Annotated in this window: 45 protein-coding genes and 3 tRNA genes (1 of these 48 only partly in view); 29 read left to right on the plus strand and 19 right to left on the minus strand. The window is 66.1% G+C overall.

Annotation, left to right across the window (positions count from 1 at the left end; translation table 11 throughout):
• Positions 1-100, plus strand: partial view of a hypothetical protein gene (locus tag H5T74_08820; GenBank protein MBC7230475.1) — the final stretch only. The gene continues 338 nt to the left of window position 1, outside the view; 100 of the gene's 438 nt are visible here — the last part of the coding sequence; its start codon lies beyond the left edge, outside the window; the stop codon is at positions 98-100.
• Here H5T74_08820 and H5T74_08825 read toward each other — a convergent pair.
• A complete protein-coding gene (locus tag H5T74_08825) occupies positions 90-884 on the minus strand; it encodes a hypothetical protein (GenBank protein MBC7230476.1) in 795 nt (264 codons plus the stop codon). The two genes, H5T74_08820 and H5T74_08825, sit on opposite strands and share 11 nt — an antisense overlap.
• 1,188 nt (positions 885-2,072) lie before the next feature.
• Here H5T74_08825 and H5T74_08830 point away from each other — a divergent pair.
• The 12 genes from H5T74_08830 (at position 2,073) to H5T74_08885 (ending at position 18,040) form a co-directional block, all read left to right on the plus strand.
• The gene (locus tag H5T74_08830) at positions 2,073-2,666 is read left to right on the plus strand and encodes a sigma-70 family RNA polymerase sigma factor (protein ID MBC7230477.1); all 594 of its coding nucleotides are present in this window, start codon (positions 2,073-2,075) and stop codon (positions 2,664-2,666) included.
• 6 nt (positions 2,667-2,672) lie between these two features.
• Entirely contained in the window at positions 2,673-4,406 is a 1,734-nt protein-coding gene (locus H5T74_08835) for a hypothetical protein (protein MBC7230478.1), read from the plus strand.
• Positions 4,407-4,700: 294 nt separating this feature from the next.
• Complete coding sequence (tatA, locus tag H5T74_08840) at positions 4,701-4,928, plus strand: twin-arginine translocase TatA/TatE family subunit (protein MBC7230479.1); 228 nt, start codon at positions 4,701-4,703, stop codon at positions 4,926-4,928.
• A 75-nt stretch (positions 4,929-5,003) separates the two neighbouring features.
• Complete coding sequence (tatC, locus tag H5T74_08845) at positions 5,004-5,762, plus strand: twin-arginine translocase subunit TatC (GenBank protein ID MBC7230480.1); 759 nt, start codon at positions 5,004-5,006, stop codon at positions 5,760-5,762.
• Between the two features lie 148 nt (positions 5,763-5,910).
• Positions 5,911-6,759, plus strand: a complete 849-nt coding sequence (locus H5T74_08850; protein MBC7230481.1) for a formate dehydrogenase accessory protein FdhE — start codon at positions 5,911-5,913, stop codon at positions 6,757-6,759.
• 415 nt (positions 6,760-7,174) lie between these two features.
• Entirely contained in the window at positions 7,175-7,747 is a 573-nt protein-coding gene (locus H5T74_08855) for a twin-arginine translocation signal domain-containing protein (GenBank protein ID MBC7230482.1), read from the plus strand.
• A 48-nt stretch (positions 7,748-7,795) separates the two neighbouring features.
• Positions 7,796-10,621, plus strand: a complete 2,826-nt coding sequence (locus tag H5T74_08860) for a molybdopterin-dependent oxidoreductase (GenBank protein MBC7230483.1) — start codon at positions 7,796-7,798, stop codon at positions 10,619-10,621.
• 1 nt (position 10,622) lies between these two features.
• Entirely contained in the window at positions 10,623-11,540 is a 918-nt protein-coding gene (locus tag H5T74_08865) for a 4Fe-4S ferredoxin (GenBank protein MBC7230484.1), read from the plus strand.
• 1 nt (position 11,541) lies between these two features.
• Positions 11,542-12,861 (plus strand): electron transport complex subunit RsxC, encoded by a 1,320-nt coding sequence (gene rsxC, locus H5T74_08870; protein MBC7230485.1) that lies wholly within the window; start codon positions 11,542-11,544, stop codon positions 12,859-12,861.
• Between the two features lie 17 nt (positions 12,862-12,878).
• Entirely contained in the window at positions 12,879-13,826 is a 948-nt protein-coding gene (locus H5T74_08875; GenBank protein ID MBC7230486.1) for an RnfABCDGE type electron transport complex subunit D, read from the plus strand.
• Between the two features lie 370 nt (positions 13,827-14,196).
• On the plus strand, positions 14,197-16,596 hold the full coding sequence (locus H5T74_08880; GenBank protein ID MBC7230487.1) for an HAD-IC family P-type ATPase: 2,400 nt from the start codon (positions 14,197-14,199) through the stop codon (positions 16,594-16,596).
• Between the two features lie 337 nt (positions 16,597-16,933).
• Positions 16,934-18,040: an FAD:protein FMN transferase gene (locus tag H5T74_08885; GenBank protein ID MBC7230488.1), complete on the plus strand. Its 1,107-nt coding sequence runs from the start codon at positions 16,934-16,936 to the stop codon at positions 18,038-18,040.
• Positions 18,041-18,283: 243 nt separating this feature from the next.
• On the opposite strand, the gene H5T74_08890 is transcribed toward H5T74_08885, so the two are convergent.
• The 10 genes from H5T74_08890 to H5T74_08935 all read right to left on the minus strand — a co-directional run bounded on the left by H5T74_08890 (position 18,284) and on the right by H5T74_08935 (position 29,254).
• Positions 18,284-18,379, minus strand: a tRNA-Sec gene (locus H5T74_08890).
• Positions 18,380-18,672: 293 nt separating this feature from the next.
• On the minus strand, positions 18,673-20,580 hold the full coding sequence (gene selB, locus H5T74_08895) for a selenocysteine-specific translation elongation factor (protein MBC7230489.1): 1,908 nt from the start codon (positions 20,578-20,580) through the stop codon (positions 18,673-18,675).
• Between the two features lie 19 nt (positions 20,581-20,599).
• Positions 20,600-22,024 carry an L-seryl-tRNA(Sec) selenium transferase gene (locus tag H5T74_08900; GenBank protein ID MBC7230490.1) on the minus strand — a complete coding sequence of 475 codons (1,425 nt, stop codon included), beginning with the start codon at positions 22,022-22,024 and terminating at the stop codon, positions 20,600-20,602.
• Positions 22,025-22,137: 113 nt separating this feature from the next.
• Positions 22,138-22,722: a sulfurtransferase-like selenium metabolism protein YedF gene (gene yedF, locus H5T74_08905; protein ID MBC7230491.1), complete on the minus strand. Its 585-nt coding sequence runs from the start codon at positions 22,720-22,722 to the stop codon at positions 22,138-22,140.
• 183 nt (positions 22,723-22,905) lie between these two features.
• On the minus strand, positions 22,906-23,949 hold the full coding sequence (selD, locus tag H5T74_08910) for a selenide, water dikinase SelD (protein MBC7230492.1): 1,044 nt from the start codon (positions 23,947-23,949) through the stop codon (positions 22,906-22,908).
• 370 nt (positions 23,950-24,319) lie between these two features.
• Entirely contained in the window at positions 24,320-24,931 is a 612-nt protein-coding gene (locus tag H5T74_08915) for a flavodoxin family protein (GenBank protein ID MBC7230493.1), read from the minus strand.
• Between the two features lie 695 nt (positions 24,932-25,626).
• Complete coding sequence (locus H5T74_08920; protein MBC7230494.1) at positions 25,627-26,778, minus strand: CoA transferase; 1,152 nt, start codon at positions 26,776-26,778, stop codon at positions 25,627-25,629.
• A gap of 371 nt (positions 26,779-27,149) precedes the next feature.
• A tRNA-Pro gene (locus tag H5T74_08925) sits at positions 27,150-27,227 on the minus strand.
• Between the two features lie 358 nt (positions 27,228-27,585).
• Positions 27,586-28,815, minus strand: a complete 1,230-nt coding sequence (locus H5T74_08930; protein ID MBC7230495.1) for an aminopeptidase P family protein — start codon at positions 28,813-28,815, stop codon at positions 27,586-27,588.
• Between the two features lie 40 nt (positions 28,816-28,855).
• Complete coding sequence (locus H5T74_08935) at positions 28,856-29,254, minus strand: SCP2 sterol-binding domain-containing protein (GenBank protein ID MBC7230496.1); 399 nt, start codon at positions 29,252-29,254, stop codon at positions 28,856-28,858.
• A 321-nt stretch (positions 29,255-29,575) separates the two neighbouring features.
• Between H5T74_08935 and H5T74_08940 the strand changes: the two genes are divergently transcribed.
• The 4 genes from H5T74_08940 to H5T74_08955 all read left to right on the plus strand — a co-directional run bounded on the left by H5T74_08940 (position 29,576) and on the right by H5T74_08955 (position 32,299).
• Complete coding sequence (locus H5T74_08940) at positions 29,576-30,394, plus strand: 4Fe-4S binding protein (GenBank protein ID MBC7230497.1); 819 nt, start codon at positions 29,576-29,578, stop codon at positions 30,392-30,394.
• 264 nt (positions 30,395-30,658) lie between these two features.
• Positions 30,659-31,153 carry a hypothetical protein gene (locus H5T74_08945; GenBank protein MBC7230498.1) on the plus strand — a complete coding sequence of 165 codons (495 nt, stop codon included), beginning with the start codon at positions 30,659-30,661 and terminating at the stop codon, positions 31,151-31,153.
• A gap of 24 nt (positions 31,154-31,177) precedes the next feature.
• Positions 31,178-31,852: a DUF2085 domain-containing protein gene (locus H5T74_08950; protein ID MBC7230499.1), complete on the plus strand. Its 675-nt coding sequence runs from the start codon at positions 31,178-31,180 to the stop codon at positions 31,850-31,852.
• A 156-nt stretch (positions 31,853-32,008) separates the two neighbouring features.
• Positions 32,009-32,299: a hypothetical protein gene (locus tag H5T74_08955; GenBank protein MBC7230500.1), complete on the plus strand. Its 291-nt coding sequence runs from the start codon at positions 32,009-32,011 to the stop codon at positions 32,297-32,299.
• A gap of 92 nt (positions 32,300-32,391) precedes the next feature.
• On the opposite strand, the gene H5T74_08960 is transcribed toward H5T74_08955, so the two are convergent.
• The 4 genes from H5T74_08960 to H5T74_08975 all read right to left on the minus strand — a co-directional run bounded on the left by H5T74_08960 (position 32,392) and on the right by H5T74_08975 (position 36,592).
• Positions 32,392-33,267 (minus strand): radical SAM protein, encoded by an 876-nt coding sequence (locus H5T74_08960; GenBank protein MBC7230501.1) that lies wholly within the window; start codon positions 33,265-33,267, stop codon positions 32,392-32,394.
• A 248-nt stretch (positions 33,268-33,515) separates the two neighbouring features.
• A complete protein-coding gene (locus H5T74_08965) occupies positions 33,516-34,232 on the minus strand; it encodes an ABC transporter ATP-binding protein (GenBank protein MBC7230502.1) in 717 nt (238 codons plus the stop codon).
• Positions 34,233-34,236: 4 nt separating this feature from the next.
• Positions 34,237-35,388, minus strand: coding sequence for an ABC transporter permease (locus H5T74_08970; protein MBC7230503.1), 1,152 nt, complete (start codon positions 35,386-35,388; stop codon positions 34,237-34,239).
• A gap of 601 nt (positions 35,389-35,989) precedes the next feature.
• On the minus strand, positions 35,990-36,592 hold the full coding sequence (locus tag H5T74_08975; GenBank protein ID MBC7230504.1) for an NUDIX hydrolase: 603 nt from the start codon (positions 36,590-36,592) through the stop codon (positions 35,990-35,992).
• 61 nt (positions 36,593-36,653) lie between these two features.
• Between H5T74_08975 and nifS the strand changes: the two genes are divergently transcribed.
• On the plus strand, positions 36,654-37,820 hold the full coding sequence (gene nifS, locus H5T74_08980; GenBank protein ID MBC7230505.1) for a cysteine desulfurase NifS: 1,167 nt from the start codon (positions 36,654-36,656) through the stop codon (positions 37,818-37,820).
• 18 nt (positions 37,821-37,838) lie between these two features.
• Here nifS and H5T74_08985 read toward each other — a convergent pair whose 3' ends face one another.
• Positions 37,839-38,273, minus strand: coding sequence for a tetratricopeptide repeat protein (locus H5T74_08985; GenBank protein MBC7230506.1), 435 nt, complete (start codon positions 38,271-38,273; stop codon positions 37,839-37,841).
• A gap of 338 nt (positions 38,274-38,611) precedes the next feature.
• Here H5T74_08985 and H5T74_08990 point away from each other — a divergent pair, with 338 nt between their 5' ends.
• The 6 genes from H5T74_08990 to H5T74_09015 all read left to right on the plus strand — a co-directional run bounded on the left by H5T74_08990 (position 38,612) and on the right by H5T74_09015 (position 44,367).
• A complete protein-coding gene (locus tag H5T74_08990; protein ID MBC7230507.1) occupies positions 38,612-39,010 on the plus strand; it encodes an AMP-binding protein in 399 nt (132 codons plus the stop codon).
• Positions 39,011-39,015: 5 nt separating this feature from the next.
• Positions 39,016-40,197: an AMP-binding protein gene (locus tag H5T74_08995; GenBank protein MBC7230508.1), complete on the plus strand. Its 1,182-nt coding sequence runs from the start codon at positions 39,016-39,018 to the stop codon at positions 40,195-40,197.
• A gap of 31 nt (positions 40,198-40,228) precedes the next feature.
• Positions 40,229-40,304: transfer RNA gene (locus H5T74_09000), tRNA-Gly, on the plus strand.
• 263 nt (positions 40,305-40,567) lie between these two features.
• Positions 40,568-41,914 carry an N-acetylmuramoyl-L-alanine amidase gene (locus H5T74_09005; GenBank protein MBC7230509.1) on the plus strand — a complete coding sequence of 449 codons (1,347 nt, stop codon included), beginning with the start codon at positions 40,568-40,570 and terminating at the stop codon, positions 41,912-41,914.
• Positions 41,915-42,067: 153 nt separating this feature from the next.
• Complete coding sequence (locus H5T74_09010; GenBank protein MBC7230510.1) at positions 42,068-43,441, plus strand: MBL fold metallo-hydrolase; 1,374 nt, start codon at positions 42,068-42,070, stop codon at positions 43,439-43,441.
• 539 nt (positions 43,442-43,980) lie between these two features.
• Positions 43,981-44,367 carry a hypothetical protein gene (locus H5T74_09015; protein MBC7230511.1) on the plus strand — a complete coding sequence of 129 codons (387 nt, stop codon included), beginning with the start codon at positions 43,981-43,983 and terminating at the stop codon, positions 44,365-44,367.
• A 177-nt stretch (positions 44,368-44,544) separates the two neighbouring features.
• Here H5T74_09015 and H5T74_09020 read toward each other — a convergent pair whose 3' ends face one another.
• Positions 44,545-45,396, minus strand: coding sequence for an SDR family NAD(P)-dependent oxidoreductase (locus tag H5T74_09020; GenBank protein ID MBC7230512.1), 852 nt, complete (start codon positions 45,394-45,396; stop codon positions 44,545-44,547).
• A 278-nt stretch (positions 45,397-45,674) separates the two neighbouring features.
• Here H5T74_09020 and H5T74_09025 point away from each other — a divergent pair, with 278 nt between their 5' ends.
• Positions 45,675-46,859 carry a hypothetical protein gene (locus H5T74_09025; protein ID MBC7230513.1) on the plus strand — a complete coding sequence of 395 codons (1,185 nt, stop codon included), beginning with the start codon at positions 45,675-45,677 and terminating at the stop codon, positions 46,857-46,859.
• Between the two features lie 228 nt (positions 46,860-47,087).
• Positions 47,088-48,092 carry a protease inhibitor I42 family protein gene (locus tag H5T74_09030; GenBank protein ID MBC7230514.1) on the plus strand — a complete coding sequence of 335 codons (1,005 nt, stop codon included), beginning with the start codon at positions 47,088-47,090 and terminating at the stop codon, positions 48,090-48,092.
• Between the two features lie 384 nt (positions 48,093-48,476).
• On the opposite strand, the gene uvsE is transcribed toward H5T74_09030, so the two are convergent.
• Positions 48,477-49,364 carry a UV DNA damage repair endonuclease UvsE gene (gene uvsE / locus H5T74_09035; GenBank protein ID MBC7230515.1) on the minus strand — a complete coding sequence of 296 codons (888 nt, stop codon included), beginning with the start codon at positions 49,362-49,364 and terminating at the stop codon, positions 48,477-48,479.
• A gap of 396 nt (positions 49,365-49,760) precedes the next feature.
• On the opposite strand from uvsE, the gene H5T74_09040 reads away from it, so the two are divergent.
• From H5T74_09040 to H5T74_09050, 3 genes are all read left to right on the plus strand, one after another.
• Positions 49,761-50,360, plus strand: a complete 600-nt coding sequence (locus tag H5T74_09040; protein MBC7230516.1) for a DUF308 domain-containing protein — start codon at positions 49,761-49,763, stop codon at positions 50,358-50,360.
• Positions 50,361-50,586: 226 nt separating this feature from the next.
• On the plus strand, positions 50,587-53,706 hold the full coding sequence (locus tag H5T74_09045; GenBank protein MBC7230517.1) for a bifunctional metallophosphatase/5'-nucleotidase: 3,120 nt from the start codon (positions 50,587-50,589) through the stop codon (positions 53,704-53,706).
• A gap of 234 nt (positions 53,707-53,940) precedes the next feature.
• Complete coding sequence (locus H5T74_09050; protein ID MBC7230518.1) at positions 53,941-54,534, plus strand: GIY-YIG nuclease family protein; 594 nt, start codon at positions 53,941-53,943, stop codon at positions 54,532-54,534.
• A gap of 317 nt (positions 54,535-54,851) precedes the next feature.
• Here the strand turns inward: H5T74_09050 and H5T74_09055 are convergent, their stop codons facing one another.
• The gene (locus H5T74_09055; GenBank protein ID MBC7230519.1) at positions 54,852-57,236 is read right to left on the minus strand and encodes a hypothetical protein; all 2,385 of its coding nucleotides are present in this window, start codon (positions 57,234-57,236) and stop codon (positions 54,852-54,854) included.
• Positions 57,237-57,367: the final 131 nt, after the last annotated feature.

A 57,367-nucleotide genomic window follows, 5' to 3' on the forward strand; every position in this document is an offset into this window, starting at 1 on the left:
GAGGGCCAAGGTCAGCGCCACCGCGCGCTGCTATTTCGACCTCGCTGCCCAGGGACGTTCCCTTGGCGCTCGCGGTTCGGCGCCCGCGGTCAGTAGATGAAGAAGGGAAAGGCATCCACCCGCCATTCACTGGCCTCCTTCACCAGGCGCACGCGAGAGGTCTCGGATTCCAGATTGCCCCTGCTCCCGAACTCGATGGTCACATCCACCTCGGCGGACCCGCCATCGAGCTTTATGCCGTCGGGATCGAAGTCGTATGACCGCGCGGTCCCGAATACCCCGGAGAACTCCGCCGCCGTCCAGGCTTTCTCCAGGCGGTGCTTCTCCCGGTAATCGCGGCTCAGGTGTTCGAAGAGGTAATCGGTGCGGCCATCGATGCACGCGACGAGAAAATCCCGCAGGGCCTGTTCCACCTCCGTTTTCTCGTCGCCCTTGTCGCGTGGCTTGTTGGACCAGTCGAGGGCGGTGAAGGAACTCACCTTCCACGCCTCGTTCTCCCTCACCAGCACTAGGGTCTCCTCGCGCGTGCCCCTGCCGGTCACCTCCACCTCCACCCTCACCACGGCCCGGTCGTCTTCCAGCGCCAGGTCATCCCGGGGGGAGAAACGGTAGGAGACGAGGTAGCCGAGGGCGGCGGTCAGCTGGTCCCGGTCGAGGGGGTCGGGCACCTGGTTGGACTCCAGGTAGTCACGGGAGAACATGGAGCGAATGCCCTCGAGGTCCTGGTTCCCCAGGGCGTCCAGGAAGGACATCGCCGTCTGGGACACGGCTTCCGCGCGGTCTTCCGCGGACTCTCCGCCGCCGCACCCCGCCGCGCAGGCCAGCGCTAGGACCGGCAGGAGCACGGCGGCGGACATCACCACGACCCCTCTCCTCATCTTCATCCTCTCCGACCTCCCGGAACTCTTCCGCATCGGTTTCGGAACCGTCATCGCTCCCGAGCATGATCCGACCGCGGCGGAGCCGTTCCACAGCTCCCTTGACATCCAGACTCTGCCTTCCCTGTATGCCACCACCATCGCTCCGGCGCGTGGCTCGACCGCGGCGGTCCTCCCAGTACATCTTCTCCGCCGCCTTCGCCATACCTCCCGCGTTTGGGATCTCTGAAGACCCCCGGTTGTTCCCGGGACGGGAACCGGAAAGGGGACTCCAGCCTGGGCCGTTGCCATGCCCGATCGCCGAGCTCCTCTGCCTATCATGCCGGCTTATACGTCCTCGCTTCGCTCGCGGGTCTTCACCTGCCGGCCTGAACGGGCTTCCCGATAAGGCGCGGCCAGGTAACGAGGGCACATCAAGCACTTGGCCTCGCCGTGCCCCGGGCTCGGGAGACGGGGTCCGCCGGTTCGTTCCGCGGGCGGGAGCGGAAGCGGGAAAGGTGTCCGGAAGAAAGACGCGGGAAGACGGGGCGTAGAGACCCGCACCCTCCAAGCGTTGTGATAAACGAAGGCCGAAGAGGGAAAGGAAACGAGAGGCATGGAAGAACCAGGCAGGGAGAGAGACTGCATCATCAACCAGCGTTACCGACGCACGTCCGTCCTGCGCGCCCTGTACGAGAGCATGGGCGGGGCGGCCAACGGTAATGGACCCCGGCCCGCACCCGGCGCGTCCGGAGGGGTGGCTTCCGGGAGCGAGGGGAGCGTCGGGGCGGCCGGCGGAAACGGCGTGGAGGGGGTGAGACGGCATCCCGGCGCCCCGATGGCGGGAGAACGCGACGAGGAGGAAGAAGATGGAGGCGTCCTCGCTGGCATCGAGGTCCGGAGGGCTCTGCGAGACGGTGCGGACCCCGGAAGCCCGCGGACAAGCACAATCCCCGTCGCGGAGGTGTCGGTACGAGGCTCTGGCGGGTGACCGGCGGCGTATGCGCATGCCGCATGCGCGTTGTCTCACCCCGGACCGCGGTACCGCAGTGCGGGCCTCCGTGATGCGGAGGGGAGCGCGGGGAATATATAATCCGGAATATGGACACGCCTCTTCCATGACCCGCTGGCAAGCAGGGGTCCCGGGAAAATCGGCTGCACGGCGCATGGAACCGTTCCGGGCGCAAGGCAGAGGAAGCGGAAAGAGAGAGGGGTATGCTGGCGCTGCTTGTGTCCCTTGCCCTGGAGCGCATGGAGCCGGAGAGGGAACGGGAGCTGGTGGAAAGGGCACGCTCCTCCCCCGAGGCTTTCTCCGAACTCTACGAACACTACATGCCCCTGATCTACCGCTATCTCATGAGGAGGGCGGGGAACGCGGAGACCGCGGAGGACCTCACCGCCACCACCTTCGAGAAGGCGCTGCGCCACTTGGAGAGATTCCAGTGGAAACAGGTATCTTTTTCGGCCTGGCTGTACCGCATCGCCACCAACTGCCTGGTGGACCACTACCGGCGCGAGGGAAGGCACCGCGAGGCCTCCCTGCAGGACGTGGAGGGGGTGCTCAGGTCTCCCGTGGGGGCGGGCGAGGAGGAAACGGAGAGGGTGGCGTTGCTCATGGAGCTGGTGCGGCGACTCCCCCTCTCCTACCAGCACGTCCTGGCGTTGAAGTTCTACCAGGGTCTGGATCACGACGAGATGTGCGAGGTGCTCGGGGTGAGCAGGAAGACCTTGAGCATGAAGATATACCGCAGCCTGCAGGCGTTGCGTAAGGAGGCCGCGGAGGCGGGGCTGCTCGAGGAAGGGATGTGAGGCGGCTTGAGGGCGAGGATCAAGGCGGAGCTCATCGCCGGCGCTCTGGAACGGGGCGAGCCGAGCGAGGCGGTGTCCCAGGATCCCGAGCTAAGGGAACTGGAGCGGCTGGCCTCTCTGCTCGCGGTGGTCTCCCGGTCCGAGCCGGAGCCGTCGCGGGAGGCGCTTGCGCGAATGCGGGAGAGAGTCGAGGAATGCCAGCGTGGTGTCGCGGAGGAGAGGAGGGCTAGGGAGAGGGACCCCGCCCGTCGCGTGCAGGTCGCGGAGCCCTGGCGCGCGTCCTACGGGATGCTGACGGCGGCGGCGGTCCTGGCGGCGGTCCTGGTGGTGTCCTCGGTGCTGCTGACAGGTCCGGGAATGGTGATAGTCCCGCCCGCCCTGGAGCTTGCCGAGGCCGAGGCGTGGGTTTTCGCCACCGCCGGCGTAGAGATAAGGCCGCCGGGCGGGGAATGGTCCCAGGTATCGCCTCCCTTCGTGATGCAGGCCGGGAGCTCCCTTCGCATTCCCCGGGGCGTAAGGGCGGAGGTGGCCTTCGGGGGACGCGACCTGGCGCGCCTGGAATCCGGCAGCGAGGCCGACGTGGTTGCGGTGGCGGAGACCGGGATCTCGGTGCAGCTTCGCCAGGGCAGGGGCTATTTCCGCGCCGAGGGCACTCCCCTGCGGGTTTTCGGAGGTGGGCTGCAGGCGGAGGCGCGCGGTACCGTATTCGACCTCGACCTGAGGGGTCCCGACCCCGTGCTGCTGGCGCTCGAGGACGAGGTGGCGGTGGAGATCCTGCAGGGAGGGACGGGCAGCCTGGTGGTGGCGGAGGGGGAGGTCTTCGCCCTGCCCGACCTTTTGGGAGAAGGGGATCCCGCGGCGCTGGTCGGGGAGACGGGGCCGGAAAGACTGCTCGACGAGTGGCTGCTCTGGAACCGCCTCATCGACCGGCAAAGGGGTTGGAGCGTGGGCGTGCTCTCGGACGTGGAGGGTTCGGTCGCGGGGTGGCCGGCTATCGCGGAGCTGGGATCGGATGACGGGCGGCAACCGGCTCCCGCTCCCCCGCCGGATGGGGACGGCGGGGAGGACGGTCAGGACGGGGGGCAGGACGGAGAGGAGAGAAAACCCACCCTCTCCCTGCAGGGGACGGTGCAGGGTTCCGGCGTCGCCCTCTCCTGGGAGGTAAGGGACGGCACGGCGCAGGAGTTCATCCTCCTGCGCGCCGAGGGAAGAGAGCCCGCCTATCCCGGGGACGTGCTTGCCCGCCTGGCGGGCGGCGCGAGGAGCTACCTGGACTCGAGGGTGGAGCCCGGGGTCTCCTATATCTACCGGGTCGCAGTGCGATATGGAGGCGGCATCGTCTACAGCAACGGCGTCAGGCTTTCCATCCCCGCGGTCAAGCCGGCGATCGCCCTGAGCGGCAGGGTCATCGACGGAGGAGGGGGGAGGCCGGTGATCGAGCTGACCTGGCACGTGGATGGAGACCCGCGGGCGGAATCCCACGTGTTGGTAAGAGGGCTGGGGGAACAGAACCCGCAATATCCTCCCTTTGGAAACATGCTCTCCTGGAGTTTCCCGGCCGGCAGCAGCGACTATAAATATATAGATGATGACCTGTACATGGGCTACACGTACAACTATCGCATCTACGCCGTCAGGGACGGAAACGTGGTCCTGCAGTCCAACCTCGTTTCCGTTTACGTGGACACCTCGGTGCTCCTCAAGGGAGGTGAGGCCGCCGGCTCGTCCGGTTCCCGGTAAGGGAGGCCATAATACCCGCCGCGATAAAGGGTGTCGGTCGAGGGAAAGGGCTTTGAGGAGGTTGCAGATGATACTCACCTTGCCCCGAACAACCGTTGCCGGCAAAGGATATCGCGCGGGAGGGGCGATCGATCGCGGGGAGTCCCGGCGTTCGTCCGGGGTCCGGTAGCGTTTCGTTGACTATCAACCTGGCGGAGTCTAAACTGTTTTAACGTGCCGTTTAGGCGGTTTGACGGCGCGGCGCCGCAAGGCCCGCGGCCGATCTCCATAAGCGAGGAAAGGAGGGTGAGGTAAATGCTCGCGCTGTTTCAGAGCTTCGGCCTTCCCGAACTGGGCGTCATCCTTCTCATAGCGCTCATCATCTTCGGGCCGGCGCAGCTCCCCAAGATAGGGCGCTCCGTGGGTAAAGCCATCCGGGAGTTCAGGGAATCCAGCTCCGAGGTATCGAAGGCCATACAGGAAGGCATAGAGGGCGGCGACGAGGAGAAGAAGAGCAAGAAGAAGGCGGAAGAGGACGAATAGACGGTCTCGCTCACGCCGGCTCTCAGTCTGCACCTCACGCGGCAACTCCCATCTCCCGTCACACCGGAGGCTGTATTGGCCGACCGCAAGATGACCATCATCGAGCACCTCGAGGAACTGAGGAGGCGCATCATCGTCATGCTTCTGTCCCTCGGGGTGGCGGTATGCGTGGGTTACGTTTTTTCCTGGGACATCCTCGATTTCCTCAAGCGGCCGGCCGCCAGGGCGGACATCCCCCTGAACCTTTACTACCAGACGGTGCTCGAACCCTTCATGGTGCGCTTCAGGATCGCCATGTACGCGGCCATCGTGCTGGCGCTTCCCGTCATCCTCTACGAGGTCATCGCCTACATCGCCCCGGCGCTGCGCAAGCGCGAGAAGCGCTTCATGTACACCGCCCTTTTCTTCATCATCGTCTTCTTCCTGGGCGGAGTGGCCTTCTGTTATGCGTATATCCTTCCCGTGGGCCTGAAGTGGCTGACGGGCCAGGCAGGAGGGAGGATAAGCCCGGTGCTCATGGCGGGCCAGTACATCAGCCTGGTGGCGCTGCTCATGGTGGCGGTGGGCCTATCCTTCGAGACTCCCCTGGTGGTGTGGTTGGTGGTGCGCCTGGGGATCGTCACCCCGCAGAGGTTGCACAAGAACTGGCGTTACGCGGTGGTCATCATCCTCTGCTTCGCCGCCCTCATCACCCCCGACTGGAACCCCATCACCATGATGCTGGTGGCGGTGCCCATGTTCTTCCTCTACGAGGGGAGTATACTCTTCGCCATGCTGGGAAGGAGGGGGGCAGAGAGACGGAAGGAGGCCCTGGAGGAGGAGTCGGAGGAGTAACATGCCCTCGCGACCTCGATGCCGCTGGGCCGTATGGCAGGTGGAAGGTACTGCAGTATTTGAGATAGGCGTGAAAGCCGGCACATAAAGGAGGTAGGTCAACATCGGCGATTTCAACCTGAAGCAGCGCAAGATCAACAAGAGCCTGGTGACCCGCACGGCCAGGTCGTACGTGGCGTCAAATCCCCGGCTCAAGGGAGTGATGGGGCTGTACCGCGAGGTGTTCTCGGTGCAGCGCAGGCTCTCGCAGCGCATACCCGACCGGCTGCCCCACCTCGAGGAACAGCAGGCGCACAAGCTCATCGAGGAAGGCAAGCCGCTCATCGAGACCGGGGAGATGGCCGTGGATGTCGCCCTGGCGGAGGAGCTGATGAGGGAACTGGCGGAGGTGCTGAGGAAAAAGAGCGAGTCCTCCCTCGAGAACCTGGACGCGTTCCTCTCCCGCGAGCTGGACGGCGAGGGGCTTCGCGCTCTCATCGAGGCCTTCCTGGAGCGTGACGACGAGGAGTTCCTGCGTCTGGCGGAGGGCTATTCGCTGGAGCCCGCGGTGCTCTACATGCTGGTGCATATGACCATGGCGCCGTTTTTCTGGAAGGCAGCGGGCGCCATGGCCCGCAAAGCCGACCTCGACCAGGTTCCGAGGGGACGGTGCCCGGTATGCGGCGACCTGCCCATCATGGGTTTCCTGCGCTCGCAGGACGGCCTGCGGGTCCTGGAATGTTCCCTGTGCGGGTCGCGCTGGGGGATCCCGCGCATCATGTGCCCCTTCTGCATGAACATCGACCAGGGAAAGCTGAAGTACATCTTCGTGGAGGGCGACGACAGGAAAAGGGCATACCTTTGCGAGAAGTGCGGCAGGTACCTCAAGGTGTCCACGGCGCCGGGAGAGCGGGACGAGGAGTTCGTCATCCCCCTCGAGGACCTCGCCACCGCTCATCTAGACCTGGCGGCGGAGGAAAAGGGTTACGAGCGCGGCTGCCGCACGGTGTTTTCTTGAGATCCAAAAGAGCAACCGCATCTCGTGCCGCTGCCCGCGGGCCGCGCGCTCCGGTTGCGGAAACAAGTTGCCTTACGGTGAAATTCGATAGTATAATGCTCCCGATTTGATGTCAGTTTGATCGAGGGTCATGCCGAGGGCCCGGAAGGGCCGGGATCGAACGGCAAGGGAGGTCTGAAAAGCCAGGCCAGTGCTGCATGTATGTCCTGGCGGGTGGATCATAGAGGTTAAGCGCCGTTCCAGACGGTGATAAACCGCTTTTATCCGTTCCTTGAAAATCTGGTGGGCTTCCGGCGCGCATGTGGGGAAATCAAATCCCGTGCGGGTTTTATATATATATATGCGTAATGCACAGTATGCAGTATAGTCGCTTTTTTGGAGGTACAGGATTCGACCTAGGAAAGTGGGGGGAAGTATGGAACTTTCGCGAAGAAGTTTCCTCAAGCTGTCGGGCGCCGGCATAGGCGTCACCGCCCTCGCCCAGCTCGGGTTCTCCACCACCGCCCTCGCCGCTGCCGAGGAGCTTCGCATCAGCGAGGCCAGCGAGAGCACCACGGTATGCCCCTACTGCTCCGTGGGCTGCTCCGCCATCGTCAGCGTGAAGGATGGCAAGGTGGTGGGCTTGGAGGGCCTTCCAGACAGCCCCGTGAACCGGGCGAGCCTCTGCTCCAAGGGGCAGTCCATCTACCAGATCGCCAACAACGACCGCCGGCTCACCAAGGTGCGCTACCGCGCCCCCGGGGCCACGGACTGGGAGGAGAAGACCTGGGAGGAGGCCATCCCCAGGATTGCCCGCCTCATCAAGGACACCCGAGACGCCACCTTCGTGGAGACGGAGGAGGTGGACGGGAACAAGGTCACGGTGAACCGCTGCGAGGGCATCGCCCAGCTGGGAGGGGCAGCCCTGGACAACGAGGAATGCTACCTGGCCGTCAAGTTCGCCCGCGGCCTCGGCCTGGTGTACATCGAACACCAGGCCCGTATATGACACTCGGCCACAGTCGCCGGTCTCGGCGGCACGTACGGCCGGGGAGCCATGACCAACCACTACATCGACCTCAAGAACGCCGACGTTTTCATGATCTGCGGCGCTAACCCCAGCGAGAACCATCCCGTCTCTTGGCGGTGGATGGAAAAGGCTAGGGAGGAGCGCGACGCCAAGATCATCGTGGTGGACCCGCGCTTCACCCGCTCCGCGGCGCGCGCGGACCTCTTCTCCTTCATCCGCCCCGGCACCGACATCGCCTTCTTCGGGGCGCTGATCAAGTACGCCATCGACAAGAACTACATCAACTGGGAGTACGTGCAGAACTACACCAACGCCCCCATCCTGGTCAACCCGGACTTCAAGGGGCCCGGTGAGCTGGACGGCTACTTCAGCGGCTACGACAAGGAGAAGAGGAAGTACGACACCAAGACCTGGACCTACCAGGCCGGCCCCGACGGCAACCCCGTCCGGGTACAGCTCATCCCCATCGCCGAGGACCCGACCTTCCCAGGCAGGGGGGTGCCCACCGGCCCCAAGGACTCCAACGGGAACTACATCCCCAACGACGACGCGGCCATCGCGGGCTCCGTTTTCGCCAAGCTCAAGGAGCACTTCTCCCGCTACACCTACGACGGGCCCGACAGCGTGGTGGCCAAGGTCTGCGGCATGGATCCCGCCAAGTTCAAGGAGATCGCCGAGTGCTACTGCGGCATCACCTGCAAACGGGAGAAGAGCGGCAACCTCATGTACGCCATGGGGCTGACGCAGTTCACCTTCGGGACGGAGAAGATACGCACCTTCGCCATCCTGCAGGCGCTGCTCGGCAACACCGGCATGCCCGGCGGGGGCATCAACGCCCTGCGCGGGGAGTCCAACGTCCAGGGCTCCACGGACTTCGCGCTCCTCTCCCACATCCTCTGCGGGTATATGACCGTGCCCAACTCGAGCGACCACCCCGACCGCGGCAAGTACCTGGAGAAGACAACCCCCAAGGTGGGCATCTGGACCTGGCAGCCCCGCTTCTTCAACAGCTACCTCATGGCCTACTACGGCCCCTATGCCAAAAAGGAGGGGCTGGACAAGGCCTACGAACTGCATCCCAAGGTGAAGAAGGGCAAGAACTACACCCATATCGCGCTCTTCGAGGACATGTACGCGGGCATCATCAAGGGCCTCATCGCCTGGGGGCAGAACCCGGGGGTCGGTGGACCCAACTGCAACCTGGAGTACGCCGCCATGGACAAGCTGGACTGGCTGGTGGCCGCGGACCTCTGGGACACCGATAGCATGAACTTCTGGCGCCGCCCCGGGGCCGACCCCAAGGCCATCCAGACCGAGGTGTGGGCGCTTCCCGCCGCCTCCTCGGTGGAGAAGCCGGGGTCGGTCTCCAACTCCGGAAGGATGGCCCAGTACCGTTGGAAGGCGGTGGAGCCCCCCGGGGACGCCATGCCCGACGCCTTCATGATCCACCAGATCATGAAGGCGGTAAAGGAGCTCTACCGCGCCGAGGGAGGCAAGGGCAAGGAGAGCATATCCGAGCTCTTCTGGGCCTACGACGAGGACGAGCACGGCGATCCCGACCTGGACCAGGTGCAGATGGAGATCAGCGGATTCACCTGGCCTGAGGGCGAGTTCAGCTGGGACAAGGCCTTCGAGAAGCCGGTCTTCGGCTTCGGATCCCTAAAAGACGACGGCTCCACCGCCTCCGGCAATTGGATCTACTGCGGGCAGTGGGCGAGCGACGCCGACGTGGAGACCGCGGCCAAGATCCTGGGCATCGACGGCCAGCTCCCCAAAGGGGATGATGGCAAGGTCAAGATACCCCGCTCCAAGCAGGCCAAGGAGTGGAACGGCATTCCCTTCAACAAAGGGCAGTGGCACTTCCAGAAGACCCCCGTCTACTGGCTGGGCAAGGACGGGCAGACCATCTACACCGACAAGGACAGCGCCCCCGCCGACGCCAGGAAGATCAACGTGGGCACCTACCCGGTGTGGGCCTGGGCTTGGCCCCTCAACCGGCGCATCATCTACAACCGCAATTCGGTTGACTGGTCGGGCAAGCCCTTCGCCCCGGACAAGGCCCTCTTCACCTTCAAGGACGACGACAACCTGGGGATGAAGAACGACGTGCCCGACTTCTACACCCAGCCGAGCACCGACCCCGCTTTCCCGCCGGAGCTGGTGGGCAAGGCCACCATGCGCACGCGCTCGGGGGCCAACTCCTTCTTCATGAACCGAGAGCCGGGCGCCCTGGTGGCGCGCCTGTTCTCCAACTCCCTGGCGGAGGGCCCCTTCCCCGAGCACTACGAGCCCCGAGAGAGCCCGGTCAAAAACATGCTCTCCAGCGTGCAGAACAACCCGGCCATCGTGCTGGAATGGCCCTCGGCCAAGGAGGAGCCGGAGAAGTGGGGCTTCGCCGAGGTAGGCGATCCCAGGTACCCCTACGTGTGCACCACCTATCGGGTCACCGAGCACTGGCAGGCGGGCCAGATGACCCGCAACAACTCCTGGCTGTGTGAGGCCATGCCCGAGAACTTCATCGAGATCTCGGTGGAGCTCGCAGATGAGCTGGGGATCAAGAAGGGCGATCTGGTGGAGCTGGAGAGCGTGCGTGGAAAGGTGCAGGGGGTGGCGGTGGTGACCACCCGACTGAAGCCCCTGGAGATCGGGGACAACGGCAGCACCAGGAAGGTGCACGTGGTGGGGATGACCTGGCACTACGGGTTCATCGGCCTGGCCACCGGCGGCCCGGAGAGAAACGGCATCTCCAAGAAGAACTACGCCGCCAACCAGCTAACCCCCCACGTGGGCGATCCCAACACCACCATCCCCGAGTACAAGGCGTTCCTCGTGAACCTGAGGAAGGTGAAGTGATATGGCTAACCCGACGGACAAGGCGATCCTCTTCGACGCCAGCAAGTGCACGGGGTGCCGCGCCTGCCAGGTGGCCTGCAAGAACTGGAACCAGCGCACCTACACCAGGACGGACTGCGACGGCACCTACGAGAACCCCCTGGAGCTCACCGCTCAGTGCTGGATGCGCATCCTCTTCAACGAGCCCGAGAAGCGCCCGGCCTCAGACGACGAGCTCTACTGGTACTTCACCAAGTACCAGTGCATGCACTGCACCGACGCCACCTGCGTGAAGGTGTGCCCCTCCGGGGCTACCAAGAAGCACAAGGTCTCCGACGACGACCCCGAGCCCTGGCTGGTCAAGACCGACCCCAAGCAGTGCATAGGCTGCAACTACTGCGTGGCCACTTGCCCCTTCCAGGCCTGCCGCTACGACCAGGCCGAGAAGGCCATCGACCGCTGCGTGCTCTGCTTCGACCGCATCACCCAGGACCCCGGGGCCTTCCCCACTCCGGAGCAGGCATCCCCGGACCTGGACAAGGCCCCCGACCCGGTGCCCTCGCGCAACCGCCCCGCCTGCGTGCAGACCTGCACCTCCGGGGCCCTGGACTTCGGCACCCGGGAGGAGATGGTTAAGAAGGCCGAGGAGCGCGCCGCCTTCCTCAAGAGCGAGCGCGGGGTCCAGAAAGCCCAGGTCTACGGACTGGACCAGGTGGGCGGCCTGCACTACATCTACGTGCTCGAGGACGACCCCGCCCTCTACCGTCTACCGGCCAAGCCCTCGGTTCCCGCCGGGGTCACGGTGTGGGAGACCCTGGTCAAGCCCGGCGCTCCCTGGGGCGGCCTGGCCTTGGTGGGCTTGGCGGCCGCGGCCGGCGTGGGCTACGTGATCAACAAGCGCAACGAAGGCCTGGAGCGAGAGGCAGGAGGGGGTGAATAGCATGGCTGAACTCAAGACCTTCAAGGGCGGCATCCATCCCCCTTACAACAAGGAGCTGGCCTCGGGCAAGGCCATAAAGCGCGCCCCCGTGCCCTCCCGGGTGGTCATCCCCCTGCAGCAGCACATCGGCGCCCCCAACGAGCCCCTGGTCAAGGAGGGGGACCGCGTGGAGGTGGGCCAGAAGATCGGGGCCTCCGAGGCCTTCGTCTCCGCCCCCGTGCACTCCTCGGTGGCGGGGACGGTCAAGGAAATCGCCGAGGTGCCCAACTTCACCGGCGCCAGGGTGCGCAGCGTGATCATCGAGGCCGACTCCTCCCAGCCGGAGTTCGAGAAGAAGCCCGGCAAGGACCTCGAGTCCCTCACCGCCGAGGAGATCCGGGAGATCGCCCGCGAGGCGGGGCTGGTGGGCATGGGAGGAGCCGCCTTCCCCACCCACGTGAAGCTAACCCCGCCCGCCGACAAGCCGGTGGACACGGTGATCATCAACGCCTGCGAGTGCGAGCCCTTCCTCACCTGCGACCACCGGCTGATGCTCGAGCGCCCCGAGGACCTGGTGGCAGGCGCCCGCCTGCTCAAGACCGCGGTGGGGGCGGGCAAGGTGATCATCGGGGTGGAGGCCAACAAGATGGACGCCGTCGACGCCCTGCGCTCCAAGGCCTCCGGCCTCTCCGACGTGGAGGTGGAGATACTGGAGGTCAAGTACCCGGAGGGAGCGGAGAAAATGCTCATCTTCGCCCTCACCGGCCGCAAGGTGCCTCCGGGCAAGCTGCCCAGCGAGGTTGGCTGCCTGGTGCAGAACGTGGGCACCGCGGTGGCCCTCTTCGAGGCGGCGGCCTGGGGCAAGCCCCTCTATGAGAGGGTACTTACCGTCACCGGGCCCGGAGTGCGGGAGCCCGCCAACCTGCTAGCGGCCATCGGCACCCCCATCTCCGCCCTTCTGGACGCCTGCGGGGGGCTGGTGGGCAACCCCGTCAAGCTGATCATGGGCGGCCCCATGACCGGATGGGCGCAGTCCGACACCTCCGCCTCGGTGGTCAAGGGCACCTCGGGGGTGGTGGTGCTCACCTCCGACGTGGTGGACCTGGGCGAGGAGGGGGAGTGCGTGCGCTGCGGCAAGTGCCTGGAGGCCTGCCCCATGTTCCTCTCCCCCAACTTCATCGTGCAGACGGCCCGCCGGGGGCAGTGGGACAAGGCGGAGATGTGGGGAGCGCTGGACTGCTTCGAGTGCGGCTGCTGCTCCTTCTCCTGCCCCGCCTACATCCCCCACGTGTCCTACGTGCGCAAGGCCAAGGCCGAGATCGCGGCCCTGAAGAAGAAGTGAAGAGGAGGCGATAGATTATGGCTCTTGAGAACCTGGTCGTAACCCCGCCCCCTCACCTGAGGAGCAAGGAGCAGACGGCGGTGGCCATGCGCGACGTGCTTATAGCGCTGGCCCCGGTGACCGTGGCCGCCCTGGTGGCCTTCACCTATAACGCGCTGTTCAACATCGCCCTGGCGGTGGGCTCCTGCATGTTCTTCGAGTGGGCGGTGCGCAAGGCGCGCAAGAAGAAGGTCAACCTGGCCGACGGCAGCGCGGCGGTGACGGGGCTGCTCTTAGCCCTGCTCTTCCCGGCGCGCATCCAGTGGCTCAACCTCATCATCGCCTCCTTCGTGGCCATCGTGGTGGTCAAGGAGCTCATGGGGGGCCTGGGCCGCAACCTCTTCAACCCCGCCCTCTTCGGGTTCGTGTTCGCCCTCACCTGCTCGGGGCTGCTGGCCTCCTGGACCGGGAGCCTGGGCTTCCTCAAGGCGGGCTATGACGGCGTGCAGTCCGCCACCCCCCTGGTCTACATCAAGCAAGGCCTGGAGAGCTCCGGACCCTCCTACCTCGCCCTGCTCTTCGCCAACTTTGGCGGGGCTATCTCCGAGGTGGGGGCCTTCTGGGTGCTGTTGGGCGGCGCCTACCTCCTCTACCGCAAGGTCATCGACTGGGTCATCCCGGTGACCATCCTGGCCACGGTGTTCGTCCTCGCCTACATCGTGGGCTCGGACGGGGTCTACAACATCCTGGCCGGAGGGGTCATGCTGGGGGCCTTCTTCATGGCCACCGACTGGGTCACCAGCCCCATGAACACCTGGGGACAGGTGGTCTACGGCCTGATCATCGGGGTGTGCGTGGTGATCATCCGCGTCTTTTTGGCCCCGGCGGGAGCGGTGGCCTACTCCATCCTCATCGGCAACGCCTTCGTCCCTCTGCTGGACACGGTGTTCAAGCCCAAGAGGTTCGGGGAGGTGGCGGCGGCCTAGCGCTGCGCTGGTTGTAAACCGTGTTCGGCGGGCCGGGGAAACCCGGCCCGCTTTTATTGCGGCCTTTCATGTTATCATTACTCGAGATCATCGCCCGAGGTCCTGAAAGCGGGCTTCGCCGCACAGGGCGGCGGTTTCGCGCGGGAAGGAGTCGGGCCCTTCCTCTCGGGGTGTAGTTGTTGCGGGAAGCGCAGGTGCCGGTCCGAGGACGGCCGATCCTCACCCCGACAGAGGATGGCGCGTGGCGGTAAACGTCGGGAGGACGTCGGCGGGGAAGGGCACGGGAAAAGAGAGAGAAACGGAGGGAGGGCGCTCTTTGGCTTCACGGGAACCTACCCGCCCCGATTCCGGCACCGGGTCTCTGTTCTCTATGCCGACGGAGGTCGTGACCGGCGAGCTGGGACCATCCTATCCAGAGCGCGGGCTCACCTTCGACGAGGTGAGGGAGCGCGTGGAGCGGGGCGAGACCAACGCAGTGAAAGAGAAGAGCAGCCGCTCCCTTGCCTCCATCATCCGTGTGAACGTCTTCAACCGCTTCAATGCCATCCTGGGCATTCTGGCGGTGGTGGTCCTGGTCATCGGGCCTTGGCGCGACGCGCTTTTCGGCATGGTGCTGGTGTTCAACACCCTGATCGGGATAGTGCAGGAGCTGCGCGCCAAGTGGACCCTGGACAGGCTTACCCTGCTCAGCGCGCCCAGGGCCAGGGTGGTGCGCGAGGGTGAACTCCTGGAGGTGCCCCGGGAGGAGGTGGTGCTGGACGACCTCCTGGAGCTACAGGCAGGCGACCAGGTGCTCGTGGACGGCGTGGTCCTGGCCTCCGAGGGCCTGGAGGTCGACGAATCGCTGCTTACGGGGGAGTCGGTGCCCGTGGCCAAGAGGCCCGGGGATACCGTGCTCTCGGGGAGCTTCGTCTCCTCGGGCGCGGGCAGGTTCAGGGCCACGGCGGTGGGGGAGAACGCCTATGCCAGGAGGCTGGCGGCGGAGGCGAAAAAATATGCCCTGGTGCAGTCAGACCTCCGCGACGCCATCAACACCATCCTGCGCTACATAACCTATGTGATGATCCCCGCGGCGATACTGCTGGCCGTGAGCCAGATGCTCACCCATAGCGACTTCGACGACTCCATCCTGGCCACGGTGGCCGGCCTTGTGGGCATGGTTCCGGAGGGGCTGGTGCTCCTCACCAGCCTGGTGTTCGCGGTGAGCGCGGTGGCCCTGGCGCGCCGCAGGGTGCTGGTGCAGGAGCTGCCGGCGGTGGAGGGACTGGCGAAGGTGGACGTGATCTGTCTGGACAAAACGGGAACCCTCACCGAGGGGTCCCTGGAGTTCACCGGCCTCCTGCCGCTGGACGGAGAGGAGGGCCTGGCGGAGGCGCTGGGAGCCTTCGCCGCCTCGGCGCCCTCGGAGAACGCCACCATCGCCGCCCTGGCCGCGGCGTTCCCTCCCCCGGAGGGAGATGGATGGCGGGTGGAGGAGACGGTCCCGTTCTCCTCGGCCTGGAAATGGAGCGCGGCATCCTTTTCCGGAGGAGGCACCTGGGTGCTCGGGGCACCGGAGGTGCTCCTGCAGGGGCTCACCCGCGAGGCGGAGCTCAGGGGGCGTGCGGATGAGATCGCGGCCTCCGGCAAGAGAGTGCTCCTCTTCGCGCGCGCGCGGCGGGCGGCGTCGGGAGAAGCGAGGCCCGAGGGGGTGGAGCCCGCGGCTCTGCTGGTTTTCGAGGAGAAGGTGCGCCCGGATGCCGCCGACACCCTGGAATATTTCCGGAGGCAGGAGGTGGGGATAAGGGTGATCTCCGGCGACAACCCCCGCACCGTGGGCGCGGTGGCGGAGAGGGTGGGGGTGCCGGGGGCCGACGATCCCGTGGACGCGAGGGAGCTTCCGGAGGAGAAGGAGGCGCTGGCGGGGGTGCTGCGGAAAAAGACGGTATTCGGGCGCGTGGTGCCGGAGCAGAAGCGCCTCATGGTGCATGCCCTGCAGCATGCCGGACACGTGGTGGCAATGACCGGGGACGGGGTCAATGACACCCTGGCCCTCAAGGACGCGGACATGGGCATCGCCATGGGGTCGGGGGCGCCTTCCACAAAGGCGGTGGCCCAGCTGGTGCTCCTGGACGGGAGGTTCTCCACCCTGCCGGGCGTGGTGGCGGAGGGGAGGAGGGTGATGGCCAACATGGAACGGGTCGCCAATCTCTTCCTGACCAAGACGGTGTACGCCGCCATGCTGGCCGTCGGCGTGGCCCTCCTGGCCTGGGAATACCCCTTCCTTCCCCGGCATATCTCCCTGGTGGGTTCGCTGACCATAGGAATCCCCGCCTTCGTCCTCTCTTTCGCGCGCAGCAGGCAGCGTTACCGCCCGGGGCTGCTGAGGAGGGTACTGCTCTTCGCTGTGCCCGCCGGTTTCATCGCCGGGGCGGCCACCTTCACCGGCAACGCCATGGCCAGGAGCAACGGCGTCAGCCTGGAGGAATCCCGCACCGTGGCGGTGGTGGTGCTCACCATCGTGGGCCTGGCGGTGTTGGCTTACCTCTCGCGACCGCTTTTATCCTGGCGGGGCGGACTGCTGGCGGCCATGGCCGGCGCCTTCGTGGGGGTGCTCGCCATCCCATGGTTCCGCGAGTTCTTCCAGCTCCACCTGCCCCGCATCGTCGTCCTGTTGCAAGCCCTAGGCGTGGCGGCGGTCTTCTCCCTCCTCCTGGAGCTGGCGGGACGTTACATGCGGAGGTATATCGGCGGGGCGAAGGCTTTTTCCCGCGCTGCCGGGCCGCGGTAGCCGTAAAGGGTGAAGTCTCTCACCGCGCCCGGGAGGGATTGGAGATACCGGAGAGGGAGGACGGCCTCCTACCCTTATTGCCCGCGGATTCCCATGCCGGCCATTTAGTTTGGAGTGGAGATACCGGAGAGAGGGGATGCCTCTCTGCCGCTTCCCTGGAAAGGCGAGGGAGGAGGGCGCGAACTGCCCATCCCCGGACTTCCGGAATCCGCCCGTCTCCCGTCCTCCCGGAGGTGACGGGCACGCATCCGCCGGGATGGGCTGCAGGGGCGGCCCCGCGGGAGCTCGATTTGCCCGGAGTGTCGGCACTCCCGCCGGGGATGATATACTACGGCGCATGGAGAAGCGCGGTGACCCGGGACACCGGGAGATCGGGAGAAAGAACCGCAGGGATACTCTCATCGTCGCCGGGGTCACCCTGGCGCTGGTCCTGGTGGCGGTGGTGCTGGCCAGGATCCTGAACCCCGGCTATTCCCGCCATCCCTTCGAACGCCAGGAATATATCCTCGACGACCTGGTGACCATCACCGCCTACGGCAGGGACCAAGCCCTGGTGGAGGGAGCGGTTGGGGATGCCTTCGAGGAGCTCTTCCGCCTCCAGGCCATCGCGGACCGTTACGACCCGGATAGCGAGCTCTCCCTCCTCAACGCGCACGCCGCCGCCGGGCCGGTGGCGGTCTCGGACGAGCTGTGGGAGATGATCGACACCGGCATGCGGGTTTACGAGGCCAGCGGCGGCCTCTTCGACATCACCGTGGGCCCTCTCATCGACCTCTGGGACGTGACGGGGAGGAGCGAGAGGGGAGACCCGCCGCCCTCGCAGGAAGAGGTGACGGCGGCTCTGGAGAAGGTCGGTTCGGACAAGCTCCTTCTCGACCCCGCCGCGCACACGGTGGCCTTCGCGCGGGAGGGCATGATCATCGACCTGGGGGCACTGGCAAAGGGCTACGGCCTGGACCTTGCGGCGGGCATCCTGAGGGAACACGGCGTGGAGGCGGCGGTGGTCAACATGATCAGCACCTCCTTGACCATGGGGGACAAACCGGGCGGAGGCGGCGAGGACCGTTGGAGGATCGCGGTGATGGACCCGCGGGGAGAGGGTTTTCTGGCGACCCTTCTCCTGGAGGGCGGGACCTACATTAGCACCTCCGGAGATTACCAGCGCTTTTTCGAATACCAGGGAGTGCGCTACCATCACATTCTCGACCCGCGCAGCGGATACCCGGCACGCGGCGCCATATCGGTTACCGTACTGGGCGGGGAGAGCGGTGCCTGGTCGGATGCCATGTCCACCGCCGCCTTTGTCCTGGGATATCCGCGGGGGCTGGAGTGGTTGCAGGAGATGGGGGTGGAGGGAGCGTTGATGGTGGACGGGGAGGGGGACGTTCACCTCACGCCCGGCCTTGAGGGGAAAGTGGAGAGCTTGCGGGAGCGGAGCGGCTGAGGAGAGCCGCGGACGGCCTCCCGGCTCCCCGGCAGGGTACTGCCGCGGAAGGGAGACTCCCGGCGTAGTGGGGCCGGCGCGTGACCTCCTGCAACCCCGGGCCCGGCAGGTGAAGAAGCGGAAGATGGCGGAGATGCGCGGGGATAGAAATCTCATTGCTCCGCGGAAGTGAGACTCCCGGCGTAGTGGGGCCGGCGCGTGACCTCCTGCAACCCCGGGCCCGGCAGGTGAAGAAGTGGAAGATGGCGGAGATGCGTAGGAATCGAACCTACCCGGCGTCCGTTACGACGCCGCAACGGTTTTGAAGACCGCGCCGCCCACCAGGACGGATGCACCTCCGGGGATATTATATCAGGGGTTGCCCGCCACGACCCCGCATTAAAGCCGGTGTCGCCGGGGGTGTGCGGCGCCTCGTGGCGGGTGACCCGCCGCGGTGACCGCGGGCATAAAGATACCAAGAGTTACCATATCTTGCGGACATATGATGCGGACCTGAGAGAGCGGCCGCATCAGTAGGGGATGCGTAAGGCGCCGTCGTGGCGGGTGACCCGCCGCGGTGACCGCGGGCATAAAGATACCAAGAGTTACCATATCTTGCGGACATATGATGCGGACCTGAGAGAGCGGCCGCATCAGTAGGGGACGCGGAAGTCGCCGTCGCGGCGGGTGACCCGCCTGCGGTCGAAGAACTCCAGCAGGGGGATGGCATACTTGCGGCTGGCGCCCAGCATCTCCCGGACCTCGGGCACCGCCAGCCTTCCATGTTCCGCCAGGTGGGAGCGTATGCGCTCCTCGGCCTCGGCGATCCTTCCGGCGGCGAGGAAATATTCCGGGTTCACCTGCTCCACGGCGCCCTCGTCCATGAGGAGGTTCAGCATGTCGCGCAGCTTTCCCCTGTCCAGGCCGGTTATCTCCATGAGTTCCTTGAAGAGCGGGGGCGCGAAGCCTCCCTCCCGGATGGCCCGCAGCAGGGCCTCCTTCTGCTCCCGCTCCCTCTCCCCGAGGCGGGCGCCCTTGCCCGCCTCCCGCACCCGGCCCCCCTCCACCTCCAGCATGCCCGCGGCCACGGCGCTGCGCAGCAAAGCGTCGAAGACCTCGGCGTCCATGCCGGCGTCCAGGCGGCGGCGCAGGGCCTCTTTCTCCACCCCCGCCTTCAGGGGGTTGGCGGCGTGCATCTCCGCCGCCAGCGAGGTGAGGCGCTCGCGAAGGTCGGAGAGTATGGAGGGTGGTATGAACATGGCTTCCCCGTCCCCGGCCAGCTCCTCCAGCTCGCCGGCGGCAAGGAGTTCGCGCATGGCGTTGTCGAGATCGCCCTCCTTTATCTCGCTCCAGGCGAGGAGCTCGCGGCGGGTGAGGGGTATGGCCCGCTCCTCCGCCACCAGCAGCACGAGGTCGCGGGGAGCGCCCCGCTCCCTCCGCTGCAGGGAGGCCAGGACCTCGCGCTGGTGGGGACGGTGTTTCTTGGGATGGGAGTCCAGGATACGCCCGCCCCCGATGGTGGTGATGGGCGAGTAGCTGCGCAGGATGTAGCGGTCGCCGTAGAGCGCTACCACCGGTTTTTCCAGGCGGAACTGCACGTAGGCGCTCTCACCAGGCGCGAGCTCCTCCCGCCCCCCCAGGAGCACCACCCGCGCCATGACCTCCCTGGTGCCGTGATGGAAGCGCACCCGCGCCCGGCTTTTCAGTCCCCGCGGCGCGGCCTCGATGAGGTGGAGCAGGCCGTCTGCCATGAGGGTGGGGTGGAGGTAACCAGGGGTGCCCACCACGTCCCCGCGCTCGATCTCTTCCGTGGAGATGCCCGGCAGGTTCAGCGCCACGCGCTGTCCCGCGCGCGCCCTCTCCACCTCCCTGCCGTGCACCTGCACGTTGCGCACCCGCACCCTCCTCCCCGAGGGCTGGATGACCGCCTCGTCGCCGTCCGCGACGCTGCCCTCCCACAGGGTTCCCGTCACCACCGTCCCTATGCCCTTGAGGGTGAAGACGCGGTCCACGGGAAGGCGGAAGGGCCCGGAGAAGTCGCGGTCCCTCACCCTTTCCGAGGCCCTGGCCAGGGCGGCCCGCAGCTCCTCCAGCCCCTGCCCGGTGCGGCTGGAAGTGATTACCACTTCAGCCTTCTCCAGGGCCGTCCCCGCCAGGGCTTCCGCCACATCCTCCTTCACCAGCTCCACCATCTCCTCGTCCACGAGGTCGGCCTTGGTGATGGCCACCACCCCGTCGTTGACCCCCAGCAGGTCCACGATGGCCAGGTGCTCGAGGGTCTGGGGCATCACTCCGTCGTCGGCCGCCACCACCAGCAGCACCAGGTCGAAGCCGGTGGCGCCCGCGAGCATGTTCTTGACGAAGTGCTCGTGCCCCGGGACGTCCACCACCCCGGCGGATACGCCGCCGGGAAGCTCCAGCTCCGCGAAGCCGAGCTCGATGGAGATGCCGCGTTCTTTCTCCTCCTTGAGGCGGTCGGTGTCGGTGCCCGTGAGGGCTTTTACGAGCTCGGTCTTGCCGTGGTCTATGTGTCCGGCGGTGCCGATGATGAAGTTCTTCATGTCCTCTTTCCGTCCGGGGTCATTCCCGCTCCGCGTCAGCCGCCATCCCCCTGAAGGCCTCGGCGATCATCCCCGCCTCCTCGTCGCTCACCGTGCGCATGTCCAGGATGACGCGGTCGTCCCTGACGCGGCAGATCACCGGCGGCTCGGCCCCGCGCAAGGCCTCCTCGATGGAGGCGGTCTTCATGGCCGGCGAGGTCACCGCCACCGTCCAGGTGGGAAGGTCCTCCATGGGCAGCGCCCCTCCGCCGGCGCGCGAGACGTCCTCCACCACCTCGGCCTGGAAAGGACCCTCGGAGGAGATCCTCTTCGCCAGAGCGCGCGCCCGCTCGCGCAGCATCTCGGGGTCCGCGGTGAGCATGGCCAGGGTGGGGATCTCCTTCACCGCCCGGGAGGGGTCGAGGTACTGCCGCAGGGTGGCCTCGAGGGCGGCCACCGTTAGCTTGTCCACCCTCAGGGCGCGGGCGAGGGGGTGGCGGGCCATGGCCTCCACCAGGTCGGACCGACCGAGCACGATCCCCGCCTGGGGCCCTCCCAGGAGCTTGTCGCCGCTGAAGCAGACCAGGTCCGCGCCCTCCTGCAGGGAACGCCGGATGGTGGGCTCGTACTGCAGCCCGTGGTCGGAAAGGTCTATATACACCCCGCTCCCCAAGTCGTCGAGGACCATGAGGCCGAATTCCCGCGCCAGCTCCGCCAGCTCCTTCACCCCCACCTCGGCGGTGAAGCCGGTGATGCGGTAATTGCTGGGATGGGCGCGCATGAGTATGGCCGTCTCGCTGGTGATGGCGCGCCGGAAGTCCTCGAGATAGGTCTTGTTGGTAGTCCCCACCTCCACCAGCCTGGCGCCGCTCTGGGCCATGACTTCCGGCAGGCGGAAAGAGCCCCCGATCTCTATGAGCTGACCCCTGCTGACTATGACCTCCCTGTCCCTGGCGTGGGTGGTGAGGGCCAGGAGCACCGCCGCGGCGTTGTTGTTCACCACCAGGGCGGACTCGGCCCCCGTGAGGTCGCATAGCAGCCTTCGCAGGTGTTCCTGGCGCGAGCCGCGCCTGCCGTCCTCGAGCCTGAACTCAAGGTTGCTGTAGCAGGCGCCCGCCACGGCCAGCGCCTCCATGGCGGGGCGCGAGAGCGGGGAGCGACCCAGGTTGGTGTGGATGACCACCCCGGTGGCGTTGATCACGCGCCGGAAGCTCATCTGCAGCTTCTCCTCCACCACCTTTTCCACCAGGGAGACGAGGTCCTCGGTGTCCGTGCTTATCTTCTCAAGGGACATCTCGTCCCTGGCGGCGAGGATGGCCTCCCGGATGCCGTCGAGCACGGTGCGTGAGGCCTCGGTGACCAGTTCCCTGGGGATGGCCTTGCTGCCCATGAGACGGCTGCGGTAAACGGCCTGGATGAGGTCGTTCACCGACGAGAGACCTCTGAGGTAGTCTTTTTTCTCCATGTCCTTTCCTAGTTTACCTTCTCGGCTCCCCCGCCGGAAGTGCAGGGCAGGCCGCGGTGCAGTGCTTCAGGACGGGGCCGGCCGTACGCCCGGTTCCCCCGCGCCGAGGAGCCTCATATGGTCACGGAGTTGGTGGCGGAGAGCATGGTGGTGAGGATGTCGTACATGTTGCTCACCGTCCCCACCGCGAGCCTCTCCCTGGCCTGGAAATAATCCAGACAGGTGCCGCAGACCAGCACCTCCACGCCCATGTCCCGGAGGTTGGAGAGGGCCTCCACCCCGTCCCCTCCCTCCACCGCCAGAAGGACGCCCCGGTTGAAGAGCACCACCCTCCAGGGTGGGGGGTCGCTCTCCGCCAGGGTGTTGAGGAAGGCCTTGACGAGGATCCTGCCCAGTTCATCCTCGCCGCGGCCCATGACTTCCGACGAGAGCACCACCACCGCGCGCTCGGCATGACCGGGTCCGCTTTCCGCCCCCGCTTCCTCGGAGCCCCTGGTTATGGCGATCCGGAATCCCCCCTCCTCCTCGAAGACCTCGCTGACGCACCCCTGTGAGGAGGCGAAGCGGCATACGTTGTCCCTGGCGGTGGGGTTGTCCACCAGCACCTCTATCTCGGTAGCGCCCCCCTTGAGGGCTTCCTTGGTCCGCACCACCGGCGCGGGGCATGCCAGCCCGCGCGCGTCCACGCGCTCCTTCATAACACCTCCCGGCTCGCTTCGCCGCCGCGTCCTCCCGACGCGGCGGCGTTTCCTTCTCCCTCCAGATCCGCGCCCGCGTCGCATGGCGCTCTCTTTCCGCATCTCCCGCCGCTCTCACCTGCCCGGCGGCGCCGACACGCTTCCGGAGCCGCCTTTTCACCCACGGTGGATGTGCGGGTAACGTCAGGGCAGGATACGCACCGTGCCCGCGGCGCTCTCCATGAACCTCCCGATGACCGCCGCGTCACCCTCGCCTCCCATCTCCCGCGTGAAGATCTCCAGAGCCCCTTCGGGCAGGGCGATGAGAAGCCCTCCCGAGGTCTGGGGGTCGAAGACCAGGTCGCGGTCAACCTCGCTCACCCGCGGCGAGACCTCCACGCGGGGGGAGAGATAATCGCGGTTCTTGTGGGCGCCGGCGGGGACCATGCCCATCTCCGCCATCTCGCGGGCGCGGGGATACAGGGGCAGCCGCGACACCTCGACCTCGCAGCCAAGGCCGTTTCCCTCGAGCATATTCAGGAGGTGGCCGGCCAGACCGAAGCCGGTGACGTCGGTGCAGGCATGGGCACCGGCGAGCACCGCCGCCCGCGAGGCGCGGTCGTTGAGGGAGGCCATGCCCTCCACGGCCTCCCGCATCTCCTCCTCGCCCATGAACTCGCCCTTGAGAGCGGTGGCGAGCACCCCCGTTCCCAGGGGCTTGGTGAGCACCAGGAGGTCGCCCGCCTCCGCCCCCAGGCAGGTCATGATACGGTCGGGATGCACCCTGCCGGTGACCGCGAGGCCGTACTTGGGCTCCGCGTCCTCCACCGTATGTCCTCCCAGGAGGACCGCCCCCGCCTTCCTGATGCTGGCCAGTCCGCCCTCCAGGATGCGGGCCAGGATATCCATCCCCAGGGAACAGGGGAAACAGACGATGTTCATGGCGGAGAGGGGGATGCCCCCCATGGCGTAGACGTCGCTGAGGGCGTTGGCCGCGGCGATGCGGCCGTAATCGTAGGGGTCGTCCACGATGGGGGTGAAAAAATCCAGGGTATGCACCAGCGCCGTCTCCTCGTCCAGCATGTACACCGCGGCGTCGTCAGGGGTGTCCAGTCCCACCAGGATCTCGCGCCCCGGGTCGCCGGGCGGAATGAGACGCAGCACCTTCTCGAGGTCCTCCGGACCCACCTTGGCAGCTCACCCGGACTTGCTCGAGAGATGGGTGAGCCGAATCTCGTCCGGCACTATAATACCTCCTGATATTCTCGATAATAGGATATTATATTATACGATTCCACGATCAGCTCGGGAGGACACCACATATTGTTGCTCTCACCCAAGATTAAGTGCTCCATGTCGCATTTTACTGAGCAGATCGGTTATCGTTTCATATTATTCCCGGGGCGATCTCCATACCGGAGGTGGAAGGGGGCTGAGGTCGACCTCCGTTTTCCGAGCGGCAGGGTTCCCCCGGGCTTATCGACGCGGCAGGATGCCGGCGACATATCCGCTCCCTGACTTCAGGCGCCCGTTGATAAGACGCTGCTTCCCTGTGCTCAGGGCTGGGGGCCCGCCCCTCGCGTGGATCCGCTCCCCGGCTACCCATGCGGGGACGGGTTCATCCCTTCTTCTCCCCCAGGCTGCGCTCTATCTCCACCACCAGGTGCTCGCCGGCGGAGTAGGCGTTGCGCAGGGCCGTGGGGTGCTCCCGGATGGCTCCCTTGCGGTCCATGCGGAAGAAGAGCAGGCGTTCGTAGTACTTGATGTCGAGGACCTCGAAGAACATGTCCACCACCTTCAGGGCCCCGTCGAAGGCGCGGGGATCATCCGCCCCGGCGGTGGAGAGGAAAAGACCGCGGCGCGCGTGCCTGGTCTCCGGGTCCGTGACCTCCTGCCCCAGCAGCGTCTTGCGCGCCCACATGCACTGGTGGCGGTCGATGAGGGCCTTGGTCTGGGCGTTGAGGGAGTTGAAATACACGGGGGCCGCCAGGATGATGCCGTGCGAGGAGGTGGTGAGGTTGTAGATCTTGTCCATGGCGTCGTCGATGGTGCACTCCCCGTCCTTGCGGCAGTCCTCGCATGCCTGGCAGGGGAAGATCTCGCGGTTGCAGACCACGATCTTGTTCACGGTCGCGCCCGCTTCCCTGGCTCCTTTGAGGGCCTCCTCCAGAAGTATCGCGGTGTTGCCGTTGAGCCGGGGACTTCCGGCGATCCCCAGGATCTTTACCATCAATACTCCCCCACGAGTTTATTAAGTCATGGCTGTTGCGTATTCTATCCGATGCGGAGGATAACCGCAATTCCTCCCCTCAAGCCGGCCTGAGGGCATGTTCCCGGGCCTCCGGCGCCCACTGCAGGCAGAGCGAGCGGGAGGGGCGGGGACCGCCGGGAGCAGGGAAAACGCCGCGGGACACCGGGTTATCCTCCACCGCGCCGCGCAACGCCCGCGCCGTTATGCCGCACACAGTTCCTGGCACCTGACGGCGGTGCGGGGACGGGGGATGGGGGCAGAGCGGCGTCCCGTCGCGGAGGGCATCGGCACCCCGTTCTTTCCCGCCCGCAACGCCGCCGGACCTCATGTTTTCGGGCCGGATGCTGCCGGACGCCCGTTCACCGCCCGGTATCGCGGGGGGAAGGGGAACGACCCCGGTTCCGGGTGAGGGTCAGGCGACCGCCCCCTCCTCCCTGAGCCGGGCAATCTCCCCCTCCTCTTTTCGGGCCGGATGCTGCCGGACGCCCGTTCACCGCCCGGTATCGCGGGGGGAAGGGGAACGACCCCGGTTCCGGGTGAGGGTCAGGCGACCGCCCCCTCCTCCCTGAGCCGGGCAATCTCCCCCTCCTCTTTTCGGGCCGGATGCTGCCGGACGCCCGTTCACCGCCCGGTATCGCGGGGGGAAGGGGAACGACCCCGGTTCCGGGTGAGGGTCAGGCGACCGCCCCCTCCTCCCTGAGCCGGGCAATCTCCCCCTCCTCCATGCCGATCTCCCGCAGCAGCTCGTCGGTGTGCTGGCCCAGGGCCGGCGGGGGGGACAGGAAGCGGGGCGGGGTGCGGGAGAGCTTGTAGGGGCTGCCCAACTGCCGCATGGCGCTCTCCCCCTCACCGACCTCCACCACCATGTCCCGGTGCTTGACCTGGGGGTCGTCCAGGGCTTCGTCCAGGCGCGCCAGGGCGCAGCAGGGAACGTCGTTGGCGGTCAGCACGCGAAGCGCGTCCTCGAGGGTGCGCGCCCGGATGGCCTCCTCAACCCGGGGCAGCAGCTCGGGCTTCCCCAGGATACGCTGGGGGGTGTTCAGGCCCTTGGCGTCCTCCAGACCCAGGGCGTCGCAGAGCCCGTTCCAGAACCAGTCCTCGTGGGCGATGCCGATGACCAGGTGTTTTCCATCCGCGGTGTCGAAGATGCCGTAATGGGGGGTTGCGTGGAGGGGGTTGATGGTGGGCACCTCGCCCGTCTCGAGGTAGGGCCCCAGGCTGTTGTGTAGGAGGAACACCACGCAGTCCAGCATGGCTATGTCCACGAACTGTCCCTCCCCGGTCCGGTCGCGAGCCAGCAGGGCCGCCTGGATGGCGATGACGGAATTGAGGGCGGAGGCTATGTCCGCCACCTCGAACCCCAGCACCACCGGGTTTCCCTCCCGGTCCCGGGTGAGGCCCAGGACGCCCCCCATGGCCATGTAGGTGATGTCGTGCCCGGGATGGTCGCGATAGGGGCCGTCCTGTCCGAAACCGCTGATGGAGCAGTAGATGATGCGCGGGTTAAGGGCCTTCAGGGTCTCGTAATCCACCCCCAGGCGCGCGGTGGTGCCGGGGCGAAAGCCCTCCACGACCACGTCCGCGGTGCGTGCCAGGCGGCGGAAGGCCTCCTGGGCTGCGGGGTGCTTGAGATTCAGGGCCAGGCTCTTCTTGTTGCGGTTTATCTGGTTGAACAGGAAACGGAAGGTGCGGGCGTGGTCGCCGGTTCCCGGGGGCTCCACCTTGATGACCTCCGCCCCGAGGTCGGCGAGGATCATGGTGCACAGGGGCCCGGGATAGAGCTGGGACAGGTCCAGTACGCGAATTCCCTCCAGGGGCGCGGTCATGGGTTCAACCTCCTTCTCGGACGGGCTTTTCATCCGCTGTGATTATATGAAAAGACGGTCTCCACGTCTCCTGTCCGGCGGTAAAGGGGGTCACGGCCTGGTGCCGACTCTCGCAGGAAGTGCGTCGCGGTTCCCGGTCGAGGATGCAGGCCTCAAAGGGCGGAGGCCGCACCGCGTCCTTGAGAAAAGGCTCCGCGGCGCGCCGGGCGGGCGAGGGTCGGCGGGTGCGGCACCGGCGCTCCGTCGCCCATCGGGCGGTACGGAATAAGGCGCGGGAGCATGGAAGGCCGGTAACCATAAGCTGCACGGCGTCCGGGAAAAAAGGCCCCGCGGCGATCCGGGCGTACGAGTGTCGACGGGCGGCTGAAAGATGGTCGGGGTGAGAGGATTTGAACCTCCGACCTCTGCGTCCCGAACGCAGCGCGCTGACCAAACTGCGCCACACCCCGACCGTACGACGTTCATGCGGTTTTCAAGCCGGCCCTCAATGCTCCGGCAGTTCTCTATTATACATTCCCGGAGCCCCCGGCGCTAAGCGAAACTTGCTCTATCCCCGTGATACCGGGCATAGGAAAGATATGGGCTATGGACCGACCTTCCGCCCGTGTTCATGACTGCCTGACGAACAAAAGGCGGTTATCACGGGGTGGCCATGATGCATCGGGTGACCGTTCGGCCGCCGGCCACCACTTGTACCACCGATGCCGTGCGCGCCGGGACGTTCCCGGTCTGCGGAGAGGCGGCTCCCCGCCCCGTGCGTGCCATCCCGGGAACCGGGTAAGGCCGTTGAAGGGGAAGGCGCCCGTCCTACTCGATCTCCTCGATGGCCAGGGGGAACTTCGAGGTCAGCTCGCAGCCGTCCTTCTCGATGACGATGGGGTTCTCGTAGCGGAACCCCACCCCGTCCTCGGGAGCTGCATACTGCATGGCCAGGATGACCATCTCGTTCTCCTGGTAGACGTGGTCGGGGTCTGTCCAGTAGGGGATGGGCACGTCCATGCTCGCCCCCACCCTCCACTCGTCACCGAAGAGGCCGATGCCGTGCTCCACCCCCGGGAGGAGGAAGTCCGAGCAGCCCCGCTCCTCCGCGAAGCGGCCCAGCTCGGTTATGAGGTCGCCCGGGGTGGCCCCGGCCCTGTAGCTGTCCGCCACGAACTGCACGCAGGCCACGAAGTTGTCGGCGTGCCAGCGCTGGCGCTTGCTGGCGGGGGCGATGAGGTAGTTGTGGGAGTGGTCCCCCAGGGCCAGCCTGAACATGGCGTGGAGGTCGAACATCAGCGCCTCCCCGGCGGCGAACTCTTTGGTGGTGGGAGGGGTGCAGGCCCCCAGCCCGGTGCGCCAGCCGCTGGAGATCTCGTTGAGGCCGGCGAAGTTCCACTCCGAGACGCTGCCCTCGCGGCGCATGGCCAGGGCGGCGATGCCGGCCAGCTCCGTCTCCGTCATCCCCTTCCAGCCGCCGTTCTCGATGGCCTCGCGGGCCGCCTTGTGCCCGGCGTCCACGATGCGCCCCGCCTCGCGGAAGCGGTTGATGGTCCCCTCGTCCTTGATGATGGAGGCCTGGTCCACGATGTCGTGGGCGTTGATGAAGTCGAAGCCGGGCAGGGCGTCGCGGAAGCGCTCGTATTCGTAGTGGGTCATCCACCCCTCGGCGGTGTAGGTGGCCATGCCGGTCTCGTAGCCGATGCGGCCTCCGGTCAGGCCCAGCTCATCCTCGACGAAATACTTGATGACCTCGATCTGGTCCGCCCCGCTGGCCCCGAAGTAGCCGCGCACGTGGTCCTCGTCCAGCCAGGTCTCGCTGAGCAGGCGGGCGGAGTCTATGACGAAGGTGAACACGGTGGGCAGGCCCTCGGCGGGGATGACCATGAAGGTACGCCAGGGCACGAAGGCGTCGAGCACGAAGCTCATGGTGCGGATGCGCGACGCCAGGTAGAGGTCGAGGTCGCGCCGGCGCATGCCCTCCTGGATGTCCAGGAGGCGCTTCTCGATGTCCACGGAATAAGGGTCGTTGGGGTCGGGCCTGGGTATATCCAGCATCTCTATCATCTCCCGTCATCTCGGCGTCCCGCGGGGCGCATCAGAATCGAGTGGGGATGGTGGCGAGCACCCGGTTGAGCTTGTCCACCAGGGGCGCGAGGCGTAGGGCCTTGGCCATGTTGCCGCGCAGGGCGAGCTTGCGTGAGGTGAGTGCCTTCACCGCACCCAGCTCGCCTCGGGTGATCTGGGCGAAGGTGGAATAGTCGGCGATGATGCGGAACTCCGCCCTGGGACCCTCCCCCTCGCCGGTCTCGAAGGCGGCCAGCCTGCCGTCCTCGAAGGCCACGTGGAAGTAGCGGTCCCTGCCGTCGGGGCAGTTCTTGTAGAGATTGGTCATGGAGCTGGTGACGTGGTGCAGCATCTCCGGGGACAGCTCCGCCTCCACGCGCCGGCGCCCCTCCTCGGTCCATTCCGGGCTGAGATATACGAACTCTTCCATGACTCCCTCCTCTTCTCCTCGCCTGCCTGGTTTCCAGCATACTCCACGCAGCCCCGGGGCGCCACGTCTGCGTGGGCTGCCCAAGGGATCAGGGATACCTTTCTTTTCCGGTCCGCCCGGGCGCGTGCGCTCGCGGGCCCGGTTATATTCCGATGTTGCCGGTATGGCGGCGAGGGGGAATAATGGTGGCGGCGGGCGGGAGGTGCGTATCGCGGAGGGACGGTCCGCGAAGGCCGGCGCGGGTACGGGAGGTCTCCACGGAGTGTCTCCCTCGCGGCCCCGCGACGGAGGGTGCGGATCTGCCTGAAGGAAGGAGGCGGCATGGGTTATCCAAGGCAGGTGGTCAAGGCCTTTCTCTCCCTGTGGCCCTTCACCCACATGGTGAAGAGGCTCAGCCCCTACCCTCCCTTCCGGCAGCTCTTCGCCCCCCTGGTGAGGGAGGAGATCTTCAAGGTCACCTTCATCCCCGTGTGCGAGGACCTCCCGACCCCTCAGAACACCGCCCTTCCCCGCCAGGCCATCGCCGAGCTCATCAAGGCCTCCTCGCACCGTTTCCTCCATGACGGGTGCATCTGCCGCAACCAGGAGGGCTGTGTCAAGTACCCGCGGGACCTCGGATGCATTTTCCTGGGCGAGGCGGCGGCGCACCTCCACCCCTCCCTCGGGCACCGCGCCGGGGTGGAGGAGTGCCTGGAACACCTGGAGAAGGCCTCGGAGACGGGGCTCACGGGGATGGTAGGCCGCATCTGGTTCGACGCCACCACCCTGGGGCTGCTGCACGACTTTCGCAATTTCTTGGTGGTCTGTTTCTGTTGTGACTGCTGCTGCCTGGTGCGCACGGACCTGCGGGAGGCGGGCAAGGGCTTCAAGGACACCATCCAGAAGCTGGATTCGGTGCGGGTGACGGTGGGGGAAGAGTGCGTGGGATGCGGGACCTGCGCGCGCACCTGTTTCGTGGGAGCGGCTGCGGTGGTTGGGGGGAGGTCATTCCTCGACCCCGAGGCCTGCAAGGGATGCGGCCGCTGTGCCCTGGCCTGTCCGCGGCGCGCCATCCGGGTGGAGTTCGACCCCGGCGACGCCCTTTTCCAAGAGCTGCTGGCCCGTGTCTCTCCGGTGATCAGGCCGCCGGGCGGGCGTTGAGGCCGGAAGCGCGGTGTGTGGGAACGTGCGACCCCGCCGGGGCAGGGTGGGGATGACGGATCCCCGCGCGTGTCAAGGGTTCTTAACGTGTTCCGGAGGCGGACGGAGCTGCCGTGCGTGAGGCCCTGGCCGGGGCGAGAGATCCAGGAGGGGCGGTCCCGGACCCCGCGTTCACGGCGCAGGGATGTGGGAGGAAAAGGCGGGCGGCACGAGCCGCTCGCGGCGTGGATCGATGTTGACCGCCGGCCGGAAGACCCTTAACGTTTGGATATGACCAGATGCGGCGGATGTGGGCGGGAGTTCGAACTGGAGGAAGTGGAGGCCGGGTCGCGATTCCTCTGCGCGCGCTGCCTGCACCTCGAGGTGGCGGGGCCGAGACCCCGTCGCGTCCTCGATCACAGGGCCTTCCTCGCGGTGGCCGTCACCCTGCTCGCCCTGTTGTTCGCGGCGGGTTCCCTGCTGTGTGCGCTCTACCTGGTGGGAGCCGGGAACCTTGCCTGGTTCATGGTCCTCGCCGCCCTGATGCTGGTGGTGATGGCCAGTGCCACCTCGGTGCTCGCCCGTAGGAGAAACCTGGCCCTTCTGCTGGGCTCGCTCTACCTGCCCCTGGGGATATGGGCCTGCGCATGGCGCCTGGCGCCCGGTGCCGGCTGGGAGCTGAGCCGGGCCACGGGCTACGGAGGCCTGATGCTGCTGGGGGCGGGAGCGGTATGCCTCTATGTCTTTGGAAGGGACGCACGCCGTCTGCCGAGGCGCTAGAAGAGCGGGGAAGGGGGCGGGTCGTTGTCCTGGTGGGACCGCATGCTGTGGGAACTGGGTTTCGCCATCTGCCACCAGGAGCCTGATAAGCTGCTCCGCTTCGGGGACCGCCAGCTCTTCGTGTGCTCCCGGGACACGGGCATCTTCGTGGCCTTTTTCACCGTGCTCCTGGTCCTGTCCCTGGCGCGGGGCCGGGAGAGGGCGGGGATGCCCCCCGCCTGGATCCTTTCCGCCGCCGCGGCAGGGGTCCTCTTCCTTCTGTGGGACGGGCTGACCAGCTACCTCGCCTTTAGGGAGACCACCAACCTCCTACGCTTCCTCAGCGGCTTCGCGGCGGGGGGCGGGATGGCCTTTCCCGCCGCGGCCCTGGTGAACCGCGTGGTGTTCGGGGGCGACCGCTCCTTGCGGGTGGGCTCCGGTCCCGGTGATCTTATCCGGGCGGGGTGCGCTGCGGGAGCCGCGGCGGTGCCGTACCTGTGGCGGCCGGCCGCCCTGTTCTTGCCCGCGCAGCTCTGGCTGGCGGCGTGCCTGCTGGGCACCATATGGGCACTGAACCTGCTCCTGGTGCACCTGCTGCGGGGGAGGGAGGGGGTCGGCATGGTCCCGACCTATGTTCTCGCCGCGGCGGCCATGACCGCCCTGGAGTTCGCCGTCTCCCACTCTCTCCACCACCTCTTGCAGCCGGGCCTCCGGGCTTGATGTACCGCTCATGGACCGCCGCACCAGAGGATGTGCGGCCGTGCTCGCCGCCGCGCGCGGCGCTGAAGGGTTTGGTCCGCGGGGCGTGGAATACTCTTTTGAATGATGCAGGGAGGGGCTGCGGCTCCCTCGAGTCGCTTGGATCGGAGGTCAGACATGCACGCGAAAAAAGAGAGGATGAGGGTGGAACTCTACACCACCACCCACCGCATCGTAGCCGACCTGCACGTCTTCGCGGGAGCACGCCTCACGGACATCATGCAGTCCAGGGAGACCTCCTCATTCTTCGCCCTGACTGACGTGGAGGTGTACGAGCTGGCCACGGGGCGGGAGGTGTTCCGGACCGACTTCATAGATGTGAACCGCAGCCATATCGTCATGGTCCGCCCCCTGCAGAAGCCGCCGGCGGCATCCGCACCGCGCGAGGGCATGAGGCCTGGGTTCTAGCGCATAGCAGCAGGCCTGTCGATGGTCCGAGGAGATGGCTTGCGTACCTTGTCTCCGTTCCCCGGCGCGGGAGCCCGCGTGTATGCGTATCCTTACAGGTGGGTGAGGCGGCGGGGGGCGAGGAACTCCCGGGGGTTGCCGAGGGCCATCTCTACCGAGGCCAGCATCTTCTCGCGGTCCTCTGGCAGGTGTCCGTAGATGGGGACGTAGTTGGAGATGTGGTCGGAGAGGAACCAGGCGTCCTCCATCTCCAGCCTCTCCAGCATCACCCGTAGCTCGCGCATGACCGTCTCCCCATCGGCCTCGCGGAACCTGCCCTCGCGCGCCTCCTCGTAGAGGGGGATCCCGGGCAGGAGGGCGAGGGTGCGCGGCCGTATGTAATGGGGCTGCATGGCGTTGAGAACCCGGGCGGTGTTCTCTGCGTGCTGCAGCCAGAGGTCCTCCCCTCCCAGCCCCAGGAGGATATAAACCGAGAGGTCGATGCCCGCCTCCTTGACCCTCCTCGCGGCCTCGACCATCCCCGCCGAGTCCACACCTTTGACCATCCGGGCCAGGATCTCGTCGTCTCCCGATTCCAGGCCGAAATAGATGATGTCCAGCCCCGCCTCACGCAGGCGCCTCAGCGCTTTCACGGGCTTACCCTTTAGGAAGCGCGCTCCCCCGTAACTGGAAACTCTTTCCACTTCGGGGAAGAGTTCGCGGGCGTAGGCGATGATCTCGGCCAGCTTCTCGGAGTTCATGGCCACGGTATTGCCGTCGGCGAGGAAGATGGAGGGGACATACGAATAAAGCAACCTCGCCTTTCGCAGGTCCGCCTTGACCTCCTCGACATCGCGCACGCGGTATTTCTTCATCTTGTACATGCCGCAGAACACGCAGCGGTTGTGGGGGCAGCCCAGGGTGACCTGGATGATCAGGCTGTTGGCCTCGCAAGGCGGCCTGAAAAGGGGTTCCTCGTAAGGCAGCATCCTCCATCACTCCCACCGTATATTATAGGGGTCAGACCTCGGATCGGGAAACTAACCATAAAATGCCATAACGTGGCCTACCCCGGGAATCCCAGGACCCGGGTCCGGACCCTGGCCCCCCTCGTGGCAGCTTACCGACACTCGCCCCCGCAGACCGGAGATCCGGGGCCGTTCCCCGTGTACTCCTTTCGCCAAATGATCGGGATTCTCCGAGAGAGCCAGGACCCGGGGAAAGAGCCCGCTCTTCTTCAGATGGCGGGCGCGTCGTCGCAGGCGAGCTCCGCTTCCGGTCCCGCGGTGTCCCCGGCCACCCTGCCGTCACGCAGCGTTATGATGCGGCGGGTGTAATCCGCGACCATGGGGTCGTGGGTGACGATGGCGAAGGTCTGTCCGGTCTCGCGGTTGAGGTCCCGCATGAGCTCTATGACCCGGCAGGTGTTCTGGGTGTCGAGTTCGCCGGTGGGCTCGTCCGCCAGCACCAGCATCGGCCTGGTCACCAGGGCGCGGGCGATGGCCACCCGCTGTTGCTCTCCGCCCGAAAGCTGCCCCGGACGGTTGCCGGCGCGCTCCCTGAGCCCCACCATCTCCAGGGCCTCCATGGCGCGGCGGCGCCGTTCCGAGGCGGGCACCTTTAGGTAGCGCAGGGGAAGCTCCACGTTCTCGCGCGCGTCGAGCACCGGCAGCAGGTTGAACTCCTGGAAGACGAAGCCGATCTTCTCCCTCCGCAAGCGGGTGAGTTCCCGGGGGGAGAGCCCGAGGGTCTCCCTTCCCTCCACGGTGATGCTTCCCGAGGTAGGCGAGTCCAACAGCCCGATGAGGTGCAGGAGGGTGGTCTTCCCCGAGCCCGAAGGCCCGACAATGGAGAGGAACTCGCCCGCCTCGATGTCGAGGTCGAGCCCGTCCACGGCCCTTATCTCTGCGGGTCCTATCCTGTAGACCTTGGTCACGCCTCGCGCCGTTATCATGACCTCAATCCTCCCTCAGCGCCTCTATGGGCTTGAGACGCGCGGCCCTAAAGGCGGGGAAGAGCCCCGCCGCCGTGCCCAGGAAAGTGGCGAAGACCACGGGCCCGACCACAACCATGGGGGTCACGGAGAACACCGTCACCTGGCTGGAGGAGGTGGCGCCGTTGAGGAAGCGGACGGCAATCAGCCCCGCCAGCACCCCCAGGACTCCTCCGAAGAAACCTATCATGGCCGATTCCAGGAGGTACTCCGCGAGCACCGAGCCCGTCTCCGCCCCGATGGCTTTCTTGAGGCCGATCTCCCGGGTGCGTTCCGATACGGACATGATCATGGTGTTGATGATGGACAGGCCGCCCACCACCAGGGCGATGAAGCCGATGCCCAGGAGGATGGCGTTGAAGATCAGGCTGAACTGGGATATCTGTTTCCTGGCCTCGGAGGGGGAGATGACCTTGATGCCGCCCACGCCCTCCTCGATGCGCGCGGCCAGCTCCTCCGCGTCAACCCCTTCCTCCGGGATGACGTCGATGGTGGCGGCGATGTCCCTCACCTGGAAGTAGGGGTTCACCTCCCTAAAGAGGTCCAGCGCGTCCCGGTAGGACACGAAGGCGAAGCCGTCCGGGGCGGAGAGGGTGGGCGCGTATATCCCCACCACCTCGAAATCCCTCCCCCTGAGCTCCACCGCATCCCCTATCTCCACCTCGAACTTCTCCGCCAGGGTGGAGCCCAGCACCACGCGGCCCTCGTCCCCCTCCCGCAGGATGCGCCCGCGGTCGAGGTCTATGAGGTTCAGGAGATCCTGGGCCTTGCTCAACTCCGTCCCCACGATGAGCTCCGGAGCGCCGAAGCCCGTGCTCTGGTCGGAGAGGAGCAGCCCGAAGCCGGCCACGGCGCTCTTCACCCCCGGCACCGCCTCGATCTCATCCGCCTTGGAGAGCTCCAGGTAGCGGTCGGAGCCTCCGAAGAGGCCGCTTCCCGAGGGCACCACCGAGATCTTGCTGGTGAACCAGGTCTCGGCGCCCCTCACCTGCTGGTTGAGGCGTGCGGAAAGGGCGCCCAGCACCGTGAGGGCGAAGATGCCCACCACGATGCCTAGGACGGTGAGGAGGGCGCGCGCCCTGCGCCTCCACATGTTTCTCAGCACGTATACCAGCATGTTCACGCTCCCGACGCGAGAGAACAGCGCCGCGGGCAAGACGAAAGGAGAGGCGCCTTCGACCCCCGGTCACGACGGATCAGGGCATCACTCCCGTACCTGTCCGCGCCACCGAAGACCGACACGACCCCTCCTCCGTTAAACTCATCGGAAAAGAACCATATTCGTATTGAAGAACCATGCTTATTATTGACCTTCGCCCCGCCTTTATAACCCGATGGCGCTTGAAGCACATAACTTACGGGTGAAGCCAGACCTGACCTTCGCCCCGCCTTTATAACCCGATGGCGCTTGAAGCACATAACTTACGGGTGAAGCCAGACCTGACCTTCCCCCCGCCTTTATAACCCGATGGCGCTTGAAGGGGAAGCGATGGCGGCGAGGTGGCTGGAGGCGTGATGTGCGGCGCGCCGCCTCGCGTTCCGGGTAGGGGACGGGGGATCGCGGGCACCGCGCCTCCGCATCGCCCGGCACGTGGTGTTGCGCGTGATGAAACGTGAGATCGGGGATGACGCCCCGCGCCCGGAGGGAAGCAAGCGCTCAGGCCGCGCCCCGATTTTGCGAATACGTACTCCGCCGTCCTGCGCCGGATAGCACTCTTTCAGCCCGCTCCCGGGCCTCCCGCCTCGCGCAGCTTGATGATCTCCTCCACCGAGGCGTCGTGGAGGGCCACGCGGTAGGCGAACAGCCCCATGCCGGTGGCCAGCAGTCTCTCCCGGATGGGACCCTGCAGCTCCTCAAGGGTCACCCACCGCGTCTCCCTGATCTCCTCCAGATCCTGGTGGCGGAGCTCGCCGCCGTTGCGCATGGCGGTGAATACGAGGCTCCTCCAGTTCTCCGCCACCGGGCCGCAGGTGAAGCGGGCGTGGATGTGGAGTATGAAGCGGTCGAGCTCGATCTCCAGGCCGGTCTCCTCGCGCGCCTCCCTCAGCGTCCCCGCCTCCAGGTCCTCTCCCGGATTGGCGGCCCCGCTGGGGGCGCGGTAGGCGCCGGGGGGGAACATGTGCTTGGCGATGGCGGCAAACTCGCGGTAGGAGCGGTCTTTGAAGATGAAGATGGTGACGTCGTGGTTGCGGTCGTGTTTCTTCGACCCGCGCAGCATCTTCATCTCCGCGGGCAAGATCTCGAAGCCGAGATCCAGGTGGCGCGGGGCGCCGTAGCGCTCCTCCATCGCCGCGATCATCGCGTCGCTTACATAGGCCATGCCATGATTATATATAATCCTGTAAGGAATGATCGCGGTTCCCGTACTGGAGATGGAGATGATGGAGATGCGCAGGATCTACATGGACCATGCCGCCACCACCCCCCCGCACCCCGAGGTCACGGCGGCGATGCTCCCCTACCTCGGCGAGAGGTTCGGAAATCCCTCCAGCGTTTACGGCGAGGGCAGGGAGGCGCGAAAGGCGGTGGAGAAGGCGCGCGCGCAGGTGGCGGAAGCCCTGGGGGCGGACCCCTCCGAGATCTTCTTCACCAGCGGGGGCACGGAGGCCGACAATCTGGCGATCATCGGCGCGGTATACGCCTCCGGCCGGGAGAAGGCCCATGTGATCACCACCGCCATCGAGCACCACGCGGTCCTGGAACCGTGCCATTTCCTGCAGGGCATGGGCCACGAGGTGACCTATCTCCCCGTGGACGGATCGGGGATAGTGGACCCGGAGGAGGTGCGCAGGGCCATCACCCCCGCCACCGTGCTGATATCGGTGATGCACGCCAATAACGAGGTGGGCACGGTGCAGCCCGTGGGCGAGATCGCCGCCATCTGCAAGGAAGCGGGCGTCTATCTGCACAGCGACGCGGTGCAGACCGCGGGCGCCCTGGACGTCAACGTGGACCGTCTGGGGGTGGACATGCTCTCCCTCTCGGCTCACAAGCTCTACGGCCCCAAGGGGACGGGCTGCCTTTATATACGCAGGGGAACGCGCGTGCGCGGCCTGCTGCTGGGCGGAGGGCAGGAGCGGGGCATGCGCTCGGGCACGGAGAACGTGGCCGGCATCGTGGGTTTCGGGGTGGCCATGGAGCTGGCGGCGCGGGAATGGAAAGAGAGGTCGGAACGCATCCTGCCGCTGAGGGAGCGCCTAATCGCGGGCATCCTGGAGCGCATACCCCACACCAGGCTCAACGGGGACCGCGAGCGGAGGCTTCCCAACAACGTCAACGTGCTCTTCGATTTCATCGAGGGCGAAGCCATATGCCTGAAACTGGACTTCCAGGGCATCGCCGCCTCCACGGGATCGGCGTGCAGCTCCGTGAGCGGCGAGGCCTCCCACGTGCTCCTCGCCCTAGGCATCCCCCCGGAGGAAGCACACGGCAGCCTGCGTCTCACCCTGGGCAGGGAGAACACGCAGGAGGACGTGGATTACGTGCTGGAGACCCTGCCGCCCGTCGTGGAGGAGCTGCGCCGCATATCTCCCCTTTACCGCGGCTGAAGCCGTGCCTGGGGCCCTTCATCCCTCCCGGCGCTTCGGGCTTCCGCGGCGCGCCTTGCGCAGCAGTTCCATGCGCTCGGCGGCCATCTCGAAGCTGGGAGCCACCTCCAGCGCCTTGCGGTAATCCCTGCGTGCCGCCGCGATGTTCCCCTGCTTCAGGAAGAGGTCGCCGCGATAGATGTAGGTGATGGCCACCCCGGGCTCGAGGTTGATGGCCCGGGTGAGGTCCTCCAGGGCCCTCTCCCGGTCGCCCTTGCGCCAGAAGACCCTGCCGCGGTTGAGGTAGGCCAGGTAGAGATTGGGGTCGAACTCCAGCACCCGGGTGTATTCATCGATGGCGGCGTCCAGCTTGCCCTCCGCGGCATGGATGGACGCCAGGCTCATGCGGGTGATGGCCAGGTTGACGTTGAACATCTCGATGGCGAGGAAGTCGAACTCCTCTTCCGGGTCCATGCTCGAGATCACCTCGCTTCCAGGATTCGCGTAAAGTATAGCTGCCGTGCCCGGGCTTGAAAAGCGCGCCCGGTCATACCTTTCGGCCTCCCGGGACGCCGGACCGGGGGCGCGGAGCCCGCCCCGTTCCGCGATGCGGAGAAGCCGGCGCGGAACCGGGAGCGCGCGATCCTCGTTGAGGTGAGCGGGGGCACCGGACGCCTCTCCTCGGCGCTTTCTCGACACCCACGCCGAGCCCGAGGCCGCGGCACGGGACCCGCTCACCCGTGATGGTAATCTCTCTTGCTTCGGAGGTGTTGCCGGCGCCCGCCGGCATGCAGGCAGCAAGGAGGGAAACGATGAACGACCGCGAAAGGCTGGAGGGAAACCTCATGCGCCGGATGAACATCGGCGACATCCCCAAGCGCACGGCGGCCAAGTACCACGACCGGGTCGTCCTGGTGTACGGGGAACGCCGCATCACCTTCAGGGAGCTGAACGAGAACTGCTGCCGCATGGCCCACGTCTTCCAGGTTCTGGGTATCAAAAGAGGTGACCGCATCACTTTCATGACCCACTACTGCCTGCAGTACATCTATTCCTGGATGGGCGCCTGCAAGATCGGGGCGGCGATCAACCCCCTCAACTTCATGCTCATGCCCCTGGAGATAGAGCACATCGTGAACGACGCCGAGTCGCGGCTCTTCTTCGCGGAGGACGTCCTGGCGGCCACCGTGCTGGAGGCGCCCCCAGGCTGAAGAGCGTGGAGAGGTTCGGCATCATCCCCATGATCGCCCCGGATACCCCGCTGCCGGAGGGATGGCTGGACCTGGACGCGCTCTTCGTCTCCGAGCCCGACGGCTCCGAGCCCATGGTGGAGACCGACGACGACATGTGCTCGCGCCCCTACACCAGCGGCACCGAGGCCCTGCCCAAGGGGGTCATGAACACCCACAAGAGCTTCTTCACCACCCTCCTCTCGGGGACGGGCGACCTCAACATCGCCGAGGACGACGCCGCCCTGCTCTCCATCCCCCTCTACCACATCGCCGGCAAGTACCTGCTGCTGGAGTTCATCAACCTGGGCTGCAAGCTGGTGCTGGAGTACGCGCCCAACCCCATCGAGATTCTCGAGCTCACCCAGAGCGAGAAGGTCACCTACTGGGTCTACCCCCCGACCCTCTACCAGATAATGCCATCCATGCCCGGCTTCGATGCCTACGACCTCTCCTCCCTGAGGAAGTGCGTCTCCTTCGGCGCGGTCATGCCCGTGCCCATCCTGGAACAGTGGAAGAAGCTGCTGCCGGGATCGGAGTGGCGGAACTACTACGGCCAGACCGAGTCCGGCCCCCTGGGGTCGACCCTGCAGCCCGAGGACTTCGAGCGCAAGATCGACACCATCGGCACCCCCCACACCGGGGTGGAGATCAAGATCTTCGACGACGAGGACAACGAGGTGCCGGTGGGCGAGATGGGCGAGATCGTCATGCGCGGCCCCTCGGTGATGAAGGGCTACTACAACCTGGAGGAGAAGACCGCCGAGACCCTGCGGGTCGGATGGCTGCACACCGGCGATCTGGGCAAGTTCGACGAGGGGGGCTTCCTCTACTTCCTGGACCGCAAGAAGGACATGATCAAGTCGGGCGGGGAGAACGCGGCCTCCAAGGAGGTGGAGGACGCGATCATCGGGCACGAGAAGGTCATGCAGGTGGCCGTGGTCGGCCTGCCCGACGACTACTGGATCGAGATGGTCGCGGCAGCAGTGGTGCCCTACCCCGGCGTGGAGGTCACCGAGGAGGAGATCATCGCCTACGCCAAGCAGTACCTGGCCGGGTACAAGGTGCCCAAGAAGGTTTTCGTCATGTCCATGGAGGAGATGCCGGTGCTCCCCAGCGGGAAGATCCTCAAGCGCGAGCTGCGCGACCGCCTCTCCAAGCAGCAGTAGCGGTATGCTATAATCTTGTCCGGAAAAACGGGCGGGTCTAGCTCAGTCGGTAGAGCGCAAGCTTCCCAAGCTTGAGGCCGCGGGTTCGATCCCCGTGACCCGCTCCATGAGGACAGGCCGGAGGCGATGACCTCCGGCTTCTTTAATATGGGGTCGTATCTTCGATCTTCGATGCGGGCAACTTAAGGGGTCTTATTTGCGATTCCGGCAATTCATCATCGCTCTACCCTGGTCTGTCAAAGCCAAGCCCAATTAAGACCTCTTCAATAGAATCCAGATTCCGGGCATGACCCCTTGGATTTACGCGTCGAAGATCGAAGATACGACCCCAGGTCCTGGTAGAATTGACGGTATGGTAAAGAGCACACGCGTGAGACCATGGGCGGCGGTTTTCCATGCTGTCCTGGCGGGAGCCGTGATCCTGGCGCTGGCGCCGCCGGCAGGCCTTCTCGTCTCCGGGTCCGGCTTCGTGGCGGCGGCCGCCCCCGCCACCTGGGCCCACGACTCCCTGGGTGCCACCTCCCCCTCCCGCGTCTGGTACCTGGCGGAGGGGGCCACGGCGGGGGGCTTCGAGACCTGGCTGCTGGTGCAGAACCCCGGCGATGCCCCGGCGGAGATAGACGTGAAGCTGCACACCGAGGACGGGGAGAGGCAGGGGCCCGCGGACACCATCCCTCCCCGCACCCGCCGCTCCTACGACCTGGGGAGGTACGTCGACACCTACGACGTCTCCGCCCTGGTCACCTCCTCCTCCGGGGTGGTGTGCGAGCGCGCCGTGTACGGGGGCAACCGCACCTGGGCCCACGACTCCCTGGGGGCCACCTCTCCCTCCCGCGTCTGGTACCTGGCGGAGGGGGCCACGGCGGGGGGCTTCGAGACCTGGCTGCTGGTGCAGAACCCCGGCGATGCCCCGGCGGAGATAGACGTGAAGCTGCACACCGAGGACGGGGAGAGGCAGGGGCCCGCGGACACCATCCCTCCCCGCACCCGCCGCTCCTACGACCTGGGGAGGTACGTCGACACCTACGACGTCTCCGCCCTGGTCACCTCCTCCTCGGGGGTGGTGTGCGAGCGCGCCGTGTACGGGCGCCCCGTGGTCTGCCTGGACCCCGGGCACGCCGCCACCCCCTCGGAGATAGACCCCGAGACCGGCATCAACACCCAGGACTGGATAAACGAGCCGGAGATCGGCATCGTCTTCGACATCGCGGTGCGGGCCCGGGACATCCTGGAGGCGCGCGGCGTGAGGGTGGTGATGACCAAGGCTTCCGCCTACGACCCCGTGAACCTCAGGCAGAGGGCGGTCATCGCCAACCAGGCCCGCGCGCGCATGATCGTGCACATCCACTGCGACCCCGGGCTGCCGTCGCCGACCACCTTCTACCCCGGCCCTCCCCCCTACGACTGGAAGGCCAACACCGACACCGGCAGGACCGCCCGCATCGATCCGGCGGTGCAGGCGGCGAGCGAGGCGGCGGCGAAGAGGTTCCACGCCGGCATGATCGCTTACCTGCGGAACGCGGCGGGGACGGGGGACGGCGGCACGGTGATCGAGAACCGCGGCACCACCGGCACCGGCAACTACGGCCCCATCTTCAGCTACGACATCTGGAGCGAGGTCCCCACCTTCACCCTGGAGAACAACCTGGCCTTCGCCGACGCCCACCGCCAAGAGATCGCCGAGGCCATCGCCGCCGGCATCCTCTCCTCCCTCTGACGGGGTCAGGTCTTGAATCTCGAATTCTTGGCCGTAATTTACCATAGGTTTCGGGGCGGGAAGGCCGCCGCCGCGCTCGGCCGGTAACCCCTCGGCCGCGCGGGTATATTTACTTTGTGCCCTGATGAAACGAAAGTGGAAGAGGAGGCGGGGATGTTCCTGGAAACGGTCATATCGCCCGGGCTGGCCCACCTGTCCTACATCCTGGGGGACGGCGGCAAGGCGGCGGTCATCGACCCCCGCAGGGACTGCGACGCGTACCTGCGTATCGCCGCCCGCGAGGGGTGCCGCATCACCCACATCTTCGAGACCCACCGCAACGAGGACTACGTGGTAGGGTCCACCGCCCTGGCCGCAGCCTGCGGGGCGGAGGTCTTCCACGGCGCCCAGACCGCCTTCGGCTACGGCAGCGGCGTCTCCGGGGGCGAGGCCTTCGAGCTCGGGAGCCTGCTTCTCTCCGTGCTGCACACCCCGGGCCACACCGGCGAGAGCATCTCCCTGGTCCTGTACGACACCGCCTTCAGCCGCCAGGAGCCGGTTGGCGTGTTCACCGGGGACACCCTCTTCGTGGGCGACGTGGGCAGGACGGATTTCTTCCCCGGGCGCGAGGAGGAGATGGCCGGGCTGCTCCACGAGAGCATCTTCGCTAAACTCCTGCCCCTGGGCGACGGGGTGATCCTCTACCCCGGGCACGGCCAGGGCTCCATCTGCGGCGGCAACCTGGCGGCGCGGGAGTTCTCGACCCTGGGGTACGAGAGAAGGCACAGCCCCGCCCTGCGCCTCGAGGAGAGGGACGATTTCATCGCCCGTCTGACACGGAGGCGCCTCTTCATGCCCGCCTACTTCGAGCGGGTGCACGCCCTCAACCAGGAGGGACCGCCACCCCTGGGAGCTCTGCCGTCGCCCCTTGCCCTCGATCCCGCCGCCTTCCAGGATATGGCATCAAGCGGCTACGTCCTCGAAGTCAGGAGCAAGGAGGCCTACGCCGGCGCTCACCTGCCCGGGAGCCTGGCCATACCCCTGGACAAGGTCTCTTCCTACGCCGGGTGGTACCTCGAACACGGCAAGCCCGTCTGCTTGGTGGTGGACTCACCGGATGACGTGGAGACGGCGGTGAGGCACCTGGTCCGCCTGGGCCTCGACGACGTGCCGGCCTTCCTCGCCGGGGGCATGCTCAAGTGGGAGGTGAGCGGGCGGCCCTACGGGAGGATGGCCGCGGTGCACGCCGCGGAACTGGTGGCGATGCTGGACGCGGAGGAGGACTTCTTCCTCCTGGACGTGCGCGCGGCGGAGGAGTACGCGGGCGCGCACCTGCCCACGGCGGTCAATATCCACCTGGGCGAGCTGCCGCGCCGCCTGGGCGAGGTGCCCCGGGACCGCAGGGTGGTCACCTTCTGCGGCAGCGGGGAGCGCGCCACCATCGCCGCCTCCGTCCTGCGCATGCACGGATACGAGGATGCCGGCGCCTGCTTCGGGTCCATGGCCGCCTGCAGCGCCCTCGGCTGCCCCCTGGTGCTGGAGGAATGATCCCCCATCGCGGCGGGAGCCTCATCCCGCGCGGGACAGGATCCCCTCCGCTTCCGCGACCATGCCCTCGACCAGCTCCCGGCAGCTCTTGACCTCCTTGATGAGGCCGATGGGCTGCCCCACCGCCAGGGGGGCGGTCGAGTGGCGCGCCCGATATCTCCAGGGCGGCCACGCGCTCCTCGCAGCACACCCGGAAGTAGTCCTGGTGCAGCTCCCTGGTGATGCGCACCGAGGGCATGAGGGAGATGTTGACGCAGAAGGGATTTCCGGTGAGGATCCTGGTCTCGGCGATCGCCTCCCGCAGTTCCTCCGCCGATCCGTAGTTGCCGGCGGTGAGGTTCCCCAGCGCGCCGGCGTTGTAGATGGCCGCGCAGAGTCCCGGCTTGGCCAGCCACATCATGCCGCCGCACATGATGGGATGCTCGATCCCGAACTGCTCAGTCATCCTGGTCTTCATCGCGCACCCCCCTTATCGCCGCATGCCGCGGTCCTTATGTATTATGGAGGAGGCTGGAAGGAAAAGGAGAGGAGCGGAACGCATGGGCATCATCGTCGATTTCGGGGACGACCTCGACCACATGCTCGACGAGCTGGAGGAGACCTACGACGGCAGGATCCTCTCCCCCCAGGGCAAGATAATCAGGGTCATGCCCGTGGTGGTCAGGAAGGAGGAGGAGAGCGGCCTTTGGATGTTCCACGGGCACGTCTACGTCACCACCATCTTCGACCAGGAGATCTACCAGGCGCTGCTGCAGACGGTGCCCATCATCGGTCTCCACGACCTGGAGGAGAGGCAGCGCGAGGCCCGGGCTGAACTGGACAAGCTCACGGCCAAGGTGGAGGAAAAGATACGCGAGAGGGGCTTCATCATCCGCCGCGGCCGCTACCAGTTCAGTCCCGAGGAGAACCACCCCGCGCAACCGTAAGGCCGACGGCTCCTGCCGGCATCTGGTTCCGGCCTTGGGTTCCTGCCTCTGGTTCCGGCATCTGGTTCCGGCATCTGGTTCCGGCATCGGGAGAGGTGGCCCGAGACGCCGGCCCGGGAACGCCGATACGCCTGAGGCCGCGTCTCTGAACCCGTTCCCGGGGCGTTTCCCGCCGGCTCAACGCTGGATGCCGAACATGCGATGCACGATGCCCTTCCTAAGGGCGAAGCGCATCACGGCGTGGTAGAGCTGTGGGGATATGCGGCGCAGCAGGATCAGGGGGCCATGGTGTATCCAGGGGACCACGATGACCGCCCGGTCCCGCTCCAGCCCCCGCAGCGCCGCCTCGGCCACCACCTCGGGGGGCACGCCCCGGGTGCGGTAATACTTCTCGATCTCGGGCTTGGCGCTCCGCCCCGTGCGGTCGTAGAGGTAGACCCTGCCGTCGCGGATGATGTTGGTGTCGATGTCGCCGGGACATAGCAGGCTGACCCTGATGTTGTGCACGCTCAGCTCGATGCGCAGGGTCTCCCCCATCCCCACCACCGCGAACTTGCTGGCGTTGTAGGCGGTCATGCCCGGCATGGCCACCAGGCCTGCATCGCTCGCGGTGAGCAGGATGGAGCCGCCGCCGCCCTCTATCATCCGGGGGACGAAGTAGTGCATCATGTAGACCGCGCCCCAGAGGTTGATGCCCAGCACCCATTCCCAGTCCTCGAGGGGCATCTCGGTGTACCAGCCACCCTGTCCCACCCCGGCGTTGCTGCATAGGATGTCCACATGACCCCATTCCGAGAAGAACGCGTCGGCGAGCGCCTCCACCTCCTCGCGCCTGGAATGGTCCACGCGGTAGCCGCCCGCCTCCGCGCCCTTCGCCGCGAGCTCGGAGAGGACGGCGTCGATACGCTCCTGCACGATGTCGGTGATCACCACCCGGCAGCCGGCGTCGGCCAGCGCCAGGGCCAGCGCCCTGCCGATGCCGGAGCCCGCCCCGGTGACCACGGCGGTCTTTCCCCGGAAGAAATCCATGGCATGCACCTCCACGCTGAGCTCGCTCGGCTCGTACCTCGCTCCGCGTCAATTATGCTCCCGCCGCGGACGCGCTGTCATGCCTGTCCACCGCGGGGTCACATCTTCCCTCTTCGGTCCCTGCAGCTGCGGGGCCGCATCTTCCATCTTCGATCCCGGTAACTCATGCGCGACCAGGGGCACATGGAGATGGCCGCTCCGAAGTTTCAACCCGCTCCTTTTGGGCATATATCCATGAGGGCAAGGAGAGCAGGCCAGCGGCGAGGGAGGGAGGAGACATGGGTTCCGGCAGATGGAAGTGGATACTGGCGGAGAACCTGGCGGTAGCGGCGGCGGCGCGGGCCCTGGGCAGGCGCGGCCTCACCTACCAGATCATACCCGTGGGCATGTACGGCAGCCGGCCGGTGGAGGAGCTCAACCGGGGGCTGGAGCCCAGGGACGACGCCCTCCACCCCTACAAGGGCCGCTTCTACTGGGAGTGGTGGTACTTCGACGCCCAGTTCGACGACGGGCACCGCTGCGTGCTGGAGCTGCAGTGGCCCAACCTCACCAACATGCTGGCGAAGGAATGCACCATGCTCTTCAACGTCTACACCCCCGACGGCCGGCAGTACAACAACATCGTGCCCTTCCCGGCCGATATGTGGAGGGCGTCGGAGGAGACCTGCGACGTGGCCATCGGGGACAACACCATCTCCGGCTACTACCCCGAGTACCGCGTGAGGTTCAGGCACGACAACCTGGCCTGCGACCTGCGCTTCGAGAACCTGCTCCCCGGCTGGACCCGCGGCACCGGCGAGATCATGTTCGGCATGCCGGAAAAAGAGCAGGTGTTCGGGTGGGTGGTGGCGCAGCCGCGGGCGCGCGTCTCCGGCACCCTCTCCGTCGACGGGGTGGAGCACCGGGTGACCGGCCTGGGCTACCACGACCACAACTGGGGGAACGGCATGGTCCCGCGCTACCTCTCGCACTGGGTCTGGGGGCGCCTAACCACCGACCGCCTGACCATGATCTTCGCCGACGTGGTCACCTCGCGCCGCTGCGGGGATATCCATATCCCCATCGTCTTTTTGGCCCTAGACGACCGCATCGTGCTGGAGTCCTTGCGGGCCGAATACCGGGTGGGGGAGTACGTCCCCGACAGCATCGGCTTCCAGGTGTATCCCTCCAGCGTTGAGCTGAGCTTCGAGGAGCGCGACGTGGCGGGCGAGTTCGCGTTCAAGGTCACCCGCGAGCTGGAGATGGTCAACACCCTGGCCGAGAGGCTGCCCGTGCCCCTGGTCAAGGCCATCGGCAAGACCCTGGCCGGCCCCGCCTACTACCGCTTCCTCTCCGACTACCGCGGCTGGGTGCGGGTGGGGGAGGAGAGGCTCGAGCTGGAGGGCGAGACCCACTGGGAATACATGATCATCGCCCTGCGCCGCGGGCAGATCCCCGGCCCCGGCCGCCGCATGCCCATCTAGGGGCCGCTCGGGATGAGCGGAAGCAGATCCGGGCTCGGCGCGCCTGCCGTGTCTGCGCTAAGTCACCGGGATCGAAGACCGAAGATCATGTCATACGGCACAGCTTTGGATGTGAACCCACAATGCGTGTCCGAACCACCGATCATCGCTTGGATCGATAATCGGAAATCCCTTGGATCGACCGGCATCGAAGATCGAAGATGTGACCCCATAATGCGTTATAATGATTTGGAGGATTTGGAGGGTATCGACCGGGAGGCAGGACGCAGGAGGAAGCAGAAGATGAAGCACTGCAAGACGGCGATCATCGCGATGTTCGTGGCCCTCGTGGCGATGTCCGTAGCCGCGGGCGGGTGTTCGATCGAGGGAGAGGTGAAGGAGTTCCGTGATCCCGCGGTGGAGATAGTGGTGGAGAAGGGCGATGAGTTCGCCATCGTCCTGGAGTCCAACCCCAGCACGGGATACCAGTGGAAGCTCAACCGCCCCCTGGACGACAAGATACTGACCCTGGAGAAGACGGAGTACGAGCCCCCGGAAGAGCAGTTGCTGGGAGCGCCGGGCGAGGAGAGGTGGATCTTCAAGGCACATGAGCTGGGCAGGACCACCATCGAGCTGGCCTATGTGCGACCCTGGGAGGAAGCGGAGGAATCCGGCCTGAAGGAGGAAAAAGCCGAGGAGGAGAAGGCCGGCGAGGTGAAAGAGGAGGGAAGCGCCTCGCATGCCTCCGGGGAAACGGCCGCGGGTGAGGGCGAGAAGACCGCCGGCGAGGGTGAATCCGTGATCATGCCCTCTCCGGAGCAAGAGGAGGGCCCCACGGTGGCGACCTTCCACGTATGGGTGAAGAAGAAGGGGAGCGCGGACAAGAAGCCCAAGGAGTTCAATGACCCCGACGAGCCCGTGGAGGTGGAGGAAGGCCTGCAGTTCATCCTCGTCCTGGAATCCAATCCCAGCACGGGCTATGCGTGGCAGCTCTCCGAGCCACTGGACGAGGAACTGCTGAGGCTAGTGGGCATGTCCTTCGAGAAGAAAGGCGGTTCCCACGGCGAGGGCGAAGAGGTGGTGGGCGCTCCCGGCGAGGAGCTCTGGACCTTCGAGGCCCTGAAAGCCGGCAGTACGGAGGTGAAGCTGGAATACGTCCGCCCCTGGGAAAAAGAGGAAAGGCCCGAGGAGACCGCCGTGTTCGAGGTGAAGATAAAGAAGGCCGGCGAGGAGGCCTCGGAGGGCGGACACTGAAAGAACGGCGTTGAGCGAAAGGGGCCGTTCAGCGGCCCCTTTCTCCATTCTGGCCCTTTTCTGGCAGATGACGAATCGATTTTCAGACACCCGGAACGCGTTCAGACCGGCCTTTCCCCTCAACCGCGCGCTGTCCTCCGCTGTCCTTCTCTGTGCAGTGATCCATGGCTACCGCGTCACCCCACCCTGGCCTTACGGTCCCTTGCCGCTATGCGGCAACCTCTTTCAGCGCCTGCCCGCGGTTTCCCGGGGACTTACCAGCGAGGGGAGAAGCGACGGGGCCTGCCGCGCCTCCTGACGGGGCTTGGCCCGCGCTTCCGGTACGGGGAAAGTTCTGGATGACGGGCGGGATGCCGCACGCCCGCGTTCGGCTACGGTGAGAGGTCAGACGATGCCGTATTCGCGGGCGATGGCAATAGCTTCCAGGGCGCTGCGCTCCTTGTCCTTCACCTCCAGCATGAGGTCGAAATCAAGCCCCCGCGTCTCCTCCAAAAAGGAACGGAAGTCGCCCTCGTCCAGAGAATCGGCGTGCGCTCCCGGCCTGCCTCCTTTCTTCTGGCTGCTGTAATCCACCATGGGCGGCCCGTCCTTCTCCTCCCAGGTGGAACCGGCCGCCGAGACGGCCTCCCGCAGTCCCTCGCCGCGGTTGTGCGCGGCATGGTGCAGGGCGTCGAAGACCACCGGTATGCCGGTCCTTTCGTGCACTTCCATGCAGTCGGCCAGGCCGTAGGACCTCTCGTCGTTCTCCACTGCCAGCCGCCTCCTGATCTCGGCGGGCAGCGCGCGATAGCGGCGCGCGAACCTCTCCAGGCTCGACCTCCTGTCCCCGTAAACCCCTCCCACGTGGAGCTGTATCTTGTGGGAGGCGGCCAGCCCCATGAGGTCGAGCACCTCTGCGTGGTAGGCGAGTTCCGCAACGCTCCTGGCGTGGATGTCCGCGTCGGGGGAGTTGATGAGGATGAACTGGTCGGGGTGCATGGTGACGCGCATGCCGTGCTCTATCACGAACCGTCCCAACTCCTCGAACTCCCTCCGGAAGACCTTCTGCCACGGGTAGTCGCATACCGGGTGTGAGGCGAAGGGCACCAGGTCCGAGGAGATGCGGAAGTAGAGGATGCCGTGCCTCAAGTTGAACCGCAGCTGTTCCATGAGGCAGGAGAGGTTGCCGCCCACCGTCCGCTCCATGTTCTCGGCGCTGTAGGACTTGAGCCGGAAGGTCCGCGAGCTGCGGCAGGCGAGGGAGAGGTTGATGCAGGCGTATCCTATCCTCATACCGGTGCCACCCCTCAACTTTTGGTGCCACCCCTCAACTTTTGGGGTCAGCCCCCAATCATCAACTTTTGGTGCCAGGCCTCAACCCATAATGGCATGCCCAGGTGCCGGAAGCCAATCTTGCGCGGGCTCGCGCTATCCGGGAAGAAGCGATTATCAAACGCATCAGGCCCGATGCCTCGATCGCGGCCTCAGGCTTCAATACAGCCATGACCTCAAGGTCCAGTACCTCAGGCCTCAGGCCGATGACCAGTCCTTTTCCCAATGCCTGCGAGTCCGATCCCACTGGCCTGGGGGGAGAGGTGAAGGGCGTCTGCCGCAGAATATATGGATAATATGGATAAGGACGTGAAGCCGGAATGGATCTTATTTGCCAGGATCTATCGGAGGTGGATCATGAAGGTCGAGATGGAGGTGAGAGGGGGACTGCTGTTCATCCCCAGCACCCCCTGGGCGGTGCTCTTCGAGGGCCTCGGCATCATCGCCCTGGGGATCGTGCTGGCCGCCTGGCCCGGCGCGAGCCTCACCCTGGTGAGGGTGGCCTTCGGGATCCTGGCCCTCGCCTTCGCCGCGGTGCAGGTCTTCGCCACGGTCTCGGACAAGCGCGAGGACAGGTGGTGGAGGGTCCCCCTGGCCGTGCTGGCTGGCGCAGCCGGCATCGCCGCCCTCGCCTGGCCGGACGCGACGGAGAGAGTGGTCCTCATCATCCTGGGGCTGTGGTTCATGCTCACCGGGGCCGTCCTGCTCGCCGCGGGCCTGAGGCTTCCCGGCGATATCCCCGCGCGCTGGGTGGTGGTGGCGGCCGGGGCGGTCCTTTTCGTCTTCGGCCTGGTGCTGGTGGTTAACCCCGCAGACAAGTCGCCCCGGGAGATGGCCTCGACGCTGGTCGTGCTCATCGGGGCCTTCGCCATCGCGGAGGGTCTGATCATGGCCCTCTACGCTATCCTCCTGCGCAGGGCGCTGAAGGCCCTGGAGGAACTCGCGGAAGCGGAATGATGATAATGGGCCGACAATAATAGGCCGACAAATAGCGGCGGCGGGAAAACCTCCTCGGCGGGCCGGGCGGGCTGGCCGCGAGAGCGCCTTCCACGTGAACGTTTCAGGGTTTAAGCGGGACTACCGTGGGGCATATATCACTTGGGACGCGGCGCGCAGCAGCGGTTGCGCGTTGTGAGGTTCCGTCCGTACCGGCGTCGGCTTCATGACCTGGGAGGTGAGGTTCTTGCGTAGAGCGAATTGGAAGAGAGCCATGGGCGTGCTGGCCTGCCTGGTCCTGCTGTGCGGCCTGGTGGTAGTGGCGCCCGGGGGCAGCGGGGCGCAGGCGCAGCCGGCCAAGAGGTTCACCATCCTACATACCAATGACGAGCACTCTGACGTCATACCCTACGGCCCCGCCGTCGATTACCCGGACCACCCCACCACCGGCGGCTTCTCGCGCATCGCCCACGAGATCGCGCGCATCAAGGCCGAGAAGGCGGCGGCGGGAGAGCCGGTGCTCACCCTCTCCGCCGGCGACTTCTCCCAGGGCACCCTCTTCGCCTGGCTGGAGACCCAGCCCGGCGGCCACGCCGAGCTCTCCCTCATGCAGGCCATGGGGTATGACGCCGTGGCCCTGGGGAACCACGAGTTCGACATGGGGGCGGGATACCGGGCCATGGCCCTGGGACAGGCCAAGGCAGACGGGGTGAAGCTCCCCATCCTCTGCGCCAACATCAACTTCGACGACACCAAGCCCGAGGCGGCGGCCCTGCACGCCCTCTATTCCGCCGTGGACAAGCAGGGAAGCGAGCTGGCCATCCAGCCCTACACCGTGAAGACGCTCTCCAACGGCTTAAAAGTGGGCATCTTCGGCCTTTTGGGCGTGGAGGCGGAGGCGGTGGCGCCCGCAGCCGCGGCCACCGGGGTGACCTTCGGCAACGTAGTCGGCAATCCCACCGACCCGGTGAGTTTCATCAACCGCGTCATCGTGGCGCAGAACATGGTCAACACCCTGCGGGACGCCGGCTGCGAGGTGGTGGTGGCCCTCTCCCACAGCGGCACCACCGAGGAGCAGAACCTGGCAAAGTTCGTCACCGGCATCGACGTCATCGTGGGCGGGCACAGCCACGACCTCAACTACCCGGCGAACGTCATAAACAACACCATCGTCGTGCAGGCCGGCTCCTACACGCGCTACCTGGGCGAGCTGGAGCTGGAGTACGCCGGCGGCAAGGTCAGCGTGGTGGGCGCCCAGGCCATCCCCATCGACCAGGACATCCCCACCGTCCCGGCCATCGACGCGGCCATCCAGGCCTATATCGGCGGGTTGAACGCCACCTTGAGCATGGACATCCTAGCCCCTTACGCCGAGACCGATCTGGATGGGGACGGCGGGTTCAACCTCAACGACACGCCTCCCTTGGTGGAGACCAACCTGGGTGACCTGGTGACCGATTCCTTCCGGACGATAGCGAGCGCCGCCGATCCCGCTCACCCCATCCGTCTCGCCGTCGAGGGCAACGGCGTGATAAGGTCGGGCATCCCCAGGGGAGGCCAGGGACGCTTCAGCTTCTACGACCTCTATCGCGCCTTCCCGTTGGGCATCGACCTCTCCGGCACGCAGCCGGTCCCGCCGGGGTACCCCATGGTCAGCTTCTACCTCTACGGGGCGGAGATAGCAGGGGCGCTTGAAGCCACCCTGGAGATGGGCCGAAACGACTTCTTCCTCCAGCTCTCTGGGGCCCGGTATCACTACCGCCCGGCCGCGCCCGAGGGAGAGAAGATCGTCTCCTTCGAGGTGGACGACATGGCGGGAGGATGGGAGCCCATCAACCCCGGGGCGCTGTACAAGATCGCCACGGCGCAGTACGATGCCTATTTCCTCAGCGAGTTCGGTCTCGTCCCGCGGGATGCGGCGGGCAACCCCACCACCGTGGACGCGAGCATCGTCCAAGTCGGGGCGACTCAGCTCAAGTGCTGGCAAGCCCTGGCGCAGTACGTGGGAGGCATGCCCGACCTGGACGGAGACGGCCTGCCCAACATCCCGCCTGACTACATGTACCCGCAGCTCCGGATAACCGAGGCCGGCTGGTTCCTGGCCGAGGGCTCCACGGGCGGGGGTATGGAGACCTTCGTCCTGGTTCAGAACCCCGGCGATTCCGACACCCACGTCAACGTGAAGTTCCAGACCGCCGAGGGAGAGGTGGCGCCTCCCGAATTGCGGGGGGTGACCGTCCCCGCCAACTCCCGCCGCACCTTCAAGGCCAACGACTGGGTTCCTGAAGAGTACGACGTCTCCACCAAGGTGGAGCCCATAGACGGAGAGGTCATCTGCGAGCGCGCCATGTACGGCGACGGCCGTGCCTGGGCCCACGACTCCATCGGGGTCACCACCCCGAATCCCGCCCAGGAATGGTACCTGGCCGAGGGCTCGACGGGGGGAGGCATGGAGACCTGGCTGCTGGTGCAGAACCCGTACCGGTCCGCGGTGCATGTTAACATCACCTTCCAGACCGACTCCGGCCCGGTGTCCCCTCCGGACCTGCAGGGAGTGGAGATACCGGCGCAGTCGCGAGCCACCTTCGATGTGGGGCAGTGGGTACCCGACAACTACGACGTCTCCACCTTCGTGGAGGCCGAGGACGGTCGGGTGGTGTGCGAGCGCGCCATGTACGGCAACGGCCGCGCCTGGGCCCACGACTCCATCGGCACCTCGGTCCTCTCGGATGATTGGTACCTGGCCGAGGGCGCGACCGACGGCGGTATGGAGACCTACGTGCTGGTGCAGAACCCGACCGCTGACGACGTGCACGTGAACATCACCTTCAACACCGACACCGGGGACATCGCGCCCGTGGAACTGCAGGGAGTGACCATCCCCGCCTACTCCCGCCGCACCTTCAAGGCCAACGACTGGGTGACCAACTACAACGTATCCACCTACGTTAAGTGCACCGACGGCGCGGTGGTGTGCGAGCGCGCCATGTACGGCAACGGCCGCGCCTGGGCCCACGACTCCCTCGGCGCCTCCAGGGCTTCGGACACCTGGTACCTGGCCGAGGGCTCCACGGGGGGAGGCATGGAGACCTTCGTCCTGGTGCAGAACCCCAACACCACCGCGGCGAAGGTGAACATCGTCTTCCAGACCGGGGAGGGAGAGAAGGCGTTCGCGCCCCTGCAGGGCCTGGTCATACCTCCCGTTACGCGATACACCCTCAAGGTCAACGACTGGGTGCCGGACGACTACGAGGTATCCACCGCCGTGCGGGCCGTCGAGGGGACGGTGGTGGTGGAGCGCGCCATGTACGGCAACGGCCGCTCCTGGGCGCACGATTCCGTGGGGTATGTGCCATGGTCATGGTAGTCGGTAAACCGCGAAGGGAGCAAAGTGCGTCGACGCCGCGAGCGATAAAGCGATAAAGCGGAAAGCGAGCCGGAGATGGGCCGGGACTTGTACCCGGCCCTTATATATGCATATATGCATATACGCTCTGCCGATTTTCTTCTCACGGGCGAGAGATCCGAGGACATTTTTGGAGATGCACGGCTTTGCATTTCGAAGGCCTCGTTAACCTGAGGGTCAGGGGGAAAATATCGCATGGAAGATGTGATGAGGAGCCATGATGGACCGGTCATGACGGGGAAGAGGCCGAGAGGCGAGGTTTCGCGCCGGCCTGCCGGGCCCACTGAGTCGGAGGCGATATCCTGTCGCGGGATGCTGATGGCAGGTAATGGAATAACGGACGGGGTGCCGGAAAGCGGGGTGTATGTTCTCGTGGCCAGGCTGTCGCGAGCGATGACGATCCGCGTCGGATCCCTCGGGGAAAAGAGTTTAAGGAAGGGCCGTTATGCTTACGTCGGCAGGGCGAAAAAAGGATTACGGGCGCGCCTCGCCCGGCATGTCAGGAAAGAGGGTAAGCGGCTCCGCTGGCATATCGACCACCTCCTGGAGGCCGCGGTACTGGAGGAGATATGGATCCTTCCCCTCGAGACGGGCGAGTGCGAGACCGCCTCCGGGATGGCGGCGAGGGGCGGCGACAGGGATGGTCTGCGGGGCTTCGGCTCCGGAGACTGCCGCTGCCCCGGCCACCTGCTATACTTGGGCTGGAAACGCCCCGTGCCTCCCGCGGATGTCCTTTTGTCGGTCAGGGTTCCTGGCGGCGGCGTCAGACCTCGGGAAATTGGCGGGTGAGGGGGATAGAGGGGCAGGACGCGAGACGTCGCGGGCCATGTCACGGGGACCGTTACCTGGATATGTCGCCGGCCGACTTCACCTGCAGAGGCCGGACGACGTCCCCCATCGCGATGTCGCCTTGAGGGCGATAAGAGACACGTCTACAGCCCATATCTTTCCTCCCCGTGGAGAGATATTCCCGGCGATTCGGGAATACTGCCCGCCCGGTATCAAGATGCGCGGTGTAGATGCCGCGCATGGGCCCCCGGGGCGAAGCGGAGCAAAAGGAAGGGCGCCCCTCGGGGCGCCCTTACGCTCGCCTTTCCGTCAGTATCTCAGGCCGCTCCCTTGCGGGAGAGCATGATGCCTCCTCCCACCAGCCCCAGGGCGATGAGGATGGAGAGCACGATGGCCACGATCCAGCTCGTCTTGCTGCCGCTCACGTAGTTGTAGGTGGGCTTGGACTGGTACACGAAGCGCACCTGGTTCTCGGCGTCCTCGGCGCGGCCCAGGAAGTGGTCGAACTCGTCGGCGCGCTGCGCGATGGCCTCCAGCTCCGCAGAGCTCAGGTTGAGGGTGGAGACCATGGTGGTCAGGCCCTCCTCCAGCTTGCTGGTGCCCTCTCCCACCTGCGTGAGGCCTTCGGTGAGCTTGCCGGACCCGTAGAGCAGGGTGTCGGGGGTGCCGTGGCTTCCCAGGCCGGCGACGGCGTCCCCCAGCCCGGCGGAAAGCAGCATCAGGCCTTCCTTGACCCCCGGGCTGTTGACATCCCCGGAGGAGAGGCCGGCCTTTATCTGGGTGAGGCCGTTCTGCATCGCCGCCAGGGCGTAGAGCAGGGTGCCGTTCACGGTCATGTCGCCGATGCCTCCCTTGATGGAGTTCAAGCCCGACTCGATGGCCGCGATGGCGAAGAGGAGGGTGTTCTCGTCGGTGGGAGCGCTTCCGATGCCGTTCTTGATGGAGACCAGCCCGGCGTAGATCTGGGACAGGCCGTCGGCCATCTGCCCGACCCCGGCGATCATCTGGTCAGCCCCGCCCTTCAACGCCTGCAGGACCTGAATGAGGCCAGGGTCCACGAAAGTGGGATCGTACTTGGTTATGTCTGTGTAAATGGTGTTTAGCCCACCAGCGATGTTCGCCAAGGTACCCCCGAGTGGCGGGACCTGCGGAGGAACGCCGTTTTCGATCAGATTGATCATCTGGCCTTGAAGAATAGGGTCGGTAACCTGTTCAATCAAGGTCCTCAAATAGATAGACGGCCCCGAGGTCGTCAAGCTCGTGTAAACGAAGCTGGTCCCGCTGTAGAGGTTTCCTGAGCCCGCAGGGTCCGTATAGTCCGCCAGGGTCTGCGCTGCCCCGAGCAGGGAGTCCGCGTCGCTGGTGGAGCCGATGGCGCCGCTTATCTGCTGCAGACCCTTCAGGATGTCTTGAGCCGCCGGGTCGGGATTCCTCAGGCCCAGCATGACCGCGTAGATGCCGCCGATGAGGCTGTTGGGGTTGGTGGCGTCTCCCAGGCCGTTGGAGATGGCCTGTAAGTTGGTGTGGATGGCGTTGGCGGCGTAGAGGAGCGTCTGCTCCGTGGTCTCGGAGCCGATGCCCGCCTTGATGCCCTGCAGGCCCTCAATAGCCTTGGCGTCGGCATAGAGCAGGGTGTCGGGCGCGCCAGCGGAGCCGATGCCTGCCGCCATCTGGGCCACGCCAGGGATGAGCTTGGCGTCGATGTTCGACTTGGCGGTGGGCAGGCCGCCCGCCAGTTTCTGCAGACCTCCGTCGATGGCGGTGATGCCGTACAGCAGGGTATCGGCCTTGTCGGGAGCGCCCACGCCCTGGTTGAGCTGTTTCACGCCCCCGTACACCTGCTTGATGGCCGGCCCCAGCAGCTCCAGGGGGTTGGACTGGTTGGTGTGGGGGAACACGAAGTTCACGCTCAGGGTGAGGGGGGGCAGCTTGAAGTCCTTCACGTCCGCCGCCACCCAGATGGTATGGCTCTCCTCCGTGGCGGGCGGGAAGAGGGGTATGGACCAGCCCACGTTGAAGAAGTCCGGCATGGGCACGATGATGCCCGTCTCGTCGCACTCCAGGTTGAAGAAGATGGAGTTGTCGAAATACCAGTCATAGGGGAGGATGACCAGGGGGAGGTAGACGTCCACCTCCTCCTTCTTCATCTCGCCGGTGGCCGGGTCCTCGTACTCCACCACCCGCTTCTCCTTGCTGGTGTTCTTGAGGGTCAGCTCCATCTTGAAACGGCCGCTCTTGCCGGTGATGGTGTCCAGGTCGGTCACCGGCTCGCCGTCGAACCAGTACTTAAACTTCACGTCCAGGGGGATGCGCGTCCTGGCCTCCTCCACCATGGCCTCGGAGAGCTTGGTGTTGGCGACCACGTTCTTGTTGCCGCTCACGCTTATCTCGGGCCATACGATGTAGTCCCCCTCAACCTTGGGCTTGGCGAAACTCTTCACCCCCTGGAAGCCTCCGACCTCCTCGAAGGCCTTTTCCTGCTTGACGGTGACGGTGCCGTCGCCGTTGAGGCTGAGGATGTTGAAGACCTGCACCTCCTCGATCTCCCCCGTGGAGGTCATGGTGCAGAGGACGAACTCCGAGTCCAGGACCCTGACGTTGCCGCCGCCGCTCTTGGCGCTCGCCGGGATGGCCATGGCCAGCGAGGCCACCAGGCCCATGGCCACCAGGATGATGAAAATCCTTTTGACTCGCCTCATCATCTTCACCCCCTCACTCCGCCGCCGGGACTTCCGCGGCCTTGGACCTGGAGAGCAGGAGGGCGTCCAGCACCGCCGCCAGCAGCAGGCCCACCAGGAGGGAGAGCACCGTGCCCACCAGGGTGGTGATGGCG

Source organism: Actinomycetota bacterium (assembly GCA_014360645.1).
Lineage (GTDB): Bacteria > Actinomycetota > Geothermincolia > Geothermincolales > RBG-13-55-18 > Solincola_B.

Coding starts and splice junctions, on each gene's coding strand:
- H5T74_08855 (MBC7230482.1), top strand. CDS start 7,175: ATGGAACTTTCGCGAAGAAGTTTCCTCAAGCTGTCGGGCGCCGGCATA.
- nifS (MBC7230505.1), top strand. CDS start 36,654: ATGGAGATGCGCAGGATCTACATGGACCATGCCGCCACCACCCCCCCG.
- H5T74_08880 (MBC7230487.1), top strand. CDS start 14,197: ATGCCGACGGAGGTCGTGACCGGCGAGCTGGGACCATCCTATCCAGAG.
- selB (MBC7230489.1), bottom strand. CDS start 20,580: ATGAAGAACTTCATCATCGGCACCGCCGGACACATAGACCACGGCAAG.
- uvsE (MBC7230515.1), bottom strand. CDS start 49,364: ATGAGGATAGGATACGCCTGCATCAACCTCTCCCTCGCCTGCCGCAGC.
- rsxC (MBC7230485.1), top strand. CDS start 11,542: ATGGCTGAACTCAAGACCTTCAAGGGCGGCATCCATCCCCCTTACAAC.
- tatA (MBC7230479.1), top strand. CDS start 4,701: ATGCTCGCGCTGTTTCAGAGCTTCGGCCTTCCCGAACTGGGCGTCATC.
- H5T74_08830 (MBC7230477.1), top strand. CDS start 2,073: ATGCTGGCGCTGCTTGTGTCCCTTGCCCTGGAGCGCATGGAGCCGGAG.
- H5T74_08955 (MBC7230500.1), top strand. CDS start 32,009: ATGCACGCGAAAAAAGAGAGGATGAGGGTGGAACTCTACACCACCACC.
- H5T74_09040 (MBC7230516.1), top strand. CDS start 49,761: ATGAAGGTCGAGATGGAGGTGAGAGGGGGACTGCTGTTCATCCCCAGC.
- yedF (MBC7230491.1), bottom strand. CDS start 22,722: ATGAAGGAGCGCGTGGACGCGCGCGGGCTGGCATGCCCCGCGCCGGTG.
- H5T74_08860 (MBC7230483.1), top strand. CDS start 7,796: ATGACCAACCACTACATCGACCTCAAGAACGCCGACGTTTTCATGATC.
- H5T74_08990 (MBC7230507.1), top strand. CDS start 38,612: ATGAACGACCGCGAAAGGCTGGAGGGAAACCTCATGCGCCGGATGAAC.
- H5T74_08970 (MBC7230503.1), bottom strand. CDS start 35,388: ATGCTGGTATACGTGCTGAGAAACATGTGGAGGCGCAGGGCGCGCGCC.
- H5T74_08940 (MBC7230497.1), top strand. CDS start 29,576: ATGGGTTATCCAAGGCAGGTGGTCAAGGCCTTTCTCTCCCTGTGGCCC.
- H5T74_08915 (MBC7230493.1), bottom strand. CDS start 24,931: ATGGTAAAGATCCTGGGGATCGCCGGAAGTCCCCGGCTCAACGGCAAC.
- H5T74_08875 (MBC7230486.1), top strand. CDS start 12,879: ATGGCTCTTGAGAACCTGGTCGTAACCCCGCCCCCTCACCTGAGGAGC.
- H5T74_09050 (MBC7230518.1), top strand. CDS start 53,941: ATGGAAGATGTGATGAGGAGCCATGATGGACCGGTCATGACGGGGAAG.
- H5T74_08865 (MBC7230484.1), top strand. CDS start 10,623: ATGGCTAACCCGACGGACAAGGCGATCCTCTTCGACGCCAGCAAGTGC.
- H5T74_09025 (MBC7230513.1), top strand. CDS start 45,675: ATGGGTTCCGGCAGATGGAAGTGGATACTGGCGGAGAACCTGGCGGTA.
- H5T74_08900 (MBC7230490.1), bottom strand. CDS start 22,024: ATGGAGAAAAAAGACTACCTCAGAGGTCTCTCGTCGGTGAACGACCTC.
- H5T74_08825 (MBC7230476.1), bottom strand. CDS start 884: ATGAAGATGAGGAGAGGGGTCGTGGTGATGTCCGCCGCCGTGCTCCTG.
- H5T74_08975 (MBC7230504.1), bottom strand. CDS start 36,592: ATGGCCTATGTAAGCGACGCGATGATCGCGGCGATGGAGGAGCGCTAC.
- H5T74_08965 (MBC7230502.1), bottom strand. CDS start 34,232: ATGATAACGGCGCGAGGCGTGACCAAGGTCTACAGGATAGGACCCGCA.
- H5T74_09055 (MBC7230519.1), bottom strand. CDS start 57,236: ATGATGAGGCGAGTCAAAAGGATTTTCATCATCCTGGTGGCCATGGGC.
- H5T74_09010 (MBC7230510.1), top strand. CDS start 42,068: ATGTTCCTGGAAACGGTCATATCGCCCGGGCTGGCCCACCTGTCCTAC.
- H5T74_08935 (MBC7230496.1), bottom strand. CDS start 29,254: ATGGAAGAGTTCGTATATCTCAGCCCGGAATGGACCGAGGAGGGGCGC.
- H5T74_08930 (MBC7230495.1), bottom strand. CDS start 28,815: ATGCTGGATATACCCAGGCCCGACCCCAACGACCCTTATTCCGTGGAC.
- H5T74_08960 (MBC7230501.1), bottom strand. CDS start 33,267: ATGCTGCCTTACGAGGAACCCCTTTTCAGGCCGCCTTGCGAGGCCAAC.
- H5T74_09020 (MBC7230512.1), bottom strand. CDS start 45,396: ATGGATTTCTTCCGGGGAAAGACCGCCGTGGTCACCGGGGCGGGCTCC.
- H5T74_08920 (MBC7230494.1), bottom strand. CDS start 26,778: ATGACCGCGCCCCTGGAGGGAATTCGCGTACTGGACCTGTCCCAGCTC.
- H5T74_09015 (MBC7230511.1), top strand. CDS start 43,981: ATGGGCATCATCGTCGATTTCGGGGACGACCTCGACCACATGCTCGAC.
- H5T74_08885 (MBC7230488.1), top strand. CDS start 16,934: ATGGAGAAGCGCGGTGACCCGGGACACCGGGAGATCGGGAGAAAGAAC.
- H5T74_08985 (MBC7230506.1), bottom strand. CDS start 38,273: ATGGACCCGGAAGAGGAGTTCGACTTCCTCGCCATCGAGATGTTCAAC.